This window comes from Staphylococcus sp. Y174-1, assembly GCF_049897865.1.
GTDB classification, from domain to species: Bacteria; Bacillota; Bacilli; order Staphylococcales; family Staphylococcaceae; genus Staphylococcus; species Staphylococcus saprophyticus.
This window is the reverse complement of record NZ_JAFCXB010000001.1, coordinates 403,699-461,369: the sequence shown is the minus strand read 5'-3', so window position 1 is coordinate 461,369 and position 57,671 is coordinate 403,699. Positions and strand designations below refer to the sequence as shown.

Annotated in this window: 57 protein-coding genes, 1 pseudogene and 1 riboswitch (2 of these 59 only partly in view); of the genes and pseudogenes, 33 read left to right on the top strand and 25 right to left on the bottom strand. The window is 32.0% G+C overall.

Annotated elements, in window-relative coordinates; genetic code table 11:
• Positions 1 to 303, top strand: partial view of a Y-family DNA polymerase gene (locus ACP7BT_RS02400; RefSeq protein WP_002483354.1) — the 3' end only. Its footprint begins 960 nt before the window's first position; the window shows 303 of its 1,263 coding nt (coding positions 961-1,263); its start codon lies off the left edge, out of view; its stop codon occupies positions 301 to 303.
• 148 nt (positions 304 to 451) lie between these two features.
• Here the strand turns inward: ACP7BT_RS02400 and ACP7BT_RS02395 are convergent, their stop codons facing one another.
• Positions 452 to 1,543, bottom strand: a complete 1,092-nt coding sequence (locus tag ACP7BT_RS02395) for a prephenate dehydrogenase (RefSeq protein WP_002483353.1) — start codon at positions 1,541 to 1,543, stop codon at positions 452 to 454.
• 175 nt (positions 1,544 to 1,718) lie between these two features.
• Between ACP7BT_RS02395 and ACP7BT_RS02390 the strand changes: the two genes are divergently transcribed.
• Positions 1,719 to 2,651: a D-2-hydroxyacid dehydrogenase gene (locus ACP7BT_RS02390; protein ID WP_069821969.1), complete on the top strand. Its 933-nt coding sequence runs from the start codon at positions 1,719 to 1,721 to the stop codon at positions 2,649 to 2,651.
• Between the two features lie 156 nt (positions 2,652 to 2,807).
• Here the strand turns inward: ACP7BT_RS02390 and ACP7BT_RS02385 are convergent, their stop codons facing one another.
• On the bottom strand, positions 2,808 to 3,212 hold the full coding sequence (locus tag ACP7BT_RS02385; protein WP_069821970.1) for a hypothetical protein: 405 nt from the start codon (positions 3,210 to 3,212) through the stop codon (positions 2,808 to 2,810).
• Positions 3,213 to 3,418: 206 nt separating this feature from the next.
• Between ACP7BT_RS02385 and ACP7BT_RS02380 the strand changes: the two genes are divergently transcribed.
• The 14 genes from ACP7BT_RS02380 (at position 3,419) to ACP7BT_RS02315 (ending at position 16,963) form a co-directional block, all read left to right on the top strand.
• Positions 3,419 to 4,456: a M42 family metallopeptidase gene (locus tag ACP7BT_RS02380; protein ID WP_069821971.1), complete on the top strand. Its 1,038-nt coding sequence runs from the start codon at positions 3,419 to 3,421 to the stop codon at positions 4,454 to 4,456.
• A gap of 47 nt (positions 4,457 to 4,503) precedes the next feature.
• A complete protein-coding gene (locus ACP7BT_RS02375; RefSeq protein WP_075339762.1) occupies positions 4,504 to 4,686 on the top strand; it encodes a hypothetical protein in 183 nt (60 codons plus the stop codon).
• Between the two features lie 261 nt (positions 4,687 to 4,947).
• Positions 4,948 to 5,844 (top strand): ABC transporter substrate-binding protein, encoded by an 897-nt coding sequence (locus ACP7BT_RS02370; protein ID WP_069821972.1) that lies wholly within the window; start codon positions 4,948 to 4,950, stop codon positions 5,842 to 5,844.
• Between the two features lie 298 nt (positions 5,845 to 6,142).
• Entirely contained in the window at positions 6,143 to 6,355 is a 213-nt protein-coding gene (locus tag ACP7BT_RS02365) for a hypothetical protein (protein ID WP_041080518.1), read from the top strand.
• Positions 6,356 to 6,947: 592 nt separating this feature from the next.
• Positions 6,948 to 8,354 (top strand): anthranilate synthase component I, encoded by a 1,407-nt coding sequence (locus ACP7BT_RS02360; protein WP_041080520.1) that lies wholly within the window; start codon positions 6,948 to 6,950, stop codon positions 8,352 to 8,354.
• Positions 8,351 to 8,947 carry an anthranilate synthase component II gene (locus ACP7BT_RS02355; RefSeq protein ID WP_041080522.1) on the top strand — a complete coding sequence of 199 codons (597 nt, stop codon included), beginning with the start codon at positions 8,351 to 8,353 and terminating at the stop codon, positions 8,945 to 8,947. Before ACP7BT_RS02360 ends, ACP7BT_RS02355 begins: the two co-directional genes overlap by 4 nt.
• Complete coding sequence (trpD, locus tag ACP7BT_RS02350; protein ID WP_041080524.1) at positions 8,916 to 9,932, top strand: anthranilate phosphoribosyltransferase; 1,017 nt, start codon at positions 8,916 to 8,918, stop codon at positions 9,930 to 9,932. Before ACP7BT_RS02355 ends, trpD begins: the two co-directional genes overlap by 32 nt.
• The gene (trpC, locus tag ACP7BT_RS02345) at positions 9,916 to 10,698 is read left to right on the top strand and encodes an indole-3-glycerol phosphate synthase TrpC (protein ID WP_037538453.1); all 783 of its coding nucleotides are present in this window, start codon (positions 9,916 to 9,918) and stop codon (positions 10,696 to 10,698) included. Before trpD ends, trpC begins: the two co-directional genes overlap by 17 nt.
• Positions 10,695 to 11,324: a phosphoribosylanthranilate isomerase gene (locus ACP7BT_RS02340; protein ID WP_041080525.1), complete on the top strand. Its 630-nt coding sequence runs from the start codon at positions 10,695 to 10,697 to the stop codon at positions 11,322 to 11,324. Before trpC ends, ACP7BT_RS02340 begins: the two co-directional genes overlap by 4 nt.
• Before the next feature lie 3 nt (positions 11,325 to 11,327).
• Positions 11,328 to 12,542 (top strand): tryptophan synthase subunit beta, encoded by a 1,215-nt coding sequence (trpB, locus tag ACP7BT_RS02335; protein ID WP_041080526.1) that lies wholly within the window; start codon positions 11,328 to 11,330, stop codon positions 12,540 to 12,542.
• Complete coding sequence (trpA, locus tag ACP7BT_RS02330) at positions 12,535 to 13,260, top strand: tryptophan synthase subunit alpha (RefSeq protein ID WP_041080527.1); 726 nt, start codon at positions 12,535 to 12,537, stop codon at positions 13,258 to 13,260. Before trpB ends, trpA begins: the two co-directional genes overlap by 8 nt.
• Before the next feature lie 135 nt (positions 13,261 to 13,395).
• Positions 13,396 to 14,052, top strand: a complete 657-nt coding sequence (locus ACP7BT_RS02325; protein ID WP_002483341.1) for a type 1 glutamine amidotransferase domain-containing protein — start codon at positions 13,396 to 13,398, stop codon at positions 14,050 to 14,052.
• 361 nt (positions 14,053 to 14,413) lie between these two features.
• The gene (locus tag ACP7BT_RS02320; protein WP_002483340.1) at positions 14,414 to 15,676 is read left to right on the top strand and encodes an aminoacyltransferase; all 1,263 of its coding nucleotides are present in this window, start codon (positions 14,414 to 14,416) and stop codon (positions 15,674 to 15,676) included.
• A gap of 27 nt (positions 15,677 to 15,703) precedes the next feature.
• Entirely contained in the window at positions 15,704 to 16,963 is a 1,260-nt protein-coding gene (locus ACP7BT_RS02315) for an aminoacyltransferase (RefSeq protein ID WP_041080529.1), read from the top strand.
• 366 nt (positions 16,964 to 17,329) lie between these two features.
• Here the strand turns inward: ACP7BT_RS02315 and ACP7BT_RS02310 are convergent, their stop codons facing one another.
• Entirely contained in the window at positions 17,330 to 17,851 is a 522-nt protein-coding gene (locus tag ACP7BT_RS02310; protein ID WP_041080531.1) for an HdeD family acid-resistance protein, read from the bottom strand.
• Between the two features lie 923 nt (positions 17,852 to 18,774).
• Between ACP7BT_RS02310 and ACP7BT_RS02305 the strand changes: the two genes are divergently transcribed.
• Positions 18,775 to 19,782 carry a siderophore ABC transporter substrate-binding protein gene (locus tag ACP7BT_RS02305; protein WP_041080532.1) on the top strand — a complete coding sequence of 336 codons (1,008 nt, stop codon included), beginning with the start codon at positions 18,775 to 18,777 and terminating at the stop codon, positions 19,780 to 19,782.
• Between the two features lie 76 nt (positions 19,783 to 19,858).
• Here the strand turns inward: ACP7BT_RS02305 and ACP7BT_RS02300 are convergent, their stop codons facing one another.
• Complete coding sequence (locus tag ACP7BT_RS02300) at positions 19,859 to 20,209, bottom strand: membrane protein (protein ID WP_011303144.1); 351 nt, start codon at positions 20,207 to 20,209, stop codon at positions 19,859 to 19,861.
• A gap of 249 nt (positions 20,210 to 20,458) precedes the next feature.
• On the opposite strand from ACP7BT_RS02300, the gene pepF reads away from it, so the two are divergent.
• Positions 20,459 to 22,270, top strand: a complete 1,812-nt coding sequence (pepF, locus tag ACP7BT_RS02295) for an oligoendopeptidase F (protein WP_041080534.1) — start codon at positions 20,459 to 20,461, stop codon at positions 22,268 to 22,270.
• A 54-nt stretch (positions 22,271 to 22,324) separates the two neighbouring features.
• Here pepF and phoU read toward each other — a convergent pair whose 3' ends face one another.
• From phoU to cvfB, 6 genes are all read right to left on the bottom strand, one after another.
• The gene (gene phoU, locus ACP7BT_RS02290) at positions 22,325 to 22,975 is read right to left on the bottom strand and encodes a phosphate signaling complex protein PhoU (protein ID WP_002483334.1); all 651 of its coding nucleotides are present in this window, start codon (positions 22,973 to 22,975) and stop codon (positions 22,325 to 22,327) included.
• A 7-nt stretch (positions 22,976 to 22,982) separates the two neighbouring features.
• Positions 22,983 to 23,858, bottom strand: coding sequence for a phosphate ABC transporter ATP-binding protein PstB (gene pstB, locus ACP7BT_RS02285; RefSeq protein WP_011303141.1), 876 nt, complete (start codon positions 23,856 to 23,858; stop codon positions 22,983 to 22,985).
• 108 nt (positions 23,859 to 23,966) lie between these two features.
• Positions 23,967 to 24,884, bottom strand: a complete 918-nt coding sequence (gene pstA / locus ACP7BT_RS02280; RefSeq protein WP_011303140.1) for a phosphate ABC transporter permease PstA — start codon at positions 24,882 to 24,884, stop codon at positions 23,967 to 23,969.
• A 1-nt stretch (position 24,885) separates the two neighbouring features.
• Complete coding sequence (gene pstC, locus ACP7BT_RS02275; RefSeq protein ID WP_041080536.1) at positions 24,886 to 25,815, bottom strand: phosphate ABC transporter permease subunit PstC; 930 nt, start codon at positions 25,813 to 25,815, stop codon at positions 24,886 to 24,888.
• Positions 25,816 to 25,943: 128 nt separating this feature from the next.
• Positions 25,944 to 26,903, bottom strand: coding sequence for a PstS family phosphate ABC transporter substrate-binding protein (locus tag ACP7BT_RS02270; protein WP_041080538.1), 960 nt, complete (start codon positions 26,901 to 26,903; stop codon positions 25,944 to 25,946).
• A gap of 418 nt (positions 26,904 to 27,321) precedes the next feature.
• On the bottom strand, positions 27,322 to 28,221 hold the full coding sequence (gene cvfB / locus ACP7BT_RS02265; protein ID WP_041080540.1) for an RNA-binding virulence regulatory protein CvfB: 900 nt from the start codon (positions 28,219 to 28,221) through the stop codon (positions 27,322 to 27,324).
• A gap of 144 nt (positions 28,222 to 28,365) precedes the next feature.
• Here cvfB and ACP7BT_RS02260 point away from each other — a divergent pair, with 144 nt between their 5' ends.
• The 10 genes from ACP7BT_RS02260 to lysA all read left to right on the top strand — a co-directional run bounded on the left by ACP7BT_RS02260 (position 28,366) and on the right by lysA (position 39,836).
• The gene (locus tag ACP7BT_RS02260; protein ID WP_002483328.1) at positions 28,366 to 29,970 is read left to right on the top strand and encodes an ABC-F family ATP-binding cassette domain-containing protein; all 1,605 of its coding nucleotides are present in this window, start codon (positions 28,366 to 28,368) and stop codon (positions 29,968 to 29,970) included.
• A gap of 220 nt (positions 29,971 to 30,190) precedes the next feature.
• Positions 30,191 to 31,021 carry an aldo/keto reductase gene (locus ACP7BT_RS02255; RefSeq protein ID WP_041080542.1) on the top strand — a complete coding sequence of 277 codons (831 nt, stop codon included), beginning with the start codon at positions 30,191 to 30,193 and terminating at the stop codon, positions 31,019 to 31,021.
• A gap of 180 nt (positions 31,022 to 31,201) precedes the next feature.
• A riboswitch (Lysine riboswitch) is annotated at positions 31,202 to 31,380 on the top strand.
• Positions 31,381 to 31,462: 82 nt separating this feature from the next.
• The gene (locus ACP7BT_RS02250; RefSeq protein ID WP_011303136.1) at positions 31,463 to 32,671 is read left to right on the top strand and encodes an aspartate kinase; all 1,209 of its coding nucleotides are present in this window, start codon (positions 31,463 to 31,465) and stop codon (positions 32,669 to 32,671) included.
• Positions 32,672 to 32,721: 50 nt separating this feature from the next.
• On the top strand, positions 32,722 to 33,711 hold the full coding sequence (locus ACP7BT_RS02245; protein ID WP_041080543.1) for an aspartate-semialdehyde dehydrogenase: 990 nt from the start codon (positions 32,722 to 32,724) through the stop codon (positions 33,709 to 33,711).
• A 1-nt stretch (position 33,712) separates the two neighbouring features.
• Positions 33,713 to 34,600, top strand: coding sequence for a 4-hydroxy-tetrahydrodipicolinate synthase (gene dapA, locus ACP7BT_RS02240; RefSeq protein WP_002483324.1), 888 nt, complete (start codon positions 33,713 to 33,715; stop codon positions 34,598 to 34,600).
• Entirely contained in the window at positions 34,597 to 35,319 is a 723-nt protein-coding gene (dapB, locus tag ACP7BT_RS02235) for a 4-hydroxy-tetrahydrodipicolinate reductase (RefSeq protein ID WP_041080544.1), read from the top strand. The genes dapA and dapB overlap by 4 nt, the downstream gene beginning before the upstream one ends.
• Before the next feature lie 22 nt (positions 35,320 to 35,341).
• Positions 35,342 to 36,061 carry a 2,3,4,5-tetrahydropyridine-2,6-dicarboxylate N-acetyltransferase gene (gene dapD / locus ACP7BT_RS02230; protein ID WP_002483322.1) on the top strand — a complete coding sequence of 240 codons (720 nt, stop codon included), beginning with the start codon at positions 35,342 to 35,344 and terminating at the stop codon, positions 36,059 to 36,061.
• A gap of 278 nt (positions 36,062 to 36,339) precedes the next feature.
• Positions 36,340 to 37,497 (top strand): M20 metallopeptidase family protein, encoded by a 1,158-nt coding sequence (locus ACP7BT_RS02225; protein WP_041080545.1) that lies wholly within the window; start codon positions 36,340 to 36,342, stop codon positions 37,495 to 37,497.
• Positions 37,494 to 38,567 carry an alanine racemase gene (locus ACP7BT_RS02220; RefSeq protein ID WP_041080546.1) on the top strand — a complete coding sequence of 358 codons (1,074 nt, stop codon included), beginning with the start codon at positions 37,494 to 37,496 and terminating at the stop codon, positions 38,565 to 38,567. The genes ACP7BT_RS02225 and ACP7BT_RS02220 overlap by 4 nt, the downstream gene beginning before the upstream one ends.
• Positions 38,568 to 38,570: 3 nt before the next feature.
• The gene (gene lysA, locus ACP7BT_RS02215) at positions 38,571 to 39,836 is read left to right on the top strand and encodes a diaminopimelate decarboxylase (protein WP_037538439.1); all 1,266 of its coding nucleotides are present in this window, start codon (positions 38,571 to 38,573) and stop codon (positions 39,834 to 39,836) included.
• Positions 39,837 to 40,241: 405 nt separating this feature from the next.
• Here lysA and cspA read toward each other — a convergent pair whose 3' ends face one another.
• Together cspA and msaA are read right to left on the bottom strand one after the other, a co-directional pair.
• Positions 40,242 to 40,442 carry a cold shock protein CspA gene (cspA, locus tag ACP7BT_RS02210; protein WP_001831260.1) on the bottom strand — a complete coding sequence of 67 codons (201 nt, stop codon included), beginning with the start codon at positions 40,440 to 40,442 and terminating at the stop codon, positions 40,242 to 40,244.
• A gap of 187 nt (positions 40,443 to 40,629) precedes the next feature.
• Positions 40,630 to 40,938, bottom strand: a complete 309-nt coding sequence (gene msaA, locus ACP7BT_RS02205; RefSeq protein WP_002483318.1) for a regulatory protein MsaA — start codon at positions 40,936 to 40,938, stop codon at positions 40,630 to 40,632.
• A 347-nt stretch (positions 40,939 to 41,285) separates the two neighbouring features.
• Here msaA and ACP7BT_RS02200 point away from each other — a divergent pair, with 347 nt between their 5' ends.
• The 3 genes from ACP7BT_RS02200 to ACP7BT_RS02190 are packed head-to-tail and all read left to right on the top strand — an operon-like array spanning position 41,286 to position 43,357.
• The gene (locus tag ACP7BT_RS02200; RefSeq protein ID WP_037538434.1) at positions 41,286 to 41,555 is read left to right on the top strand and encodes an acylphosphatase; all 270 of its coding nucleotides are present in this window, start codon (positions 41,286 to 41,288) and stop codon (positions 41,553 to 41,555) included.
• Positions 41,556 to 41,568: 13 nt separating this feature from the next.
• Positions 41,569 to 42,189, top strand: a complete 621-nt coding sequence (locus tag ACP7BT_RS02195) for a 5-bromo-4-chloroindolyl phosphate hydrolysis family protein (protein ID WP_426303718.1) — start codon at positions 41,569 to 41,571, stop codon at positions 42,187 to 42,189.
• Positions 42,190 to 42,223: 34 nt separating this feature from the next.
• On the top strand, positions 42,224 to 43,357 hold the full coding sequence (locus ACP7BT_RS02190) for a toxic anion resistance protein (protein ID WP_002483315.1): 1,134 nt from the start codon (positions 42,224 to 42,226) through the stop codon (positions 43,355 to 43,357).
• 49 nt (positions 43,358 to 43,406) lie between these two features.
• On the opposite strand, the gene ACP7BT_RS02185 is transcribed toward ACP7BT_RS02190, so the two are convergent.
• From ACP7BT_RS02185 to ACP7BT_RS02160, 6 genes are all read right to left on the bottom strand, one after another.
• The gene (locus ACP7BT_RS02185; RefSeq protein WP_426303717.1) at positions 43,407 to 45,038 is read right to left on the bottom strand and encodes a BCCT family transporter; all 1,632 of its coding nucleotides are present in this window, start codon (positions 45,036 to 45,038) and stop codon (positions 43,407 to 43,409) included.
• 228 nt (positions 45,039 to 45,266) lie between these two features.
• Complete coding sequence (gene brnQ3 / locus ACP7BT_RS02180; RefSeq protein ID WP_041080688.1) at positions 45,267 to 46,610, bottom strand: branched-chain amino acid-like transporter carrier protein BrnQ3; 1,344 nt, start codon at positions 46,608 to 46,610, stop codon at positions 45,267 to 45,269.
• A 122-nt stretch (positions 46,611 to 46,732) separates the two neighbouring features.
• Entirely contained in the window at positions 46,733 to 48,625 is a 1,893-nt protein-coding gene (locus ACP7BT_RS02175; protein WP_041080686.1) for a vWA domain-containing protein, read from the bottom strand.
• A gap of 12 nt (positions 48,626 to 48,637) precedes the next feature.
• A complete protein-coding gene (locus ACP7BT_RS02170; protein WP_041080685.1) occupies positions 48,638 to 49,429 on the bottom strand; it encodes an ATP-binding protein in 792 nt (263 codons plus the stop codon).
• Between the two features lie 154 nt (positions 49,430 to 49,583).
• Positions 49,584 to 49,787, bottom strand: coding sequence for a DUF6501 family protein (locus ACP7BT_RS02165; protein ID WP_002483310.1), 204 nt, complete (start codon positions 49,785 to 49,787; stop codon positions 49,584 to 49,586).
• A gap of 14 nt (positions 49,788 to 49,801) precedes the next feature.
• Entirely contained in the window at positions 49,802 to 50,614 is an 813-nt protein-coding gene (locus ACP7BT_RS02160; protein ID WP_041080684.1) for a lactoylglutathione lyase, read from the bottom strand.
• A 217-nt stretch (positions 50,615 to 50,831) separates the two neighbouring features.
• Between ACP7BT_RS02160 and ACP7BT_RS02155 the strand changes: the two genes are divergently transcribed.
• Positions 50,832 to 51,032, top strand: a complete 201-nt coding sequence (locus tag ACP7BT_RS02155) for a hypothetical protein (protein ID WP_041080683.1) — start codon at positions 50,832 to 50,834, stop codon at positions 51,030 to 51,032.
• 1,138 nt (positions 51,033 to 52,170) lie between these two features.
• Here the strand turns inward: ACP7BT_RS02155 and ACP7BT_RS02150 are convergent.
• The 4 genes and pseudogenes from ACP7BT_RS02150 to ACP7BT_RS02135 form a co-directional block, all read right to left on the bottom strand.
• Positions 52,171 to 52,653, bottom strand: a complete 483-nt coding sequence (locus tag ACP7BT_RS02150; RefSeq protein ID WP_228482877.1) for an ATP-binding cassette domain-containing protein — start codon at positions 52,651 to 52,653, stop codon at positions 52,171 to 52,173.
• 20 nt (positions 52,654 to 52,673) lie between these two features.
• Positions 52,674 to 53,231 (bottom strand): annotated as a pseudogene (locus ACP7BT_RS02145) (dihydrofolate reductase family protein).
• A gap of 176 nt (positions 53,232 to 53,407) precedes the next feature.
• Positions 53,408 to 53,863: a Gfo/Idh/MocA family oxidoreductase gene (locus ACP7BT_RS02140; protein WP_232010341.1), complete on the bottom strand. Its 456-nt coding sequence runs from the start codon at positions 53,861 to 53,863 to the stop codon at positions 53,408 to 53,410.
• 238 nt (positions 53,864 to 54,101) lie between these two features.
• Positions 54,102 to 54,689, bottom strand: a complete 588-nt coding sequence (locus tag ACP7BT_RS02135) for a LysE family translocator (protein WP_228160924.1) — start codon at positions 54,687 to 54,689, stop codon at positions 54,102 to 54,104.
• 111 nt (positions 54,690 to 54,800) lie between these two features.
• Here ACP7BT_RS02135 and ACP7BT_RS02130 point away from each other — a divergent pair, with 111 nt between their 5' ends.
• Entirely contained in the window at positions 54,801 to 55,349 is a 549-nt protein-coding gene (locus tag ACP7BT_RS02130) for a helix-turn-helix domain-containing protein (protein WP_002483302.1), read from the top strand.
• 336 nt (positions 55,350 to 55,685) lie between these two features.
• Here the strand turns inward: ACP7BT_RS02130 and ACP7BT_RS02125 are convergent, their stop codons facing one another.
• The 3 genes from ACP7BT_RS02125 to ACP7BT_RS02115 all read right to left on the bottom strand — a co-directional run.
• Positions 55,686 to 55,847 (bottom strand): hypothetical protein, encoded by a 162-nt coding sequence (locus ACP7BT_RS02125; protein ID WP_228480997.1) that lies wholly within the window; start codon positions 55,845 to 55,847, stop codon positions 55,686 to 55,688.
• A gap of 294 nt (positions 55,848 to 56,141) precedes the next feature.
• Entirely contained in the window at positions 56,142 to 57,416 is a 1,275-nt protein-coding gene (gene sucB / locus ACP7BT_RS02120; protein WP_041080679.1) for a dihydrolipoyllysine-residue succinyltransferase, read from the bottom strand.
• Between the two features lie 13 nt (positions 57,417 to 57,429).
• Positions 57,430 to 57,671: the end of a 2-oxoglutarate dehydrogenase E1 component gene (locus ACP7BT_RS02115; protein ID WP_041080678.1), read on the bottom strand. 2,560 nt of this gene lie beyond the right edge of the window; the window shows 242 of its 2,802 coding nt (coding positions 2,561-2,802); the start codon falls outside the window, past its right edge; the stop codon is at positions 57,430 to 57,432.

Sequence of the window (57,671 nt, the reverse complement as noted above, 5' to 3'; positions counted from 1 at the left end):
GAACCGACGAATTTAGAAGACAGTATTTTTAAAGTTGTCGAATATTTTGCTGATAAATTATGTGATCGTACCGCATTGATTCGTACAGTAAGTATTTCATTAACACAGTTTATAGAAGAGACAGATAGACAATTGAATTTGTTTATAGATGAATATGAAAGAAAGAGAAATGAAAAATTAGCTAAAACGATTGATGCATTGCATCGCAAATTTGGACGAGGTATTGTATCTAAAGCTGCTTCTTACACTGAAGCAGGAACAAAACACGGGAGATTAGGGCTTATGGCTGGCCATAAAATGTAAAGTCCCAAATAGCATTCTACTGGGCTTATACATGGAAGGTAGCTCAGGTAAATCTAAAAAATACTGCTTCATCCATTAAACAAGTAGGACAACGAAAATCAAATTTACCAAAAATGATTTCGCTGTCCCACTCATAAAATTTCATATATTAATCAAAATAAGTATCAAAATCACTAAGCGCATCTGCACCATCTTTGCGATCTTGTGGGTTTTTAAAACTAACTCGAAGTGCACCATAAATATCTTCACGAACTTCTAATATTCTCAAGTTGCTTATAGAAATATTATGTAAACTTAGGATATTTGTAACTTTGCTTATCATACCCGGTTTATCCGGAATGTCTACATATAGATCATACTCCACAGATAGTGCACCTTGTTGTTTAAGGGGTAACTGATCACGATAAACTTTAGCATCGTTGAAAAAATCATAAAGTTCATCAGGATTATTGTGTTCGATTATATTAATGACATCAGACATTTGATTTTTCCATTCTTTTAAAATGCGCAATATTGTATTTTTATTTTCAATAGTAATATCACGCCACATAATAGGATTACTACTTGCGATTCTAGTAATATCTCTAAAACCACCAGCTGCAAGCGTCTTAACAAGTGAAGAATCTTCGACATGTTGCGCATTCAAATGAACGAGACTTGAAGCAATGATATGAGGGACGTGACTCACAATACCAGTGACAAAATCATGTTCTTCCGCTGTTGTAGAAATAAATTTAGCACTCGTTGTTTGTAATAAGTGCTGTATTTCCTCAAAAGCAGCATCATTATCAGTTTCATTATGAACTAAAATATAAAAAGCATTTTCAAATAAATGTTTTTTTGCATTTAATACTCCAGATTTATGGCTTCCTGCCATAGGATGGCCACCAACCAAATGAATATCATGATTTAAAAGAAACTGCTCATATTGTTGAATCGTTGACTTTGTACTTCCAGTATCTGTAATAATTACATGTTTTTTTAGTTGATAGTTTGGTAAATCTTGTAAGTATTTAACAGTCTGCTGTACCGGTGTTGCATAAATAATAATGTCAGCATTTTCAACACTAGTTTTATAGTCAGTTGATTGATAATCTATGATACCAATAGACAATGCTTTATCTAATTGTGAAGTATCCGCATCAAAGGCGGTTATTTCGATATCATCATGATAATATCTTAAGTTACTCGCTAAGCTTCCGCCAATAAGGCCTAAGCCAACGAAAAGAATTTGTTTCATTTAACAAACCACCTCTATCAAAATTTTCAGAATAGTAACATTGTATAGTAGCGTATACAATTTCGCAATATGAATTAAAAGTAGAAGTAAAAGTGAATAACTTTATAGAAGGTATGCTAAAGTAAACATATTATGCTTACTAAAATAAACATAGCATGGATTAGGAGAGAAGGCATTGGAAATAAATCATATTTTAATAGCCGGTGACTATAAATCAATTTTCCAAAAATATTTAAAGGATTTAAAGAATTACCAATTAAGTTTTAAGTCAGTTGAATCAATTACAAATGAAGATTTAGATTGGGCAGATGCTTATGTGGGATTTGAGCCATGTGAGCAATTTAAACCATCACAGGTGAAATGGGTGCATACGTTTAATGCAGGCATCAATAACTATTTAGCTATAGACGACTGGCAAACATCGCAAACTTTACTCACAAGAACAATTAGTGATTTTGGAGAAAAAATGAGCGAATATTGTTTGAGCTATATATTAGCTGATTTACAACATCATAAGTTATTTGAAGAACAGCAAGATGAAAACATTTGGCTCAAACAATCACCACAAGCATTGCGAGATCAAACTATAACTATTTTTGGTACTGGAGAAACTGGACAAACCATTGCTAAGATATTTTCATTATTAGGTATGACTGTCTACGGTATTTCTAATAGTGGGAAAGCAAAAGCCTATTTTAAAAAAATGCTTCCTATCCATAAAGCTAAGACATTAGTTCAGCAAGCAGATTATATTATCAGTACTTTGCCACTAACAACAAAAACAGAAAAATTATTCAATCAAACTATGTTTGAAGCATTTGATCAAGCTTATTTTATCAATGTTGGTAGGGGACAAGTGGTGGATCAAGAAAGTTTAAAATCAGCTTTAAACAAAGGTAACGTCAGACATGCGGTATTAGATGTTTTTGAGTCAGAACCATTACACAAAAACTCTGAATTATGGCAAAGAAATGATATCACTATCACACCTCATATTTCTGCATTAACCGATTTGAATGAAGCTGTCACATGTTTTTATCATACTTTGAAAAATATAGAGCATGGTGAAATACTTGAAAATCAAGTGGATTTAAAAAGAGGCTATTAACAACGAACAAGCTGTACATATAACAAAAGCAATCATAAAGCTGTTTCTAAAAGTAAAATAAAGCTACTATCATCATCTCTATGTAAAGGATAGTAGCTTTATAATTAAAATTTAAGTATGTTTGGCAACATCAATTTAGCATATGGTTTTAAAATGTTATTGTATATTTTTAGATTTAGAATTTATATTTAACCTTTTTTCTAATACAGATATAAAAATAAAATTAACTAAAACAACTAAAAAAATAGTGCCAATATTTCCAAGTAAATGAGGCAAATCAAAATATAGTATTATAATCATCAATAGGATATTTGTATAAACATAAATATAAACATGAGTCATTATTTTTCGTTTAAGTTTATTTGATGCTGAGCCGAAGAATTTGAGAAGGCTTAATAAACCTAAAATTAATAAAAAACTTATTGCAATCATACTAGTGAAAACGTTATATTTTGTTGAGCTTGAAGTCAGAAAGATATTTAATACATATAAAATAAAAAAGATTATAGATATCGTATATCTTAATCTAACTTCCAATTTTAAAAGTTTGTCATTTTTCATAAAGTTTTATACACCCCTAAAGCATAATGATTATTTAATACATATTATTTAGAATTTCAAAATAATATTTAAAAATGTTGTTGTATGCAATGTAACATAAATTTTTAAATTCAACTATGTATTTTAAAAGGGATATAGTATTAATGGTATTATTTTTAAAATTTAAACGTTAGACTATATATATAATATATTTGGAGGGGGATTAGATGTCAGAATCAATTTTTAATACAATTCAAGCATTGACGGCAATAAATAGTCCGTCAGGGTACGCAGAAAAAGCCATTCAATACGTAAAAGGTGAAGCAGAACAATTAGGCTACCCAACAGAAGTGACTAACAAAGGAGCGCTATTAATCACAGCAAAAGGTGAAAATGATGAAGCGCAAAAATGTGTTACAGCACATGTGGATACGCTTGGCGCTATGGTCAAAGAAATTAAGGAGGATGGTCGTTTATCACTAGATTTAATCGGTGGGTTTAGTTATAACGCAATAGAAGGGGAATATTGTGAAATTGAAACTTCGTCAGGACAAATCTATACAGGAACCATTTGTTTACATGAAACAAGTGTACATGTATATCGCAATAATGACGATATCTCGAGAGATATTGAACATATGGAAGTAAGAATAGATGAAAAAGTCTCAACCAAAGAAGAAACTCAAAGTTTAGGTATAGAGGTAGGCGATTTTATAAGTTTTGATCCAAGAACACAGATTACATCATCAGGTTTTATTAAATCACGCCATTTAGATGATAAAGCAAGCGTAGCCATGATTATTGAATTTTTAAAGACTATAAAAAATAAAAATTTAACTTTACCACATACGATTCAATTCTATATATCAAATAATGAAGAAATTGGTTATGGTGCTAATGCGTCTATATCTCCAAAAATAAGTGAATTTATAGCATTTGATATGGGAGCATTAGGAGATGGACAAGCATCGGATGAATACACAGTTTCTATTTGTGCAAAAGACGCATCTGGTCCATATCATAAAGGGTTACGAGAGCAATTGGTTGAATTATGTAAGATAAATCAAATACCGTACAAGGTAGATATTTATCCATATTATAGTTCTGATGCTTCTGCAGCATTAAAAGCGGGTGCTGATATCAAGCATGGTTTATTTGGTGCAGGCATTGAATCCTCTCATGCATTAGAACGGACACATATCGATTCTATAAAGGCAACGCAAGCATTGTTACAGGCTTATTGTCTAGCAGCTATACAGAGCTAAATGTTTATACTAATTGTTTAAATTATTAGTTGAAAAGGAGAATTTGAGTGGAACAGTCACTACTTTGGTCAAGAAAATTCATACCTGTGTATTTCATAGTAGCAGCGCTACATTTCATATTTTTTAAGATGTATATCCAAACAGACAATTATTCTATTTATTTGATGACTATTTTACTTGTTGGTTTAGGTATTGCTTCTTGTATATATAATTATAGAAATAGGTTATAATTTAAATGAAGTACCAGCTATGTTAATGGAATTAGAATCTTTGATGCCATAAAAACATAGATATATTAAAAAAAGAGCCATTTATGGCTCTTTTTTTGGTTTGAAAAATCATAACAGTCTAGTAAGTGAATTCAACAAAGTTAATGAACAACTTAAACAATAAATAAATTTAAATGAAAACTCAGACATCTTATTGATAATCAATATCAATTACTGCATAATAAAATGATATTGAAAGAATATACTAAAAGGGATGATAGGATGAAAAGATTAATTGTTTTATTTTTAAGTTTATTAATTATTTTGTCTGCTTGTGGTCAAAATAAAGACTCGAATAAAGAAACAAAAACGTTTAAAACGCAATCAGGAAAGAGTATTAAAATACCAAAGCACCCAAAAAGGATAGTAGTTTTAACTTCAAATTTCGGTAATTTTAAAGATTTAGGCGTTACACCTGTGGGTGTTAATAATGATTTTCCAAAATCAAAATATATCAATGAAAAAGGTGCTAAACGTGTAGGTTCAGAAGATGTTGAAGGTGTTGCAAAATTGAAGCCAGACCTAATTTTGACTTATGATGTAAATACTAAAATAAAAAAATATCAAAAAATCGCACCTACAATACCAATAAAATACAATGATTATTCATATAAAGAAATGCATCTTGCAATAGGGAAAATACTAAATAAAGAAAATGAAGCTAAAAAACAAATTAAAGATATGGAGAAACAACTTCAATCTGATGGAAAGGTAATTAAAGATAAAATAGGCTCAAATAAAACTTTTACCGTAATGGAAATCAAACCTAAGCAACTTTCAATTTTTGGTGAAAATTTTGGTAGAGGCACGCCAATAATATATCAAGAATATCAATTACCATTTCCAAAAGGTGTAAAGGGAATGCTTGATAAAGATGGCTTTAAAACAATACCACATGAGCAATATAGCAAATATACTGCTGATTTTATATTAATTCCGACTGAAAAAGGTAACCCTATCAACAATGAATTTACAGAATCATCGCTTTGGAAAAATCAGCCAGCTTATAAAAATAATCATATATATTATTATCCTAAAAATGAGGCTACCTATTCTGATCCTTCATCGCTTAAGAAACTTTCAAATTATTTCAAGGATAGATTGCTAGAGCAAAAATAAATATATGATGATATTGAAGTGACATCTTTGATTATGGTATATAAAATTGTACTAATCAAAGATGTCTATATATTACTTATTAAAGAAAGATAATTTCAATGGCCAAAATGATTTAAATAACGCGTAGGGTGGTTTTTAAACTGAAGAAAACGCTGCTTTATTAGCTTTTTTAATAATAATGAGCCGTTTATAACAATTTAAGGGTAACTGTTGGCATCTCGATGTATATACCATTAAAATAGAAATTAACGACTAACTATAAAAAAAGCAATCAAATGTAATATGGGAGTATAAAATCATGAAAAAACCGAGTTTAAGAACGTTATTGTTAACGATATTTTGGATATTAGTTTTACTATATGCGATGTATGTAACATTTGCTGACCATAAATTTCAATATCATCCAATTATCTTTTTATTCTTATTTGCCATAGGTGCAAATTTAATCAAAAAAGTCGCTCCAAAAGATAATTATGAAAAATATCAAAATAATAAAGACAAGCTAGAATAGGCTTATCTAATATGGCTTTGTAATATAATCGATGTATTTTTCAATAGCACGGAAAGTATAAAAATGAAATTAATGATTGACAAATTGATTTTATCCTAGTAGGATTCTAGGTAATTACTTTTTGCAACGAAAGTTGCCATTTGAAAGATAACGTAGCAAATATGTCATGTAGCAAAAAGAAAGCTAATGGTTGATGAAAATTAGCACTGCATATATTGTGAATTGGGCTTTTAAATGTACTAAATTAATAGCAATGAAAGTGAACAATGAATTTGTTAACTAAGGTGGCACCACGGTAACGCGTCCTTACATTATGTATGCGTTAATGTGGTGTTTTTTTATATTAAATTTGAACTGAATTAGAAAACAAAATGAAGTAAGTTATGGCAGGGTAGTTACAGAAAGTTAGTGGTTGATGCAAACTAACACCCACATATACTGAAATTGGGTTTTGTTGGATTAAAACGAATAAAACAAAGAGCGAGTAGATGATTTTAAATTAATTGTTTATCTACTAATTTTAGGTGGTACCGCGCGTCAGCGTCCTTAACATAGTTTAAGGGCGCTGTTTTTTTATAAGGAGGAAAGTTAAATGAAAGTACAATATCAAAAGTTAAATGCTGAAGTTACCCCAGAAGCATTAGCAAGATTAAGAAAAAATAAAATGATTTTAGAAAGCTCAGATCAATCACAATTAAAAGGACGTTATTCTATAGTGATTTTTGACACTTATGGAGCAATTACTTTGGATAATGATGAAATGACTATTCAAACAGCTACTAACAAAACGATAGAACAGAATCAGCCTTATGAAAAAATGCAAGCTTTTATAGATCAATATAAAACTAATATAGAGGATGCAATATTAGAAGATTTACCTTTTATTTCAGGTTTCGTTGGGTCGTGTAGTTTTGATTTGGTAAGACATGCATTTCCTGTTTTAAAAGAAATTGAATTAACAGATCACCCACAACACGACGCAAAATTATATATGGTAGAAGATGTTTATGTTTTTGATCATTACAAAGAACATTTATACGTCATCGCAACGAATTTATTTTCTAATCAAAGTGATGAACAATTGAAAGCACGTGTGCAACGTCGTGTAGAAGAATTACAACAAATTAATATCTATCCTTTACGAAATGAACAAAAAGTAACAGAAAAAAACATAAAATCTAATATGGCAACGGAACAATTTATAGCAACAGTAGAAAAAATGAAGCATCTTATACAACAAGGTGATATGTTCCAAGTTGTGCCATCTATCATATACAGCTATGAACACAATTTTGGACAACAGTTACATCAATTATCTTATCAGTTGTATCAAAATTTAAAACGTCAAAACCCAAGTCCGTATATGTACTACTTGAACATGGATGAACGCATTGTCGTCGGCAGTTCACCTGAGAGTTTTGTAAAAGTTCAAGGTCAAACAGTAGTGACCAATCCTATTGCTGGAACAATAAAAAGAGGAAGCACTCTGGAAGAAGACAATGCAAACGAAACACAATTGAAAAACGATCACAAAGAATTAAGTGAACATCGCATGTTAGTTGATTTAGGAAGAAATGATATTCACAGAGTAAGTGAAAGAGGTACTTCTAAGATACAAAAGTTAATGGCAATTGAGCGTTATGAACATGTTATGCATATTGTAAGTGAAGTAACAGGACAACTTAAGCAAGACTATTCTCCAATGTCTGTGATTGCGAGCTTACTACCTACTGGTACAGTGTCGGGTGCTCCAAAACTAAGAGCCATTCAACGTATCTATGAAGCACAACCACAAAAACGAGGTGTCTATAGTGGCGGTATAGGCTACATCAATTGTAATCATGATTTAGATTTCGCCTTGGCAATACGTACAATGATGATTGATGAAACACATGTAAATGTTGAAGCTGGATGTGGCGTTGTCTATGACTCAATACCTGAAAAAGAACTAGAAGAAACAAAGTTAAAAGCTAAGAGTTTATTGGAGGTGTCACCATGATATTAATCGTTGATAACTATGATTCATTTACCTATAACCTAGTAGATATGATAGCCAAAAATAATGAAGTGATAGTGAAATATCCTGATGATTCGGAGATTTATCATTTAGATGTAGATGGTGTAGTCATATCACCTGGGCCAGGGCACCCATTAGATAAAGAAGATTTAATGAAAATTATAAAGCATTATGAAAATAAACCAATCTTAGGTGTATGTTTAGGTGCTCAAGCATTAACATGCTATCACGGTGGAGATGTTATTCAAAGTGAATTCATCATGCATGGTAAAACGGATCAAATGAGAATCATAAAAGATACAAAGTTGTATAGAAATATTCCAGAATATTCTGAAATAATGAGGTATCATTCACTGATTAGTAATTCAAAAACAATACCTGAAGCATTTATTATAACAGCAGAAACAAAAGATTGTATTCAATCATTTGAACATAGTCAATTGTTACACTTCGGAATTCAATATCATCCTGAATCTTTTGCAACAGCGGATGGTGTACAAATCATCAATAATTTTTTGAATATAGTAAAGGAGGACAAAAGTAATGGAACTACAAGCACAATTAAAACAGTATAAACCATTAAATCAGCAACAAATGAATGAATTTATAGAACTACTTATTGCTGATGATATATCAAACGAAGTAAAAGCAAATTTATTATCATCGTTCTCAGAAAAAGAGATTACTCAAGAAGAATTAACATATATTTCAAAAAGTTTGATTCATTCTATGTATCGACAGCAGCCTTATTATCCGAATGGTATGTGTGTTTGTGGTACAGGGGGAGATAAATCAAATAGCTTTAATATTTCAACGACAGTTTCATTTGTAATTGCTAGCGCAAATATCCCTGTGATTAAACATGGCAATAAGAGTGTTACCTCATCATCAGGTAGTACAGATTTGCTAGAGGCAATGGGTATAAATACAAGTTCTGTTGAAGCAACACCAAGTCAATTGAATCAAGTTGGTTTAGCTTTCTTGAGTGCAACAGATACGTACCCGATTATGAAAAGCATTCAACCTATTAGAAAAATGATGACTAACCCAACAATTTTTAATATAACTGGTCCGATTATTAATCCATTTAAATTAGATTATCAAGTGATGGGTGTATATGAAACATCAAAATTAGAAAAGATTGCTCAAACACTTAAAGATTTAGGCCGTAAAAAAGCAATCGTTGTCTATGGAGCCAATGGCATGGATGAAGCAACGCTTTCTGGTGATAATATGATATACGAAGTAAATGAAAACGAAGCTACTAAAAATTATACTGTAAATCCAAAGGACGTTGGTTTAGCGTATGCACCAAATGAAGCGCTCATTGGTGGTACACCACTTGAAAATTTAGAGATTACCAAAAATATTTTGACGGGTGTTGATCGAAGCGCAAAACGTGATGTAGTGGTGTTTAATGCGGGTATCGCTTTATATGTTGCTGAGAAGGTCAGCTCTATTAAACAAGGTGTAATTGAAGCACAACGCTTAATTGATAATGGCAATGCTATTGCACAATACAACAAAATGGGAGGAATGACATATGACTATATTGGATGAAATCGTGGATTATAAAAGAAATTTAATAAAAGAAGGTTACTATGAAGAGAAATTAAAGACATTAAATGAGGTAGACATTACGCATAAATCTTCGTTTAAGTCGCAATTAGATGAGTCTAACCAATTAGCAGTAATCGCAGAGATTAAATCTAAAAGTCCAACATTAGATCAATTACCAAATAGAGATTTAGCACAACAAGTTAAGGATTACGAAGCTAACGGTGCAAATGCAGTCTCAATTCTCACAGATGAGCATTACTTTGGAGGTAGCTATGAAAGATTGCAAGATTTAACATTACAAACGACTTTACCGGTACTATGTAAGGACTTTGTTGTCGATAAAATTCAAATTGATGTAGCAAAAAAAGCCGGAGCATCAATCATATTGTTAATCGTTAATGTATTAACAGATCAACAAATGAAAGATTTATATCAATATGCGACATCACTAAATTTAGAAGTACTAGTAGAAGTACATGATAAAGAAGAATTGGAACGCGCTTACAAATTAAGCCCGCAACTTATTGGTGTAAACAATAGAGATTTGAAACGATTTGTCACAGATGTGTTGCATACAAATGAAATATTAGAAAACAAAAAAGAGGGCTACCATTATATTTCGGAAAGTGGGATTCGGGATGCACAGGATGTAGCGAATGTGGTTGAGTCAGGTATTGATGGTCTGTTAATAGGTGAATCGTTAATGAAATGTGAAGATTTAAGTCAATTTTTACCAGGATTGAAATTAACTAAGGTGACAAAGTGAAAATAAAATTTTGTGGATTTCGTACGTTAGAAGATGTTGAAAAGGCAAAAGCATTGAATATCGACGCTATGGGCTTTATACATTTTACTGAGAGTAAGCGATTTGTTGATATTCAAACGATTAAACAATTTACAGATATTATACCAAATGATAAGGAAAAAGTGATTATTCTAGTAAATCCTGAACGCGCTACAATAGATAGCATTATTAATCATACAGGTATTACAACAATACAACTTCATGGAAACGAACCTATAAGTACGGTGCAATATATTAGACAACAAAATAGTAACTTAAAAATTATTAAAGCATTACCTGCAGTAAATCAACAAACATTATTGACATCAATAGATGATTACAAGCATTCAGTTGACCAATTTATTATTGATACACCATCACAATCCTATGGTGGTACTGGCAAAAAGTATGATTGGAAAATTTTAGATACCATACATGATGTTGATTATTTAATTGCAGGTGGCATTAATTATGAAAATATACAAAAGATAGAAAACTTATCACTTCATCATACTGGTTATGATATTGCAAGTGGCATAGAAACGAATCATAAAAAAGACTTAAATAAAATGTTAGAAATTATAAAACTTTTAAAAGGAGCTCAATAAACTATGATTGAAAATATACAAACAGAAGCAGATGCATTTGGTTTTTTCGGTAATTATGGTGGACAATATGTACCAGAAACATTAATGCCCGCAATACAAGAATTGAAACAAGCTTATCAGGACGCTAAAAATGATCCTCAATTTCAGATAGAACTTGATGATTACTTAAAAGATTACGTAGGTCGTGAAACACCGCTAACATATGCTAAGTCTTATTCGGAATTACTTGGTGGTGCAAAAATCTATTTGAAACGTGAGGATTTAAACCATACGGGTGCACATAAAATTAATAATGCACTTGGTCAAGCACTGTTAGCTAAACGCATGGGAAAAAATAAATTAGTAGCCGAAACTGGAGCGGGGCAACATGGTGTTGCTAGTGCAACTGTAGCTGCCTTATTTGATATGGAACTCGTTGTGTTTATGGGTGAAGAAGATATCAAAAGACAATCATTAAACGTGTTTAGAATGGAACTATTAGGCGCAAAAGTGGAATCAGTCACTGAAGGACAAGGCACATTATCTGATGCAGTCAATAAAGCATTACAGTACTGGGTAAGCCATGTTGATGATACGCATTATTTGCTAGGCTCTGCACTGGGACCTGATCCTTTTCCTACTATTGTAAGAGACTTTCAAAAAATTATTGGTCAAGAAATTAAAGCACAAGTTCATGAAAAAGAAGGTCAATTACCAGATGCTATTGTCGCATGTGTAGGCGGTGGTTCTAATGCCATCGGGACGTTTTATCCATTTGTAAAGGATGATGTTAAGCTTTACGGTGTTGAGGCAGCGGGCGACGGAATAGATTCAGATAAACACGCGCTTGCTATAAATAAAGGTAAAGAAGGCGTGTTACATGGTACAAAAATGTATTTAATTCAAGATGATGATGGTCAAATACAATTAGCACACTCAATATCTGCAGGATTGGATTATCCTGGCGTTGGTCCAGAGCATTCATATTATCATGACATTGGAAGAGTGAAATATGCTACTGCAAGTGACAAACAAGCGATGGATGCTTTAGTGCGATTTACTAAAGCGGAAGGTATCATACCAGCTATCGAAAGTGCACATGCCTTAAGTTATGTAGAAACATTGGCACCTACGATGCGTAAAGATGAAATACTTGTGGTTACAGTATCAGGCCGCGGTGATAAAGATATGGAAACGATCAGAAATTATATGAAACAGGAGGGTGACACGCATGCATAAATTATTTGTACCTTATGTTATGGGCAACAGAGACTTTATTGAAAATGTAAAAACACTAAGTGAAGCAGGTGCAGATATAGTTGAAGTGGGTGTTCCATTTTCAGACCCTGTTGCTGATGGGCCGGTAATCATGAATGCTGGTAATAAAGCAATTCAAGAAGGCGTTAATATACAATATATTTTCGATCAACTTACAGAAAATCAAGATGAGATTCAAAGTAAGTATGTGTTAATGACATATTACAATATCATAAATCATTATGGTGAATCAGCATTTTTGAATGCTTGTGAAGAAGCAGGTGTGTATGGTTTGATCATACCTGATTTGCCTCATGAGTTGGTGCAACAACTTAAAGCGCGTCATCCAGAACGAAAAACAAATATTATTTCATTAATTGCTATGACAACTTCAAACACTAGAAGTCATCAAATAGCTAAGGATGCAGAAGGATTTATTTATACTGTAACGATGAATGCGACTACAGGCGAAGATGGTAAATTTCATCCAGAGCTAAAAAATAGAATTAAAGATATAAAAGCACATACTGAAGTTCCTGTAGTAGCTGGATTTGGTATAAGAACAGCAGCACATGTAAAAGATATTATTGAAGCTTCAGATGGCGTAGTGATAGGTAGTGAAATAGTAAAACGCTTTGAAAATGACGATAAACAAACTACCATTGAGTATTTAAAAACAATAAGAAATGTCTTGAATTAAGCAAAGATTGTCATATATTTTTATGTGTATGCATTAAAAATAAGGGTAATATGATATCAGAGGAAGAGTTAGATAAATAGTATCGTTGGTATTATTTATCGTTCATACCTTTATTTTTAAAAGAGGTGACTTAATTTGAGTAAAAAAGTATTATTCATAATTACGAGTAGAAGTCAATATGATGATGGCACGCCAACTGGACTATGGTTAGAAGAGGCGAGCGAACCTTATAATATATTAACAGAAGCAGGTATTGATGTGGATATCGTGTCGATTGAAGGTGGAGAAATTCCATTAGATCCAAATTCTACACAAAATGATGAATTAAATCAGTATGCTAATTTTGTTGAAAAGTTAAAACAAGTACCAAGTATTGAAAATATTGATGTATCACAGTACGATGCAGTCTATTTACCTGGTGGACATGGTACCGTATTTGATTTTGCACATAACCAACAATTAGCAGATATCCTTGCAGACTTTAAAGAAGAAAAGAAAATTATTTCTTCAGTATGTCACGGACCAAGTGCATTTGTGGGTGCCAAAGATAAACAAGGCAATTTCTTAGTTAAAGGTGTTACATTAACATCATTTACAGATAATGAAGAACGTACGATGGGCTTAGAAGACAAAGTTCCATTTTTAACTCAAACGGAATTGGAAAATCAAGGTGCTAAGTTTGTGACAAAAGATGATTTTACAGAGCATATTGAATCTGATGCCCAATTTATCACTGGTCAAAATCCACAATCAAGTGTAGCAATAGGTAAAGCAATCAGAGATGCTTTATAATTAGAAACTTTTTATTGAAATAATATAAAACCGGAGAACGAGATAAGTTCTCCGGTTTTATCATGTATTTACAAATAAATTAAGTGAAGATGACAGTAAATATATAATTAAGGTAATAAAACCAAAAGTTATTCATAATTAAATTATAAATCTAACATGTTAAATATGAATAAATGCTTACGCTTTGTTAAAATAAAAGTAGTGATATAATTAAATAATACATAAAACGCAGTGTAATCATTGCATTAGAAAGATTATGTACAGGCTAATGATTTAGTTTTATAAATGAATATTGTATAATAATCTAGATTGAGAATTAAACTCGAAAATAGAACTATAGATAAATAGGAGTATATAAAAAATGAAATTTACGAATTTAACTGCAAAAGAGTTCGGTGCATTTACGGATAAAATGCCGAATAGTCATTTTACGCAAATGGTTGGAAATTATGAATTGAAAATTGCAGAAAGTACAGAAACACACCTAGTAGGAATTAAGAATAATGATAATGAAGTAATTGCAGCATGTTTACTTACAGCTGTGCCTGTTATGAAATTCTTCAAGTATTTTTATTCCAATAGAGGTCCAGTCATAGATTTTGAAAATAAAGAACTCGTGCATTACTTCTTTAACGAATTAGCAAAATATGTAAAAAAACATAATGCCTTATATTTACGAGTAGATCCTTATCTTGCTTATCAATATCGTAATCATGATGGTGAAGTATTAGCAAATGCGGGTCACGATTGGATTTTTGATAAAATGAAACAACTCGGTTATAAGCATGAAGGTTTTTTAACTGGCTTTGACCCAATACTTCAAATAAGATTCCATTCTGTTTTAGATTTAGCTGGAAAAACTGCTAAAGACGTACTTAATGGTATGGATAGTTTACGTAAACGAAATACTAAAAAAGTACAGAAAAATGGTGTGAAAGTAAGATTTTTAGGTGAAGATGAGTTGCCAATATTCCGCTCATTCATGGAAGATACTTCTGAAACAAAGGATTTTGACGATAGAGATGACGATTTTTATTATAATAGGTTAAGGTATTATAAAGATCGTGTGCTTGTCCCATTAGCTTATATGGATTTTGATGAATATATAACAGAATTAAAGGCTGAACGCGAAGTATTAAGTAAAGATATAAATAAAGCAGTTAAGGATATAGAAAAAAGACCAGAAAATAAAAAAGCGTATAATAAAAAAGAAAATTTAGAACAACAACTGATTGCAAACCAACAAAAAATAGATGAAGCCACTGCGTTACAAGAAAAGCATGGTAACGAATTACCGATTTCTGCAGCTTACTTTATTATTAATCCTTATGAAGTCGTTTACTATGCAGGTGGTACATCTAATGAATTTAGACATTTTGCTGGTAGTTATGCAATACAATGGAAGATGATTAATTATGCTATAGATCATAATATAGATAGATATAATTTTTATGGTATTAGTGGTCATTTTACTGAAGATGCAGAAGATGCAGGTGTTGTTAAATTTAAAAAAGGTTTTAATGCAGATGTAGTAGAATATGTTGGTGATTTTATTAAACCGATTAATAAGCCAATGTACAAAATTTATACGACATTGAAAAAAATTAAGGATAAAAAGAAATAAACATAAATAGAAGGGAACTAAGCTAGAATGAAATTTACAGAGTTAACTGTCAAAGAATATGACAATTTTGTACAGAATCCAGCATTAGAGAGTCATTATTTTCAAGTGAAAGAAAATATTGCGACAAGGGAAGAAGATGGATTTCAAGTTGTATTATTAGGCTTAAAAGATGACGATAATCAAGTTATTGCTGCTAGTCTTTTCTCTAAAATTCCTACAATGGGAAGCTATGTTTATTATTCAAATCGCGGTCCAGTTATGGATTATAATGATTTGGGGTTAGTAGATTTCTATTTACGTGAATTAGACACTTATTTGCAACAGCATAATTGTTTATATGTCAAAATGGATCCATATTGGATTTATCAAATATATGATAAGGATATTAATCCATCACCTAATCATGATAAGAATGATGCACTCGTTAATTTATTCAAATCTCATCGTTATATACATCACGGATTTACAACATCGTATGATACATCTAGCCAAGTTAGATGGATGGGCGTATTAAACCTTGATGGTGAAACACCAGCTTCATTAAAAAAACAATTTGATAGCCAAAGAAAACGTAATATAAACAAGGCAATTAATTTTGGCGTGAAGGTAAGGTTACTAACAAGAGATGAATTTGATATTTTCTTAGAATTGTATCGTGAAACAGAAGAACGTACTGGTTTTGTTTCTAAAACGGATGAATACTTTTATAACTTTATAGACAATTACGGTGATAAAGCATTAATCCCATTGGCATACATTGATTTGGATGAATATATTAATCATACTCAAGAAAGCATTAATGAAAAAGAATCACGCCGCGATAAAATGATGCAAAATGAGAATAAATCTGATAAGCAATTGAAGAAAATTGCAGAGCTAGACAAACAGATTGAACATGATAAAAAAGAATTACTTCATGCGAGTGAGTTAAGACTAACTGACGGTGCTGTTTTAAACTTAGCCGCGGGTGTTTATTTTGCAAATGCATATGAAGTGAATTATTTCTCAGGTGGTTCATCAGAAAAATATAATCAATATATGGGACCCTATATGATGCACTGGTATATGATGAATTATTGCTTTGATCATGGCTATGGTCGTTATAATTTCTATGGTCTATCAGGTGACTTTACTGAAAATAGCGAAGATTACGGTGTATATCGCTTTAAACGAGGCTTTAACGTACAAATTGAGGAATTGATTGGTGATTTCTATAAACCAATTAAGAAATCGAAATATTGGTTATTTAATACGTTGAATAATGTTAGAAAGAAAATTAAAAAATAATATTAAAAAGAAAGCATACTGGTTGTAAGCGTATATCAGTATGCTTTCTTTTGTTTAGGATTCGTTATAAAAGGATGGCTTTCCAATATAACGGTAATCTAGTATGTGGCATATTCTATGAGGTTGATTCTAGTTGTTAGCCACATTTTTTAGTATAGCATAAAATTATATAATATCAATATAACAATAGCATAATGATTTAAAAAAGTAAATATAAAAAATATATATATTTACTCGGTGTAAGTAATAAAATAGGTTAAAAAAACCATGTTGTAATTCGACAAATCACAACATGGTTTTTATGGTTTTTGATTTTTATGATTAAGCGCCCTAGTTAAAATATAAAATTTCATTTGCTATATTAAATTAATTCAAAGCATCAATAATATATGTGATACCTATGATAAAGAATACAATACACATAAATATAGCAATAATTACCGCAGCGATTAACGGGTTGAATAATAAAATAATACCAAAAACAATTTCAATTACATTTAGTAAAATTGAAAAAGTATGGAAAGCTTTATTCGACTTTTCAGCTGGTGTTACGGTGAATATATTGAAAATAGCATTAATAATAAACCAAATAGCAAATAAATAAATAATAAAGGTTGTACTCGTTACGACATTAAATAGGATTAACAAACCGATGATTATATTAATTATACCAAGTATAATCAGTAATTTGGAGCCCCTTTGTGTCGCTTTTTTCATTATACGACGGATGAAAATTTCTATAAAACCATTAATAATAAATAAAAGACCAATTAACCAAGTTATAGCAAATAAGTTTTCTTCTGGAAAACTAACGATAAATACGCCAATAACTAAGAAAATAACACCAATGATCAAACTTGACCATTTAATACCTGAAGATCGTTGCATAAATTTCACTCCTAAAATATTCTCTAAACAGTATATACCCAAAAAAAGAAAAGGAACACTAAAAGATTTTAAGATTATCATATTTATATTATGTAAACCTATAATGTAGTTTGAACTTAATAAAAACCATTTATTTAAGGATTACTGAGATTGTGATAGCGATTGGATATCTTATTTAGTAATTATTTTAGTAAGCGTTAAACATAGGCGCTGAGATTTGCATTTCTGAGCATTTTAAAATGATATTGTGGGTACTTGTTCATGTGATTGCAAATAAGTAACTTAAAATGAAATGGCCATTTGTAGTCATAACAATAAGTGTTGAAATTATCTATAACAAAGAAATGATTTACAAATAGATAACTTAAGTGAGAATCAAATTTAAAATCATGTGTATCATACGTAACATTAAACAGAACAATTAAGTATAAAAATCAGGTAATTCATTATAGTTACTAAGTTAAGGTTAAATGCTATGAAAGCATAATAATTTTCCAGTAAAAATATTTTCTGTATTTTAGTTTACATAATATATATTATAGGAAGTTATGTATATTGAGATATTTTCCAATTTCGGAACCCTTTTTCTTAGTACATGCTTGTACTATCTATATAATTTCTATGCTAATATGAATACATTACATATGCTTCACTTTGTTTTAGCTTGATTATAATTTGCTAAATCATTATTGCTCGTTGACTTTCTTTAATATGATAATTATACGTATATTGATAATCTCATATGTGTTATTTCCTGTAGACTTAATCATTAAACTTGATCATTAGACTTAATCATTGCATTGGTATGTTAATTCGAAATTGCTATGAACTTCACACAATCATTTAGTATTTCTAAAATCTCTAATTGATAATGATTTTCAATTAATATATAATTAACTTTTATATTAAAGGAGAGATTGTATATGAATAAGTTTATATGTATTGCATTAACCGCCCTTTGCTTTTTATTTTTAGGTGCTTGTAGTCATACCCAAAGTAATAAAGCATCTAAAGAAACAGTTAAAATTGAAACTTCTTATGAGTTTAAAGATAAAAATCAAGATCATAATAAAGGCGAAATTAAGCATGAAGTTGTAGAGGTTCCGGTTAATCCTAAACGCGTTGCAGTAATGGATTACGGTGTGTTAGATGTGATGCAACAATTAAAATTGCAAGACCATATCGTTGCTATTGCTAAGGGTCAAGGTGCTTCATTTTTACCAGACAGCCTAAAAGCATTTAAAAGCAGCCAATACAACAATATTGGCAACCCAGGTCAACCTAATTACGATAAATTAGCAAAATCTAAACCAGATGTTGTTTTTGCTTCTTTCAGGCAAGCACATACTAAAACTTTAGAAGAAATGAAAAAAGCTGTACCAAATGCTAAAATTGTTTTTATTAGTCCTCAAAACGATGATTACATAGCTTCAATTAAGAAAAATACTGAAAATATAGGTAAAATTTTTGACAAGCAAAAAGAAACAAAGGCATTAATTACAGAACTGGATGATAAGGTTGCTGAAACTAAAAAAAGAATTGAAAATGAATCTGTATTATTTCTAAATGTAGATGATAAAGGTATAAAAACCTATGGTACTACTGGTAGATTCGGTGGTTTTTTAAATGAAGATTTAGGCATTAAACATGCTGATAAAAAAATGAAACCGAACTCAAGTGGTATACTTATTTCAAATGAATATTTAAATGAAATGAATCCAGACAAATTATTTGTCATTGATCGAACTAAACATGGAAATGTAAAAAGTGAAAGTATGCCGCAAGCGTTACAGAATGATGTTATAAAAAATTCAAAGGCAATTAAAAATAATGACGTTACATTATTTGAAGCAAACAGTTGGTTTTTCGGTGAAGGTGGTATCAAATTAACCATCGACCAACTTGAACAAATACAGAAAGCATTTAAATAATCTTCCCCACTATCCTATTTAGTGGCAATAATAAAAGGCATTGTAATGTAACCCACTACAATGGCTTTTATTATATCTATCTTTTTTCTCGATAGTTCTCAATTTCATCTTTAGGAATACCACCACGTTTACGAATTTCTTTTTTCGCTTTTTTCTCGCGACGGCTTCGTCTCCAATTGCGTGTGAAATACCAAATTAAGAAACTAATAATTAAACTGATTACAGCCATAAATGCCGCAAATCCTAATAATGGTTCATATGTAATATCTTCAAAATTAGGAATCAAGAAAGCAGCTATTCCTAATACGACGATTGTTAATACAGCTGGGACAAACCATTTATTTAAAGCTAGATTACAGAAAATAGTTACTAATATCACAGCAACTACTGAAATCCATAAATAATTAGGCATATCAAATATTGTCATGTGTTGCACTCCTTACATATCTTTTGTTTGTAATTTTAACTTAATGATTAAGATTATACTACAATTTACCACAATCTTATTCGGACTATAGTAGTATGTACTAATCTTTTGTTTTAAAGACAAAAGATTCCATACATTTCATCTAATTACCTTCCCTGTTTCAATGATAATTAAACTTGCAATTGTGCTTTGTTATCGTCTTTCATGTATAATCAATATGAAACCTAAATTATGTGAAGGAGTGATTAAATGACTAGAACATTACAGTTTAGAAGTGATGTCCCTAAAGACGAAACTTGGGATATTACTGAATTATTTAGTTCTGATGAAGCATTTTATCAAGTGTTAGATGAAACTTTAGAAGCAGCCAAAGCATTTAATAAACAATATACAGAACGTTTGAATCATGCTGAAATGATTGAAGTTGCACTCAATGCATATTCTGATATATTAATTCAATTGGACAGAATGGCAAATTACGCCGAATTGAATTTAAGTGTCGATACGGCTAATGAACAAGCACAAACATTGAGTGCTAAATTTTCAACTTCCTATGGAAAGATAGCAAGTGAATTATCATTTGTTGTTTCAGAGATTATCGAACTTTCAGATACGACATTAGATGAATTAATTAAAACATCACAATATCCACATTTTTTAACAAAAATTAAAGCTAAAAAAGCATATAAATTATCTCCAGAAGTTGAAAAAGTTTTAGCTAGTTTATCCCCTACTTTTGACGGTGCTTTTGATTTATATGGAACAACTAAAACGCTAGATATTGACTTTGAATCATTTGAGCACAATAATCAAAATTATCCTTTAGATTATGCAACATTTGAAAATGAATACGAAGATAATCCGGATAGAGGTTTTAGAGAAACAAGCTTTAAATATTTTAGTGATGCGCTACGTAAATATCAGCATACAACAGCAGCAACTTATAATTTACAAGTTCAACAAGAAAAAATTGAAGCTGATTTAAGGGGCTACGAGTCGGTTATTGATTACTTATTACAAGACCAAGAAGTTACACGTGATATGTTTGATCGACAAATTGATGTAATTATGAGTGATTTAGCGCCTATTATGCAAAAATATGCTAAGTTAATCAAACGCGTGCACGGTCTTGATGTTATGGGCTTTGAAGATTTAAAAGTATCTATTGATCCAAATTATGAGCCAGAGATTTCCATAGAGGACTCAAAACAATATATCTATGGTGCATTAGATGTACTTGGACAAGATTATTTGAAGATGGTCGAAGCTGCATATGAAGAAAGATGGATTGATTTTGCACAAAACAAAGGTAAAGATACAGGCGCTTATTGTGCAAGTCCTTATGCTTCACATTCTTATGTATTTATTTCTTGGACAGGTAAAATGACTGAAACATTTGTCTTAGCGCATGAGTTGGGTCATGCTGGCCATTTTACATTAGCGCAAAAACACCAAAATTATTTGGAATCAGAAGCATCAATGTATTTTGTTGAAGCACCTTCTACAATGAATGAGATGTTGATGTCTAACTATTTATTTAAAAATAGTGATGATCCGAAGTTTAAACGTTGGGTAATTGGTTCAATTATTTCTAGAACGTATTATCATAATATGGTTACACATTTACTAGAAGCAGCCTATCAAAGAGAAGTTTACACAAAAGTCGACAATGGTGAGTCGTTAACAGCACCTGTGTTAAATCAAATTATGTTAGATGTTTATAGTCAATTTTTTGGAGATAGTGTGAAATTAACTGAAGGTACAGAATTGACTTGGATGAGACAACCACACTATTATATGGGGTTATATTCTTATACTTATTCTGCAGGATTAACTATTGGTACAGTTATGTCACAACGTATTCAAACTGAAGGCCAACCTGCCGTCGATGCATGGTTAGAAACATTAAAAGCTGGTGGCAGTAAATCACCAGTTGAATTAGCTGACATTGCAGGTATTGATATTCGAACAGATGCGCCATTGAAATCAACCATTGGTTATATTGGCAAGCTTGTTGACGAATTAGAAATGCTGACAGACGAAATTGAAGCAGAACAATAAAAGAAAAGCGCAGTGAGTAGAAAATCAATTTCACACTCACTGCGCTTTTCTTTGTTATTTATTGTAAGATTCGTAACGATTACCAGTAATAAAGAAATATATATTTTCAGCAATATTCGTAATGTGATCTCCGATGCGTTCTAAATGACGTGCTGCTAGATGCGCTTGTCCGGCAACAAAAGGATCATTATCAATGAGATAGGTAGTGTTAACAATATTTTTATATAGATCATCAATATCCTCATCGCGTTCAATGATTTCTTTAATAAGTGTGATATCATTGTTTCTAACCGCATCATTTAAATCTTTTAACATTAACAATGCTAATTTACCCATTGTGTTGAGCCTTGTTAGCACATATTTATCTATAATCTTTGCTCTTAATCTAATTTCAGCAATATTAGCAGCGTTATCTCCTATACGTTCAAAATCAGAAGCAATTTTTAATGCTGCCATCATCAATCTTAAATCAGTAGCAATTGGTTGCTGTTTAGTAATCAGCATAATAACTTTTTCATTAATTTCAGTTTCAAGTTCATTAATATTTTTATCTTTTGCAATAGATTCTCTTGCATAGTTTCTATCTTCTTCACTTAACGACATTAATGCAAATTCAATATTATGATATACATGAAGACCAAGCCGACGCAGATCTTTCATTAAATCATCGAGTTGGCCTTCGTATTTTTGTCTGATTATAGCCATAGATTAATCAACCGAAACGACCTGAGATATAATCTTCAGTTTGTTTATCAGAAGGATTAGAGAAGATTTTATCTGTATCATCGTATTCGTTTACATAGCCGTTAAGGAAGAATGCTGTTTTATCTGATACACGTGCTGCTTGTTGCATGTTATGTGTAACGATAATAATTGAATATTTTTCTTTTAATTCTTGTACTAATTCTTCAACTTTTAATGTTGAAATTGGATCTAATGCAGATGTTGGCTCATCCATTAAAATAACATCTGGTTCAATTGCTAATGTACGTGCAATACATACACGTTGTTGTTGACCACCTGATAAGCTATAGGCATTTGTATCTAAGCGGTCTTTTAACTCATCCCAAATTGCAGCGCCACGTAAAGATTTTTCAACAATTTCATCTAAAACTTTTTTGTTTTTAATGCCATGGATTTTTGGACCATACGTAATATTATCGTAAATTGATTTAGGGAATGGATTTGGTTGTTGGAATACCATACCTACATTTGTTCTTAATTTTTCTACTGAATGTTTGTCGTCAAAAATATTTTTATCACGATATAAAATTTTACCTGCAGTTTTAACAGATGGTACAAGTTCTACCATACGGTTTAAAGCCTTGATATATGTTGATTTACCACAACCTGATGGTCCTATAATAGCAGTGACATTATTTTCTAGAATGTCTAGGTTAATATTTTTAAGTGCGTGATTCTCGCCATACCATAAGTCTAAATTTTTTGTAGAATAGACAATTTTCTTTTCACTATCTGGAATTTTGTTCTCTTTATGATTCGATTCAATTGTTGCAATAGGTTTATCATTGCGATCTGTATGTGCTTGTAAGTCATCATTTTTATCAATTATTTGTTTATTAGCCATAATTAAAACTCCTTTTTTATATAAGGCTAGCCAGACTATAGATTTAATATCCATAGTATATTCCCAGTAGACTAGCCTTGGTTAAATACACTTTATATTTGAGTACGATTAGAATTTTTTACTGTATTTGTTTCTTAAGAAAATAGCAATTGCGTTCATCAATAATAAGATGACGAGCAATACGATAATGCCTGCTGATGCGACGTTTTGGAATTCTGCTTGTGGTAATTTCGCCCAGTTGTATATAGCCATTGGTAAAGCTTGGAACTGATCAAAGATACTTGATGGTAATTGTAATAATACTGTCGGGATACCAATTAGAATTAAAGGTGCCGTTTCACCTAACGCACGTGATAGTGCCAAGATAAATCCAGTTAAAATACCAGGGATTGCAGCTGGTAAGACTACACGGCGTATTGTTTGCCATTTATTACCACCTAATCCATATGATGCTTCTCTTACTGAATTAGGTACTGCTCTGATTGCTTCCTGACTCGCAACAATAATTACTGGTAAGATAAGCAGTGACATCGTGAGTGCGGCAGCTAATATGGAATTACCTAGTGCTAATGATTCGATACCCATACCTCTTACAAAAATTGTTAAGCCTAGTAAACCGAATACGACTGATGGTACACCAGCTAAATTCGAGATACTTACTTTTATGAAACTTGTGAATGCATTATCTTTTGCATATTCTTCCAAATAAATTGCTGTACCTACGCCTAAAATAATAGAAATAGGAATAATTGTAATCATCAACCATACAGTACCAATCAAGGCGCCTTTGATGCCGGCCATTGATGGTGTTGAAGATGAGAAGCTCGTAAAGAATGAAGGAGTTAAATGTCCAACACCTTTAATTAAAGTATCAATAATTAATGCCGCTAAGACGAGTAAGCCGATCATTGTACATGCAAAGAATGCCCACTTATTAAGTTTATTTATCGACAATCTCCCAGAGAGTTTCTTTTCAACGGTGTTTTGATCGACAAGTGCTTTACTATTGTTGTTAACTTCAGCCATTTTAATACTCCTCTCTGAAACGTTTCGTAATCCAATGTGAAATTAAGTTCATAATTAATGTGAATAAGAATAATGTAAAACCTACTGCATAAATACTGTAATAAATATCTGAACCGAATGTCGCATCACCTGTTGCTACTTGCACGATATAACCAGTCATTGTTTGAATAGATCCTGTTAAATCTAATGATGCAGACGGTGTACTACCTGCAGCTAATGATACAATCATCGTTTCACCGATTGCACGAGAAATTGCTAATACAATTGAAGCCATGATACCTGATGTTGCAGCAGGTAAAACAACCTTAGTTGCAACTTCAAATTTAGTAGCGCCTAAGCCTAAAGCACCCTCGCGCATTTTATTTGGTACAGATGACATAGCATCTTCACTCATACTTGAAATTAAAGGTATAATCATGACACCTACTACAATTCCGGGACTGATAGAGTTGAAACTACCTAGTTCTGGAAAGACAGAACGTAGTATAGGCGTTACGAATGTAAGTGCAAAGAAACCAAATACAATTGTTGGAATACCTGATAAGATTTCTAGTATAGGTTTGATAATGCTTCTTGCTCTACTTGAAGCATATTCACTTAAGTAAAGTGCAGCACCTAAACCAATTGGTACAGCTACAATAGTCGCGATAACTGTAATTTTCAATGTACCTAGAATCAATGCCCAAATACCATATTTAGGTGTTGATGAAAATGGATTCCAGTCCATTGTTAGGAAAAAGTCTGCAAATGAAACTCGTGTAAAGAATGTAATTGTTTCAGTTAAAAGTGTCACGATAATTCCGATAGTTGCTAAAATAGAAAAAACTGCAATGATTCCTAAAATGACCGGTGCAATTTTATCGCTTGTACCATTCTTTTTAGCGTTGTTTTTTTCAATCATTTCACTTACGGAAAGATTATTATTCGCCATGTGAATTCCTTCCTTCTTGTAAATTCCCAATTATTTAAAAAAAGTTGGGTCTGGAAAAATGACAAAGTAGCGTACGAATCTAACTTTGCCCCATTCCAGAATCCCAACCCTAAACGATCTTACTATAATTATTTACTGTCTTTGTCGTCGTCTTTTTTACTATCTTTACCAATGATGTCATCTAATTTAGATTGTTGTTCTGTGTAGTCTTTCTTAGGTAATGCAACAAATCCTGCATCTTCAGCTGATTTACCTTTGTCTTCAAGAACAAATTTCATGAAGTCTTGGAATCCTTTGTTATCTTTTAATTTTTTCTCGTTAGTGTAGATATACAATGGTCTACTCAATGCATATGAACCATCTTGGATAGTTTTCTTAGTTGGTTCAGTTGTTTTACCTGAATCATCTTTAACTTTAACTTCTTTTAATTTATCTTTATTTTGTTCATAGAAGTTATAACCGAAGTAACCAATACCTTGTTCATTTTTTTGAACAGATTGTACAATTACATTTGTATCAGCATTTTTCTCTGCTTTGATATCCCCTTTGTCCATAACTTCTTCAGTGAAGAAATCGTAAGTACCATGTGATTGGTCAGGTGAGTAAGCTTTGATCTCTTTAGATGGCCATTTTGGATTTACATCTTTCCAAGTTTTAGCTTTACCTGAGTAAATTTCTTTAAGTTGTTCTTTAGTAAGTTCGTCAACGAAATCATTATCTTTATTGACTGTGATTGTTACACCGTCTTGAGCAATTTTGAATTCATCGTATTTAATACCTTTGTCATCCAATTTTTTCTTTTCTTCATCTTTTATTGGTCTAGATGCATTTGAAAAATCAGTGCTACCTGAGATGAATTTTTCAAATCCCCCACCTGTACCTGAAGTACCTGATGATACTGTTACATCTTTATTATCTTTAGCAAATTTTTCGTTAAGTTTTTCAATGATTGGACCTACTGTTGATGAGCCATCGCCTTTAACTTCTCCTTCGCCTTTACCTGAATCAGCGTTACCTCCGCCGCCACAAGCACCTAATAAAAGTGAAGCACCGATTACTGTAGTACCAAATAATTGCCATTTTTTCATTGAAACATCCTCCTAATAAGTGAATAACCCAAAAGTTATATGTATTTCTTACAGTCTCTATACTACACACCTTTTATTAAATACAAATATAGATAATGTAAATGTTTTGTTAAGGAATTATTGTTGTTGTTTACAATATTTATATTTGTAATGTTAAGTGATCACTTTGGTTCAAAAATCGCTTTAAATCAACGTTATACTCCTCTTTTAATATTACAGAAGTTTTGAATTTGTAATGTTAAAATACAAAAAAACCTAAAAATAACTACAAAAAAAGTAGTATTTTTAGGTTTTAATATTGATTGCTGTATGATGTTTTACTGAATCAATGAATAGCAATTGTAATAAAATGCTTAAATAATGAAGTATGATTTAAATTTCATTAATTCAATCGTTCACTGCTTTATAATAGAAGAAACTATTTTTCGATTCTTGCCCAACCTTTTTGGGTTAAGGCAATTTTACCACTTTCGATCGTGATAATTTTATTTTTATAAAGATGGCCTATTGCTCTCTTGAATGAGCCTTTACTCATATTAAATATTTCTTTGATTGCTTCTGGACTAGATTTGTCTGAAAAAGGTAACTCCCCATCATATTCAACTAATAAGTCAAATATATGTTGGCCATCATCATCTAATCGCTCATGTGCTAAGGGTAAGAATGAGCCATTTAGTTCCCCTTTTTCATTATGACCAATGATACGAACGCTAACATTTTCACCTAATCGAGGTTCTTCTTTACGTTCTGTTTCATGAACGAATATTTTATAACCATCTTTAGATAGTAAGAAACTGCCAATTCTTAGTAAACGATAAGGTCTTGCTTCTATCACTTGGTTTTGCTTCTCGTCATCGAACACAGGTGTATACATTTGTTCAACGATTGTTTCTGTCGCTAATCGAGCAAACATGTTGTTATCTCTGTCGATACGTAAAGTAACAAATAGTTCATCACCTTGTACTGGCCAAACATCTTTAACTTTCGGAAGATCTTCCCAAGGAATCAGTACTTCTCGTGGTAACCCAACATCTACGTGTGCACCATCTCTATCAGTTTTTAAAACTTTTACAAAATCATATTTATTCGTAGTAATGTCAGGCATATTTTGAGTAGCGAATAATGCACCTGATCTATTAGGATATACAAAAAAGCTATATTCTTCACCTATTTGTAATTCATCTTCATCATTAATTTCAGATTGGTTTAATTTAACTTCTTCACCATTGGGTCCTTTTAATTTGTAAGTGGAACCTTCTAAACCTACAACTTCAAGGAATTCTATTGAACCTACAATATCTTTTTCATCTTGGGCCATACTTTTCTCCTTCGTTCATAAAATTTATTCTTCTATATTATAACATGCTATAGGAAAACAAGCATTAGTCTAGCGCGAAAGGTCGAAAGTGCAAGATAAGTGTGTTATAATTTGTGCGGTAGATTAACGAAAAGGAGTAAATGCATGTTACAAGTTACTGATGTAAGTTTACGATTTGGCGATCGTAAGCTATTTGAAGATGTAAATATTAAATTTACAGATGGCAATTGCTATGGTTTGATAGGTGCAAATGGTGCAGGTAAATCAACGTTCTTGAAAATTTTATCTGGAGAATTAGATGCACAAACTGGTCATGTTTCAATGGGGAAAAATGAACGTTTAGCAGTATTAAAACAAGATCATTTTGCATTTGAAGATGAACGTGTTATAGATGTTGTTATTAAAGGTCACGAACGTTTGTATGCTGTTATGAAAGAAAAAGATGAGATCTATATGAAACCTGATTTCAGCGATGAAGATGGTATTAGAGCAGCAGAATTAGAAGGCGAATTTGCAGAAATGGATGGATGGAATGCAGAAGCAGATGCTGGTTCCCTACTATCTGGTCTTGGTATAAAAGCAGATTTACAAGATAAAACAATGTCAGAATTAGAAAATAATCAAAAAGTTAAAGTCTTATTGGCTCAAAGTCTTTTTGGTAAACCAGACGTATTGCTACTAGATGAGCCTACCAATGGTTTAGATATCCCTGCAATTAGTTGGTTAGAAGATTTCTTAATTAATTTTGAAAATACAGTTATTGTAGTTTCTCATGACAGACACTTTTTAAATAACGTATGTACTCACATTGCCGATTTAGATTATGGGAAAATTAAAGTTTACGTTGGTAACTATGATTTTTGGTATCAATCTAGTGAATTAGCAATGAAAATGGCACAAGATCAAAATAAGAAAAAAGAAGAAAAAATCAAAGAATTACAAGATTTCGTTGCGCGTTTCTCTGCAAATGCTTCAAAATCAAAACAAGCAACAAGTCGTAAGAAACAACTTGAAAAAATCGAACTCGATGATATTCAACCTTCATCGCGTCGTTACCCATTTGTTAAATTCACTCCAGAACGTGAAATTGGGAATGACTTATTGTTTGTAGAAAACCTTTCAAAAACAATTGATGGTGTTAAAGTTCTAGACAATATTTCATTTACAATGGATCCTAATGATAAAGCTGTATTAATTGGAGATAGTGAATTTGCTAAATCAACATTATTGAAAATCTTAGCTGGTGAGATGGAACCAGATGAAGGTTCAGTAAGATGGGGTGTCACAACTTCACGTAGTTACTTCCCTAAAGATAACTCTGACTACTTTGAAGGTGTAGACATGAATCTAGTAGATTGGTTACGTCAGTATGCACCGGAAGACGAACAAACTGAAACATTCTTACGTGGCTTCTTAGGACGTATGCTATTTAGTGGTGAAGAAGTTAAGAAAAAAGCAAGTGTGCTTTCAGGTGGAGAAAAAGTACGTTGTATGCTAAGTAAAATGATGCTATCAAGTGCAAACGTGCTATTGTTAGACGAACCGACAAACCATTTAGATTTAGAAAGTATTACTGCGGTAAATGATGGATTAAAGAACTTCAAAGGTTCAATCATCTTTACGTCATATGATTTTGAATTTATTAACACAATCGCGAACCGTGTTATTGATTTAAATCCTGCTGGTGCAGTTTCAAAAGAGATTTCTTATGAAGCCTATTTAGAAGAAACTGGTGTATTAGCTAAATAATTGTAATCATATTTAAGCGTCTAAGACATAAATAAATGTTTTAGACGTTTTTTTCATATCATCACCTAATTATTGTAGTTATGACATCACATTTTTGAAAATAGACTTTTGTCACGTTTTTTCATTCCCCTACTTTAAAAAGAGGTATAGGCCGATTGCTTTAAAAAGCATTTTCACAATTATATAATTATAATTAATTAACTGTAGGAGGAATTTTTAAATGAAAAATTTAAATATGATTGACGGTCAAGTATTACCTCAAATTGGATTTGGTACATATAAGCTTAATGGTGCGCATGGTGCACATGCAATAACGAATGCATTAAATCAAGGATATCGCTTGTTAGATACAGCATATAATTATGAAAACGAAGGTACTGTGGGCAAAGCGATTGACAATAGTCATGTGACAAGAGATCAAGTTATCATTACTTCAAAATTACCAGGTCGTTATCAAGATTATGATGCAGCTATGGTTGCGATTCAAGAATCAATCTATCGTTTAGGTGTTGAGTATTTAGATTTATACTTAATCCACTGGCCTAATCCTAAACAAGGCAAGTATGTAGAAGCATGGCAAGCAATGATAGATGCGCAAAAAGCTGGCTTGATAAAATCTATTGGTGTTTGTAATTTCTTACCAGAACATATTGAAAATTTAGAAAAAGAAACAGGTGTGTTGCCTGTAGTTAATCAAATTGAACTGCATCCCTATTTTAATCAGCAGGACATGATTGAATATCATAATCAAAAAGGCATCATTACACAAGCCTGGAGTCCTTTAGGTCGTGCATCTGAGGTGATTAAGGATAAAGATATTGCTGTTATAGCAGAAAAATATAATAAAACAATCCCTCAAATCATTTTAAAATGGCATGTACAAAATGGTATTGTCCCTATTCCTAAATCAACATCGATTGCGCGACAAATTCAAAATAAAGATATATTTAATTTTACTTTAGAACAACAAGATATTGATAAAATTAATAGTCTGACACAGCAAGATGGCCGACTAAAAGGTCAAGATCCGGCATCGTACGAGGAATTTTAAAAGAATCATCATTTTGTGTTTTAAAAAAGCAACACCTCAAAAAGATATCATTTTACACTCTTGAGGTAAAAAACACTCCTTAAATGTCATATTTTTCAGTAAATTTAAAAAATTAAAGAAAAGCGGTTTACAGTACATGTAAGCCTATGTATAATGTGAAACATAAACAAAAATTTAATAAGGTTTTGATGAGGCGCATCAATCATTAGTAAAGATTAGAAGAATCTGACTGCTAGCAGCTAATTTTGAAAGGGTGAGATGCCGAAACGGTTATAATAGCAGCTTATAACATGTTGGACTTTATGGTTAAGAGCTAAGAGTCTGTCATTATTTTAAGATAATGGAGTGCATCACTTGTATATATAATATAGAACAGGTTCGCATTTCGGACTTGTTCTTTTTTTATATAACTGTGATTCTCCCCTATTCAACGAGGAGGATATGAATTTGGAAAGAAGTGTTTTGAAATTTGGTGGTTCTTCAGTTAGTGATTTTACTAAAATTAAAAATATAGCTGAGATGTTAAGTTTGAGAATTGCACAAGGAGAACAACTTATTGTCGTAGTAAGTGCTATGGGTAAAACGACCGATGAGTTAATGGCAAATGTATCTACATTAACCACTAGTCCAAAGGATCAAGAATTAGCGCTATTACTCACAACTGGTGAACAACAAACCGTTTCATACTTATCGATGGTTTTGAATGACATTGGCGTTCGAGCTAAAGCTATGACAGGTTATCAAGCTGGTATCAAAACGGTTGGGCACCATTTGAAAAGTCGTATAGCTGAAATTAATCCTGAAACATTTGAACAAGCATTTGAAGAAAATGACGTGCTTGTTGTGGCTGGTTTCCAAGGTATTAATGATGATTTAGAAGTAACGACTTTAGGACGTGGAGGTTCTGATACGACTGCTGTTGCATTAGCTGCGAGTAATCATACGCCTTGTGAAATTTATACAGATGTGGATGGTGTTTATGCTACAGATCCTCGCCTATATAAAGATGCGAAGCGACTCGATTATGTATCGTATGAAGAAATGATGGAAATGAGTGCTTTAGGTGCAGGCGTATTAGAAACAAGAAGTGTTGAATTAGCAAATAATTATAACATTCCCCTATATTTAGGTAGAACTTTATCAAATGTGAAAGGAACATGGATTATGCCACAAACAGAAATTTTAGAAAAGAAAGCCGTCACAGGCGTTGCATTAGATACACATATGATGCATGTTACAATTAGTTACCCCTTACCAGATAATAAATTACTCACAAAATTATTCAGTCAATTAGAAGATGGTTCTGTAAATGTAGATATGATATCTCAAATTGTTAATTTAGAAGGCTTACAAATGTCTTTTACAATTAAAGATACGGATGTTGCACAAATTTCATCTATACTGGAAACTTTAAAAGAAGACTTTAGTGCCTTGGACTTCAGAATTAATGAAGAATACGTTAAAATTTCTTTAATAGGTTCAGGTATGAGAGATATGTCTGGTGTAGCTTCAAAAGCATTTATTACTTTAATTGAAAATGATATCTCATTTTATCAAACGACAACATCGGAAATTAGTATTTCATGTGTCATCGATGCTGAAAACGGTGAACGTGCTGTACAGACTTTATATCAAGCTTTTGATATCTGAATTTTCAAAACTTTTTAAAATCAACTAATAAAAAATGGAGTGTTTTGTATATGACTAGATTAGCTATTGCAGGTGCAACAGGATTAGTAGGAAGAAAAATGTTAGAAACAGTAGATAGAAAAGGCATTGCCTTTGATGAGTTAGTATTATTCTCTTCAGCGCGATCAGCGGGAGAACAAATTGAATTTCAAGGTAAAACATACACAGTACGTGAATTGACTGATGAAGCAGCTAGCGAACCTTTTGATTATGTATTAATGAGTGCGGGTGGTAGTACAAGTGAACATTATTCCCCTATTTTCGAACAAGCAGGAGCTATCGTGATTGACAACTCTAGTCAATGGAGAATGACTGAAGGTATCGATTTAATAGTACCAGAAGTGAATGAACCTAAATTAGATAGAAAAATCATTGCCAATCCAAACTGTTCTACGATTCAATCTGTTGTGCCACTTAAACCATTACAAGAAGCATTTGGATTAAAACGTGTTGCATATACAACTTATCAAGCAGTATCTGGTTCAGGAGTGAAAGGTAAACAAGATTTAGCTGAAGGAGCAAATGGTAAAGCGCCAGAGGCATACCCTCACCCTATTTATAATAATGTGTTACCACATATAGATACTTTTCTCGAAGATGGGTATACAAAAGAAGAACAAAAAATGATTGATGAAACACGTAAAATTTTACAAGATGATCATTTAAAGGTAACAGCTACTTGCGTCCGTGTACCTGTACAAGACAGTCATAGTGTACACATGAGTGTAACATTAAAAAAAGAAGCAACAGTTTCAGCCATTCAAGAGTTATTTGAAAAAGATGATCGTGTTGTACTTGTAGATAATCCTCAAAACAATGAATATCCATTAGCAATTCATTCAACTGGTAGAGATGAAATCTTTGTTGGACGCATTCGTCGTGACGATAGCTTAGACAATACTTTCCATGTATGGTGTACTTCTGACAACTTATTAAAAGGTGCAGCATTAAATGCAGTACAAATACTTGAACAAGTTATGAGCTTGAAAGGAGTAAAATAATATGGGACATATATTTGAAGGTGTAGGTGTTGCACTAGCAACGCCATTTACACACAATGAAGTTGACTTTGATGCATTGAGAAGACATGTGAAATATTTACTAGATAATAATGCCAAATCAATCGTAGTCAATGGTACTACAGCTGAGAATCCAACATTAACTGATGAAGAGAAGGATCAAATTTTAGAAGTCGTTGTCAATGTTGTTGATGGTCGTGTGCCTGTCATTGCAGGTACTGGTACGAATAATACTCAAAAGTCTATTCAAGCTTCTGTGCGTGCAAGAGAAATTGGTGCTGATGCGATTATGCTTATTACACCATACTATAACAAGACAAATCAAAGAGGTTTAATTGCCCACTTTACAACAATTGCAGATGCAGTGAAATTGCCTGTTGTATTATATAATGTACCGTCACGTACTAATATGACAATCGATGCAGAAACAGTGGAAACTTTAAGTGAAAATGAGTATATCGTTGCATTAAAAGATGCGACAAATGATTTTGATTACTTAGAAGACTTAAAACAACGCCTTAATTTAGATGAGTTTGCTTTATATAGTGGCAACGACGATAATATTGTTGATTATTTCAATCAAGGTGGTCACGGTGTTATCTCGGTGGTTGCCAATGTTATTCCAAATGCTTTCCAATCTTTATATGATGCAAAACAAAATGACGAAAACATACAGTCTCAATTCCAGCCTATTCAAACGTTATTAGATGCGTTAGCAGTAGATGTTAACCCTATTCCTGTAAAAGCATTAACAGCAGTTGAAGGATTTGGTAACTATGAAGTACGCTTACCACTTGTTACACTTGAAGACAGTGATCGCCAAAAATTAGAACAAGCTTACGAACAATTTAAAGCAGGTGGAAATTCATGAAGATTTTATTAATTGGATATGGTGCTATGAATCAACGCGTAGCAAGGTTAGCAGAAGAGAAAAATCACGAAATCGTTGGGGTTATTGTGAGAAACAGTGAAAAGCACTATCCCTACCCTACTTTTGAACATATTTCAGAGGCTACAGAAGCGGATGTTGCTATTGACTTTTCAAATCCTGAACTACTTTTACCATTATTAGAAGAAGACTTTAATTTACCAGTTGTCATTGCTACAACGGGTGAGAAAGAACAAATCATAGATAAATTAAAAGCGTTGAGTACAGATATGCCAGTGTTTTTCAGTGCGAATATGAGTTATGGTGTACATGCACTTACAAAAATCTTAGAAGCAGCTGTACCGCTCTTGCAAGATTTTGATATTGAACTTACAGAAGCACATCATAATAAAAAAGTTGATGCACCGAGTGGTACATTAGTGAAATTATATGATGCTATTGAGTCTTTACGTGAGACTACAACGCCTGTATATGATAGACATGAAACGACTGAAAAACGTACCCAAGATGAAATAGGTATTCATTCTATTCGTGGCGGCACGATTGTTGGAGAACATGATGTGCTTTTTGCAGGTACGGATGAAACAATTGAAATTACACACCGCGCACAATCTAAAGATATATTTGCCAACGGTGCGATTGGCGCAGCAGAAAAACTAGTACAAAATAAAAATGGTTATTATACATTTGATAACTTATAAACCCTAAGGAGCGAATTTAATTATGGTACAACATTTAACGGCAGAAGAAATTATTCAATATATAAGTGATGCAAAAAAATCTACACCATTAAAAGTCTACATCAATGGTGATTTTGAAAACATTACTTTCCCAAGTGATTTTAAAGTATTTGGTTCATCTGATTCCAAAGTTATTTTTTGTGAAGCAGATGATTGGAAACCATTTTATGAGTCTAATCAATCAGTTATTGATGAAATTGAAGTTGAAATGGATCGACGCAACTCAGCTATTCCATTGAAAGATTTAACAAATACGAATGCACGTATTGAACCTGGTGCATTTATTCGTGAACAAGCCATTATTGAAGATGGTGCTGTAATCATGATGGGTGCAACAATTAATATTGGTGCTGTTGTTGGAGAAGGCACAATGGTTGATATGAATGCTACATTAGGCGGACGTGCTACAACAGGTAAAAATGTACATGTCGGTGCTGGTTCAGTTTTAGCTGGTGTAATCGAACCACCAAGTGCTTCACCTGTTGTTATTGAAGATGACGTACTTATTGGTGCTAATGCAGTCATTCTTGAAGGTGTGCGTGTCGGTGCCGGTGCCATTGTCGCTGCTGGTGCCATTGTTACTCAAGATGTACCCGCAGGCGCAGTTGTAGCTGGTACGCCAGCAAAAGTGATTAAACAAACAACTGAAGTCGAAGATTCAAAACGTGAAATCGTTTCGGCACTAAGAAAATTAAACGACTAGAGTACTAAGTATATAAACTTATACAAGTTATATATTACCGTATGTATTTTACACAAAATGATACGGAATTATTTTGTTGAATATAGGAGGTTTAGACGAGACAATATTTATTTTACTATGATGTCTCCCCTTATCTATTGCTAAGTGTTAAACTACGCTTTGTTTCGATAAGTTTGTCTATCCTCCTATTTTTATAAATTAAATACATAATACATAGCAAACTAACAATTATGCTTATTTAGTGTAATTAATATAATAATTTAAAGGATTTGATATCGATGACTGAGTTGGAATTTGTAACAGAACATAGACGTTATTTACATAAGCATCCAGAATTAAGTTTACATGAATATGAAACAACAAAGTATATTGCGCATTTTTTAGATGATTTAGGTGTGCCATATGAGCGTCCATTAGATACAGGCGTTATCGCCTATTTATCTGGAAATAGTACACATACGATTGCATATCGTGCTGATATAGATGCATTACCGATTTACGAAGAAAATGACGTATCCTACCGAAGTGAAGTAGATCATGTTATGCATGCTTGTGGACATGATGGCCATACAACTGCCCTTATGCTATTTGTTAAACGATGTAAAAATTTAGCTGATAAGGGCGAACTTCCTCAAAATATCGTCTTCATATTTCAACCTGCAGAAGAAACTGGAGGTGGCGCGAATCGTTTAATACGTGCTGGTGCATTTGAAAAATATCCTATTGAAGCAGTTTTTGGTATACATGTCATGCCATTTGAAAATGAAGGCCGTGTTGTGATTAGAGATGAAGAAATTACAGCAAGTGCTACAGAGTATAGATTCTATTTGCATGGTCTTTCAAGTCATGTTGCTGATAAAGAGCAAGGGCATTCATGCGGTGAGGCATTACAACATGTATTGACTCAAGTAGGACAGATACAGCAATATCATTTAAATGGATTGAAACGAAACATTGTCCATATGGGACATTTTGAAGCTGGTGAAGCCATAAATACGGTTCCAAGTAACGGCTATTTAGAAGGTACTATTAGAACATATGATGTGAAAGATTTAGAGATTGTAAAACAGCAAATGACGAAAATTAGCGAAAGCGTTAAATTATTATTTAATGTCGAGTGTGAAGTGAAATTTGAAGAAGGTTACCCTCCTACTTTTAATGATCCTCAATTACGCAAACATGTTGAAAATGGATTAGTAAATGCTGAGTTTGAAGTGATTGATAAACCTACACCTTACTTATTTGGTGAAGACTTTAGTTTCTATAGTCAAATTGCACCAAGCTATTTTGTATTTGTTGGAGTTCGAGATGAAGCAAAAGGATACGTGACTGGTTTACACACTTCTCATTTAAACTTTAATGAATCTATATTAATACGTATTGCAGATTACTATGAACAAATACTCAAATCTTATAGTGAGGTGCAATCGCAATGACAGCCACATGGTCAGTAAACCGACAATTATTTAAAGAAAACGCTAAAAATGTTAAACAAGATAACCAAATAATGGCAGTAGTAAAAAATAATGCGTACCATTATGGACTTGAATTTGCAGTAGAACAGTTTTTAGATATAGGGATAAATACATTTAGTACCACATCACTTAAAGAAGCAATTCGAATTCGCAAATTAGCGCCAAATGCTACTATATTTTTGATGAATGCAGTTTATGAATTTGATAAGATACGTGAGAATCAGATTCAAATGACTTTGCCTTCCCTTTCTTTTTATTATGAAAATATTAACGAATTATATGACATACAAGTTCACTTGGAATATGAAAATTTATTGCATCGTTCAGGTTTAAAGACACTTGATGAAATTAAAGAAGTCATTCACCATCATAATCAGAATAAAAATGAACATAAAATGCACATTAGTGGTTTGTGGACGCATTTTGGATACGCAGATGAATTTGATGTTCCAGATTATAATATAGAGCGTGCCGCGTGGTTAGAGATTGTAGATACGCTACTTGATGAAGGATATGAATTTGAGATGATACATGCACAGAATAGTGCAAGCTACTATCGTGAGCAAGGTGTATTACCTAACCATACGCATGCGCGTATTGGTATTGCATTGTATGGTTCTAGACCCTATAGTACAATCAATGAATCAGACATACAGCAATCGCTAACAGTTAAAGGTAATGTCATACAAGTTCGTGAAGTCAATGCGGGAGAATTTTGTGGTTACAGTTTTGCTTTTGAAGCGACAGAAAATAACACAAAATTGGCAGTCGTTGATGTTGGTTATGGTGATGGTATACTCAAAGCAAGAGCACAACATGAGGCTTTGATAAATCATAAACGCTACCCTATTCGTGCGCTTATGATGAGTCATATGTTTGTAGAAGTTGATGACAGTGTCAATGCACAAGATGAAGTGATACTATATAATAACCATATACGTGTCGATGAATTTACTTTTAAAGGCGTTGGCGCTAATTCAGAACAATTAAGTGCAATGAATCATGACTCATTAATAAAGGAGTATAGATAAATTATGGTAGTAGAATATAATAGCAATGGCGAACTTACAATGGGAGGCACAAGTCTAAAAACGATAGCGCAAAGTTTTGGAACCCCTACTTTTGTATATGATGAAGTACAAATTAGAAACCAAATGAGACGTTATCATGAAGCGTTCAAACAAAGTGGATTAGCATACAATATTTCATATGCATCAAAAGCATTCACATGTTTACAAATGGTTAAATTAGTACAAGAAGAAGGACTTGAATTAGATGTAGTGTCTGAAGGAGAATTATATACAGCATTAGAAGCTGGTTTCGATCCAAAACATATTCATTTTCACGGTAACAACAAAACAAAACATGAAATTCAATATGCTTTAGAAAGCAAAGTTGGTTACATTGTTATTGATTCATTAGAGGAAATCGATCTGATTGAGCGATATGCAAGTGAAGAAATTGATGTTGTTTTAAGATTGAATCCTGGCGTTGAAGCCCATACGCATGAATTTATACAAACAGGCCAAGAAGATAGTAAATTTGGCTTATCAATTAAGCACGGCTTAGCTATTCAAGGTATTGAAAAAGTGCGAGTTACTCAAAAATTAAACCTCAAAGGTGTTCATTTCCATGTTGGATCTCAAATTGAAGGCACAGAGGCTATGATTGAAACTGCTAATATTGTGATTAATTGGTTGAAAGCAAATGATATCAAAGTTGATTTAATTAACTTAGGCGGTGGCTTTAGCATTAAATATGTTGAGGGTGATGTAAGTTTCCCTATCGAAGAAGGCATCGCAGAGATTACTGCTGCTATTAAATCAATTGCCGAAGATGCAGATTATCCGGTACCAGAGATTGGTATCGAACCAGGTCGTTCAATTGTTGGTGAAGCAGGTATTACTTTATATGAAGTTGGAACAATCAAGGAAATTCCTCAGGTCAATAAGTATGTTTCCATTGATGGTGGTATGAGCGACCATATTAGAACAGCGCTTTATGATGCAAAATACGAGGCCTTATTAGTTAATAGAAATGATCCTAAAGACGAAACAGTAACAATCGCTGGTAAGTTATGTGAATCTGGCGATATTATCATAAAAGATGCCCAATTACCAAGCACAGTGAAGCGTGGAGATTACCTAGCGATACTTTCAACTGGTGCATACCATTATTCTATGGCATCTAATTATAATCAAATGCAGAAACCGTCTGTGTTTTTCTTAAAAGATGGTAAAGCAAGAGAAGTTATTAAACGTCAATCATTACGTCAATTAATTATCAATGATACTAAATAATCCAAAGGTGGCTGTGTCTCTGAAAAGGAGCTCAGTCACCTTTTATTGTCCTATAGTGTAGATACATGCATTAAGATATTAGATAAAGTATATAGTGGTATACATGCGGTTTCGCATGCATTAAGAGCCCCTAATCTCATAAAGAGATAAGGGATAAAGTGGTATACATGCGGTTTCGCATGCATTAAGAGCCCCTAATCTCATAAAGAGATAAGGGATAAAGTGGTATACATGCAGTTTCGCATGCATTAAGAGCCCCTAATCTCATAAAGAGATAAGGGATAAAGTGGTATACATGCAGTTTCGCATGCATTAAGAGCCCCTAATCTCATAAAGAGATAAGGGGCTCTATAAAAAAAAGAACCTTTAACAAGGTTCTTTAGATAAGTCAATATTGCATCTATATTATAGTTTTACAACGTTTGCAGCTTGAGGACCGCGGTCGCCTTCAACTACTTCAAATTCAACTGATTGACCTTCTTCTAATGATTTATAACCTTCTTGGTTAATTGCTGAGAAGTGTACGAATACGTCGTTTTCTCCTTCAACTTCGATAAAACCAAAACCTTTTTCAGCGTTAAACCATTTTACTGTACCTTGTTTCATAAATGTGAAACCTCCAAGACTAATATTCATTCAATATGCGTTATTCGCATATTACAAAAAATACAATGACACAGTATTATAAAAAATTACTCGTACAATATTCTTTGCAATATGGAATAAAACAATTGCTTGACTAATATTATAAAGCATTTTTTAGTAAATTGCAAGACTAATATGAATAAACTGTTTATTCAATATTAGGTAAATTATAATAAACTTCATTATTATTTAAAACAATATAACTATAGAATATTTGTAAATCTTCATCACAATCTTCACAAAATCCTAATTCACAATTATTATAAAATGCATGTATATTGTATTTGCCGACTAAGTAATTATCATAGTGGCGTTTACTTTTTAAAATTAAAGCATTATAAAAAGCCATCATAGCTTCATAAGTCTCGAAATTGTGCTGTTCCACGATTTGATCAGTCCAGTCACTAAATAACCACCAGCCTTCATAATCAGCTCGAATTTTTGCAACTGTCCACATTTTATTTCACCCTTTCACAATTAGTCTAAAATGAATTTTTGGTATTATAATGCATACCTTTTAGACTTATAGTGCAAATTGGATATACATATGTATGTTGTATGATACATTCACTCTAAATAAAAATCCCCCATGTTTATAAATAGAATATGAATAAGACTAAATATAGAATTCATTATTTAAATTCAGAGACGTACAATTTTTGCCTATGTGTAATATTCTAACGAGTTAAGCGACAAAATCAAGTTATCTGTCTCATACTTTTGGCCTATATACAACTGGATTATAAACGTAAATATTAGTTTTGTAGAGTGAAATTTCGTATAATGTTATTAAGAGGTGATTTTATGCAACGTAAACATATTAAAGTATTTGGAATGGTACAAGGCGTAGGTTTTCGTTATTATACAGAAAAAATAGCACAAAAACACAATATAGTTGGTACTGTTGAAAATATTGATAATTATGTTGATATTTATGCTCAAGGTAATGAGCCATCCTTAACTGAATTTATTAACGCTGTTACAGAAGGTGCCTCTCCAGCATCACATGTTGAAGATTACACAATAGAAGCATTAGATTATGATCAATCATTGAAAAAATTTAGAACGATATAAAGGAAGATGAATTTTGAGATATAATATTTCTCGTATTTTTGGGACAATTATTGCTTTACCAGCAGCAGTTATTGCTTGGTTTGCTAGTATCTTTGCATTAGATATATATTTTATTTTCGATGTGTTAGTAGCTGCTGCAACATTTATTGTATTTTACTTTCCTACCCAACGTTTAACTTCTAGAAAGTATCTAAAAGAAATTGGTTTGTCTCGTCGAGATTATCATTTTGTAAATGGTCAATTAAATAATGCTCAGGATAAAATTAGAAGAATATTTAAAACATTTGTGAATGTTAGATCGATTAAAGATTTTAAACAAGTCAACGAGATATATCGTTTATCCCGTGCAATATATTTTGCTGTTAAACAGCGACCAGGGTCATTTTTCAAGGTGGAGAGTTTCTTTTACTCTCATATAGATAATGCTTTAAATTTAATTGAAGCTTATACGAGATTATCTAAATCACCTAAAAAATCTAAAGAAGAAAAACAAAAATTAGAACAAACGCGCATCACATTAGATGAAGTGAAACGAACTTTGGTTGCTGATTTAAGAAGGATTAATGACGAAGATTATAGCCAGCTAGATATTGAAATGGAATTGAATAAAATTGAGCAGAAACGCAACAAATAAATAGATAATTAAAGGCAGAATGGAGTGGAATTTTATGGCTAGAGAGCAAGACTCAATTAATTCGCATCCATTGGATAAGTATATTGATGAAAACTCAGCAAATGGGTCTGAAATTATAAAAAGTTCAAGTCAGTTTTCTCATGAAGATCAACAAAAAATTGATAAATTGAGCAAACAAATTAAACCAATGGATAATGATGGTTTGTTAAATTATGGTACCGAAGCGCAATCGAATATGTCACAATTCTCACACCGAATTTTAAATGAAGTCAAAACTACAGATGTGGGACCTGTAGGTGACTCATTAAACGGATTAATGAGTAAATTAAAATCGGTCAATCCAGAAGAATTAAATCCGGAAAACCAATCCAAGCTGAAGCGTATTTTTAAACGAACAAAGGCATCAGTTAATGAGATATTTTCAAAAATGCAATCTGTCGGTTCACAAATTGATCGTATCTCAATTGAACTAGATAAACATAAAAACAATTTAAAAAAAGATATAGATATGTTGGATGAATTGTATGATATGAATAAAGACTATTTTGATGAGTTATCATTATATATAGAAGCTGCTAAACACAAGCAATACGTTTTGCAACAAGATGAAATCCCTAAATTGAGAGAACAAGCGAAATCTACGGGAAATCAAATGGATGTGCAAGCTGCTTCTGATATGGAACAATTTGTTGATCGTTTAGATAAGCGTATTTATGATTTACAACTATCAAGACAAATTGCTATACAAACTGCCCCACAAATACGAATGATACAAAATGTGAATCAAGCACTTGCAGAAAAAATTCAAAGTTCAATATTAACGAGTATTCCATTATGGAAGAATCAAATGTCTATCGCACTGACATTAATGAGACAACGTAATGCGGTTTCTGCTCAAAAAGCAGTTACGGATACTACAAATGATTTATTACTAAAAAATTCCGAGCTGTTGAAACAAAATGCTCTAGCAACTGCTACTGAAAATGAGCGCGGAGTTGTGGATATTGAAACATTGAAAACAACGCAAAAAGATATCATTGAAACGATTGAACAAACGTTACAAATTCAAGAACAAGGCCGTACGAAACGTAAACAGGCTGAATCAGAATTAAATGAACTTGAAACAGAATTACAAAATCAATTGTTAGATATGAAAGAAAATAAATAATTAAGTATATAAAAACACGGAATTACTGTGATAAGTAATTCCGTGTTTTTTAGTGCTTATTATCTGAAGATCTTTCTTCTAAAATGTTATCTTTAGTATGATCTTGTTTATTTTCAGTAGTGATTTTTTGTTCAACAGCTAATTTATGCGCAATTTTTGGTGCTGTCCATATAGCCGGTAACATAATGATTGATATGGGAACGGCGGTGATGATGATAAATGATTGAATAGCGTTAATACTACCCTCACCAATATTTATCAAGATAATAGAAATAACACCCATAATGACTACCCAGAAGAGCCTAATCATTTTAGGTGGATCTCCCTCTCCAGTTACTGACATAGATATTGAGAATGACATCGTATCCGCAGTTGTGATTACGAAAATTAAAGTTAGTAATAATAATACAATGACCAGTGCAGTACCTAATGGTAGATGTGATGCGATTGATATAACTGCTGCTGGCAGTCCATTATCAGCTAATGGGTTACTAATCGACCCACTATCTTTAGTTTCGTAAAAGAGGCCACTACCACCAAGTATGGAGAACCATAAGTGCGACACAACAGCAGCTACTATAGAAACGAGTAAGAATATCTCTCTGATTGTACGCCCTTTTGAAACACGTGCAACTAACATGCCCATTAATGGCCCGTAACCAATAAACCAGCCGAAAAAGAATAACATCCATGCTCCAGCCCATTTGTCATCTCCTCTGAATGTACTAATTTCTAAAAAGTGAGTAAGATATACGCCGTAAGAAGAAATGAATGTATCAATAATAAAACGGCCAGGCCCTATTAATAAAATAAATACGGCAAGTGCTAAAGCAAGCCATACATTAAGTTTACTTAAAAACTGTATCCCTTTATCAATACCTGTCGTGGCAGAAATTGTAACAACGACCATTAAACCAGCTACAGATAAAATTTGGGTGATAATATTATCTGGGATACCAAATATACTATGTAACCAATAACTAAATTGGAAACCAAAGAAGCCGATTGTGCCAATTGTACCTGCAACTGCACCTAAAATACAAAATACATCGATCATCCATCCAATTTTATTCTTTTCAATTTTACTTCCAAAGATTGGATACAACAGCGTACGTGGACGCATTTTCATGTTTTTATTGTAGTGTGCATACATAATAATAATGCCACTGACTGCACCATAAACTGCCCATGCTGTGAATCCCCAGGATGTAAAGCTTTGTGCCATGGCAGCCGGAATGGCTTGAGTACTGCTATTTTTAATATTTGGATCCATTGTTGGCGGTACATCTATAAAATAATACATTGGTTCCGCTGCTGCCCAAAAAATCGCACCAGCTCCTAAACCAGATGTTATTACAATAGCAGCCCATCTGAAATAACCCATTTCAGGTTTAGAGGCATTACCTAATCTTACGCGTCCGTATTTGGAAAAAGCTAAAAATGCTCCAACAGCAAAAGTAGCTAGCAGTAAAACTTGCCAAAAAGCACCAAAATATGTAATTGAAAGCTGAAATCCTTTTTGAACTAATGTTGATGTTGTCTTAGTGAATATTGATGACATCAGTACAAATAAGACAAGTATGCCCCCGCTTATTAAAAATACTGGCCAATCTAGTTTTTCTTTCCATTGAGAATATTTAATATTATTCGACTCCTCTATGTTACGTGTTTTCTTTTTCAAACGATTTACATTGCTTTAGACCAAAATGTTAAAAAGTTTAATTATGACGAAACACTTGAAGTAAAGAGTATAGCTTACTTTTGAAAAGTAATCAATTGGGCATTTAAAATAATTTGATTCTATAATTATAAAAATATTTAAAAATAGCTTTATAATAGTAAAAGAAGATTCCGAAAATAATTGGAATCTTCTTTGAAAATTTATATTTTGTTTTAGAGATGATTATAGTTATTCTTTTTCATACACAATCGGTTTTTGTTTTTTAACCATTGTCGCTACAATATATCCAATAATTGTAGTTACAATCGCGATTGGGAACCATTCTAATGAATATGATTTTAACGGTAAACTATCAATGAAGCTTAATTTTATCCAACCTTGTGTATGGATTACACTGAGGATTGATACAATAGAAACGATAGCGACTGGTATTTGTTGTGCAATGGGTTTTGTTGGTACAAAACGAGCTAATAAAATAAGTAGTACGGATGTAATCGCAATAGGATAAACAATACTCAATACAGGTACAGACATTGTAATGACAGAGTTTAAGCCTTGATTAGCTAAGATAAAACTAATTAATGTGAAAATAATTACGTAAATTTTGTATGAAATTCTTGGGAAAATTCTATGGAAATACTCTGATACTGCTACGACTAAACCACAAGCTGTAGTTAAACAAGCAAGAGCAACAATAATGCCTAATAAATATTTACCAAAAGTTCCAAATCCAACACTTGCCATTGTAGTTAATAAATAGGTACCGATATTTTGATCATTTGCAGTCAAACTCGCGATTTTTTCTTGAGAAACTGCCATATGATTGCCGATGTAGCCTAATGATATGTAAATAAACATAAGTGCTACGGCAGCAATAATACCAGCCATCAATGTTTGTTTGAATATTTTATTTGCATGTGTGACACCCGTTGCTTTTACTGCATTTACAACAATCATTGAAAAAGCAATCGCAGCAATCGCATCCATTGTTAAATATCCGTTCGTAAATCCTTGTGAAAAACCACTGAAGTTTGATGTGAAAGCATCAGTTGCTTGGCTATGTGAATTACTACCGTAATCAACGAATCCTTTAACAATCATTGCTAAGATAGTGATCAATAGTAACGGTGTTAATAATGATCCAATTCGATCAACCATTCTGCTAGGATTAATACATAAATATAAAACAATTAAGAAATAAATAACTGTGAAAATAAATAGTGCTAAATTACTATTCGTATTTGCTATTGGCGTAACTGTCATTTCGAATGAAGTAGATGCAGTACGTGGAATTGCAAATAGTGGTCCGATTGTAAGATATATAATAATTAAAAATATGATTGAAAATTTAGGTGAAATTTTATTTAATGAACCAATGTAACCTTGTTTATCCAATGCACCTACAATAACACCTAACAGAGGTAATCCAATACCTGTTAATGCAAATGCGAGTATGGATGGCCAGAAATATTGCCCACTGTCTAAGCCTAAGTTTGGTGGAAAAATGAGGTTCCCTGCACCAAAAAACATTGCAAATAGTGTGAAACCTATAATCCATGTATTTTTATTCATATGTCGTTCTCCTTCTAACCAATAAAATAATATTATCTATTCTATCATGTTTGATTAGATAACGTCTATATAAATTTCAGAATATTTAAAAATATAAAAGCCATTTATAACTATTTGTTTTATTAAAAAGACTTTAACAACAGTTTTTTTAATAATGGTGACAATTGTGCAGGTAAATTTTCAACACCTTCAACAAATAAAGCATATTGACCATAGATATTATGGATTGTTTGTTCAATGTCTTCTGTAATAGGTTCTTGACTAAGGAAAACATTAAACACTTCGATACCCATTTTACGAGACATCTCAACAGCTTCATAAGTATCTAAGATACCATCTTGACTATAATTATAGGCAGACGGTTCACCATCTGAAAATACAATTAAAAATCTTTGATTATGTGAGCGACGCATTAGACGCTCACTTCCAACTCTAATAGCGACACCGTCCCTATTATCATCTTGCGGTTCAAGCGCCATAATTCTTGGCCCATCTTTTTCTAATGTTGAATGATCATAAGAAATGATTTCATCAATAATATTTGGTTGGTTAGCATCGTCAGCATCAAAGGCATCTTCATTAAAGGCTAGAATCTCGTGTTTGACATTTAAAGATTTTAAGGTTTCATGAAAAAGGACAACCCCTTTGATTGTTTCTTCCATTTTATCTTGCATACTTGCTGAAGCATCAATAAGTAGCGTGAAAGTAGCATCGAAAGATTGACTTAAGTCTTGTTTTTTATAGAATAATTTGTATTGGTCATCAATGAACCAATTTAATAAATTCTTTTGCAGTCTGCCTTTAGTTAAATTATGTCGCTCATCAACATGTTCTCTGTCTATGGTCTTCTGGATGATTTGTATTAAATCTTTTATTTCAAATTGAACATCTGATTCAACGTTTTTGTATGCTTGTACATATTGTGGTTCAATATCTGGTATATTCCATTTAATTTCAACTCGCTCATTGATGCCTTTTAATGCAAAAGCTTGATTTTGTCCGACTGAACCGCCCTCATCGTCATCGATTTGATTATTGGTTAGGCCTTTCCCTTTTTTGGTTTGCATGTCAGTCATATCATCGCTTGCATCACCTTCGCGTGCGTTATCATTGTCCCCCATGACTTCACTATTTTCACCTTCATGTAATTCCATTTCTAAATAGGCACCACCTTGAGAAGCACTATCTTGATGGTTAGATTCCATGTCTTCACTAACTGTATTGTCATCACTTTGCTCTTCTGATTTGCCATCTGAATTACTGGCATCAGTTCTTGTTAAGTCTTCGAATTTGAGTGCCTCAATCGCTTCGTATACTTTTTTAGGTAAGTGATAATACTCATTTAACATATCTTCTTTTAATATGTCATCAATTTGATACATGATTCTTTCTGCTAAATACATATTGTCTTCAGACGATTGATTATAGAAAAAATTATGCAAATACATATACATATTGTTTAAAATATCGTCAATATGTGGATGGATTTGAGGAATATCATAAAAATTTTCAGTTATAAAAGATGCTTCTAAATGTAAAAATAGTAAGTCAGTGAAAGTGGTTTTAGTTTTATATACTTTAATTTGTGTTTTCGTATAATTTAACCGTACCTCTTTACGCATTTGAATAGCGGGTTGAATCGATGGACGTTGTCTTGCAATGGCATTTAAAATACGTTGATCTTCAAGTAATTTGAATAGTTGTTGGAAAAATTTTGGATGTTGAAATGTTGTATTATGAATCACTTCATTAACGATTTGTTCATCCATCATTTGATAACCATAAGCAGCAAGCATGACATCGGTCTTCAATCCTGTAGTTTCTATTGCTATATCTCTATGTGACCAAAATGAACTTGTAATTAGGGTATTGTTTATTGGATCATAATATGGAAATTTTTGTATTTTTACTTGTGTTTGATCATTTTTTAATAAAAGTCGGGCTAAATCTTGAAGCATCATGACTTGCTTAGCGTCTAATTGTTCATCATTAAATTTTATAAAACGATCACTCATGATTATCCCTCACTAAAAATTTAATTCTACTGCATTTAAAATAGCTTGTTGCTCACGTTCATCTTCTAGTTTGTCTATAATTGTACGTTGTATTGCACGTTCGATAGGCATAATCGTAGCTAAATCACTTAGATCTATTAATGCTCTTATACTTGCCGCTTCTTCAGAAATTTGACCTTGTTTTGTCATTGTACGCAAATCTTCATTGAATTTAATGATTTTTTGAATCATTATGTCATCACTGAGTTGGCTTTGTTGTTTGATTACATCACTCAAAATATCTCCATCAATATAATCTACTTGAATAACAACGAAACGGTTTTTTAATGCTTCATTCATTGGTAATGTACCAATATAACCTACGTTGATAGCTGCGATCACATTAAATCCAGGTGCTGCATTAACGATTTCACCTGTAAATGGATTAGTTAATTTTCTACGATAATCTAATACACCATTTAATATAGGTAACGTTTCGGGTTTGGCCATATTAATTTCATCTATATAAAGAATATGACCTTCCTTCATAGCTTTTATGACGGGCCCATCAATAAATACTATTTCTTGTGACCCATTTTCGTTTGTTTGTATTGTTTTAAACCCGAGAAGACTTTCTGCATCTAAATCAACGGAACAATTAATTTGGTGCATAGGTCTATTCATTGTCTCACTTAATGTTTCAGCTAATTTTGTTTTTCCTGATCCAGTCGGTCCTTTTAGTAATATATTTTTATTAAGTTGCATTAATGATTGCGCATCATTGAATACAGTTTCATCTCTATTAATATAATTGGTATTTGCCATCACTTTATAATCTCCTTTTTAAAATGGATAAAATAGTTAGTTTTTCAATCAATAAAAATAGACTGGGGCATGAATCGTTAATCGTTCGTTTGCCCTAGTCTTATTAGAAAAGTATTATAAATACGCAAACAGTGTTCTGCGTACAGTATTCAGTTTAAACTTCTTTAAAATAATCTTTATAATAACCACCGACAAGTCCAGAGTTATCTATAATTTGATAATATTCTTCAGTTTCATTGATAACATCATACTGCTTACCAATTGTTAACATATCAGAAACAGTAAATTTTTGTGCATCTGTATGTACGACTTCTACTTTCTTTATAGGTGTATTATTTTTCCAAGTTTCATGTAACATAATATATACCTCGCTTATTCTTTGATTTCTAATGTTAATATGAAAGTGATACCACTTTTTTCACTAATTCTAAGAGATTTTTCGCCATCTTGATCTAATGATTGATAAGGAATGCCTATAGATTCTAGTTGTTGTAATGCATTCTGGAACTGTGCCTTAGACTCTGTAGCGAATTCAATTTGTTCAACGATACCATGTTCAGGCATTTTAATCTCTTCGGAGGAAGCATATAAATGCAATTCTCCACCTAAACCACCTTCTCCTATACGAAATACTTGTACTTTATAATCCGCATCTGGATGTGGTGCATATTCAGCAAAGTGTGTTAAACCGAATACTTTATCTAAAATAGATTGAGTTAATAATAATTCATTGACCTTAAGTAAAACAGGACCTAACCCTTGAATTTGATGTAGTGGGTTAACAGTGCTATCAAATGTAGGCATACCTAAAGGTGCACCTATATTATGTTCATTTGAATAAATATTAAAAGACTGTTTATTTTGATCTTGAAATTCAAAATAGTTATGTCCATTCAAATCTGTTACTTCACTATGCTCAATATGATGCTGATCTAATATGGTTTTATACTCATCTAGACCTTCATCACTTGGAATTCTCAAACCAATATTTTCAATATGATTATAATCATTTTGATATTTTGGAATTTCTACAAAATGAATACGTGTCCCAGAAGTGAGTTCAGCGTCTCCAAAACGTAAAGCATTGCCTTTATCAGCAACATTTAATCCAAGTATGTCTTTAAATAAAGTCTTAGTTTTTTCTAAATTATCTGTCCCGGTTGTTACACTTCTTAGACCATTCATTATATTAACCCCTTTATTTATCACTTTTCAATTTATTATAACGTATTTTTAATGTGATTAATATGATGATGTTTGTTAGTAAAGAACGTTTTATGAATTTTTAAGATTATACATTGGACGTTTTTAAAATATGTATTAATATAGATATATAACGTATTTAAAATTTTTAATGAAAGATTAAAAAATAGATGGAATATGATATATAGGAGGTAGAAATATGACTGGTGTATGGATTGTTTTTGCAATAACGGTACTTATTGCTGTTTATTCTGGCATCACTTTCTTTTCTAATTTAAATAGTAAAGCGAAAGAAAAAAATGCCAACGCTAAAAGTGTTAAGAAGAATAATATATATGGCATAGTATTCTTGGTCTTTTTAATTATTGCCATTATAGAATTATTTGTATATATAGCGTAAATACTTAAATTTCATATTGTTAAATTAAGGCTTAGCTTTATGAAATTGATTAAGCATGAAAATAGCCCATCGATTACTTGTTTAAGTGAGCGATGGGCTATTTTCATTCTAGTATTTTTTTTTATATAAATATATTAAGGGGCAAAAAGCAATAAATTGGTAAGCAAATGAAATTAACACTAGTACAAGAAAGTTAAGGTCATATATTTGTATTGAATCCTCTGTTAAATAAGATAATAAATTATTGATCGGTGGTAGTATCCATAATATCCATTTTGTAAAAGGAAGGTTATTAACAATTATTATTTTGATTAATGACACAATAATGAAAAATACAGTAATCAGCCACCAGTAAGGTTTAAAAATAATATTTGTATTTGTTATGTAAGTACCTAACAAAATACCAAATCCCCCCATAAGTATGTGGATGATTAATCCTATGAAAAATAAATTGAGTGTCATTGATTTATCAAAATTACCAAGTAATATTGGATAAAATAGAGATATGATGTTTAGCGTAAATACTATAAGAAATATGTAAGTCATTTTAAAAATTAAATACTTGAGTTTTGAAGATAATTGAATATAAAATACATACCGTTCATTAATAGAATCAGTTTTGAAATTAGTTATAGTCAGCCAAGTTGAAATGATATATAGGCCTACTGAAGTCGATCCATAACTAGATAAAATAGGAATGTCTGTGTATATATAAATACCAACGACCCAGATTAAATATAAAAATATAGGTGCAATGAATTGAAATGATTTAATAAATTTAATATTTTCATATTTTAAAAATGTTAGTAATATACTACTCGTCCTTCACTTCTAGTATTTTATAATTATGCTTGATTAAGTTATTCAAAATAATATTTGTATCATTTCTATCTATGTATATTTTTATTGAATTATTATTAATATTAATTTGATTATGTATTTTCTGAACTAATACTTGAGGAAAATTGATAGATGCATTTTTAGAAGTCAAAAATGTAATAGCTTTAAATTTAGGGTTTGTATTTATTGTCTTAAATTTGCCGTTATGCAAATTTAATTCATGTGTTGCAAATGATTGAACGATATTGCTTTCATGAGAAGTCAAAATAATTGTTTTTGTTTTTGACAGTTTTTTTAATTAAGAAATAAAGTTACTCTCTGTTTTTTTATCCAAGCCATTAAATGGTTCATCAAAAATAAGTATTTCTCCATTTGATAACAATGCTTGTATGATATTTATTTTTTGCAATGTCCCTTTTGAAATTTGGTTTAATTTATCTTTTTCAAATGAAGATAAATTAAATGATTTACTATAATATTTCCAATTATGGTCATAGTTATTATTTAAGTTTTGTATCGTTTCTAAAAATGTATGGACTTTTATTTTTAAATTATTTGGAAATTTATCAGGCGCATAGGCAATACGACCGTTAGTCTGAATCTTACCTTTTGTTGGTCGTATTAATTGTGCTATTAATTTTAATGTAACACTTTTTCCTATACCATTGTCGCCCTTGATTAACGTAATGGAACCTTTTGGTATTTCAAAAGAAAGATTAGAAACAATATATTTATTATTAAGCTTTAAGGAAACATTTTTCGCATTGACTGCTACATTCAAACTTATCATTCCTTTTTATATTAATCTTTACTATATATCAATTGAACAACACCACTTTTAAATGTGTTTGTTTGTATGTGTGATAGATTAAGTTGTTTATGGATATTTTCAAAGAGTGGTTTACCTGTCCCTAGTACAACGGGATGGATGGATAGCCGATATTCATCTATGAGGTCGTGTTTAATAAATGACGTAATGAGCTCCGAACCACCATACAACCATATATCTTTTTGTTGTTGTGATTTGATGTCATTCACTGTTGTATACATGTCCTTAGGTTTAATAAATTGTGTTTGGTCATGGTTGAAACGTGTTTGGTTGGTAAATACATATTTATTTTTGCTATGAATTAATTGCCACATCAATTGATCATCGTTTTCTTGTTCATCATCAGGCGTATACGATCCCCATAAGTCATAGCTTTTACGACCATAAATGATAGCGTCAATTTAGTTTAAAAATGCAGTGAAATTCATCTCAGGCTCCATGATACACCAATCAATTTCTCCATTTGGTCCTTCAATTAAACCATCTAAAGTAACAGCTAAATCTAATATGATTTTGGAGTTGTTATTCATGTAAACACCCTCATTTCGATAAGATTATATCAAGTGTAATGGAAGTGCTTTTCAAATATCAATTAAAGTGTGTACATTTAATTGCAACGTTTTAAATATATTAAACCAACATCGATGAATAAAAAATGGTAGCATCGTCACTTAAGGACGATACTACCATAGAAAATTTTGAGGTATTAAATACTGTCGAATTGTACTGTTTTAAGTGATTCTGATGATTTCTGTATGGCATCAATCATAGCGATAGAAGTTAATGCATCCTTTGGATGAACGTAGTTATTACTATCATTATTGATGCAGTCATAAAAGGCATTAATTAATTTTCCGTGACTTGGCCCGTAATACGTTTTGTTACCGGTCATTTTTTCATCTTCAGCAATTTTTATCTTTTCGCCCGCTTCATTAACACGAGTAAGTATATTATCTTTGATTGTAAATTTTTCATTTTCAAAGATAATCTGTAATTCAACACTTGAATTTCCGAAATTCGCATTTGTAGCAAAGAACATACCATTTGCTTTGTTTTCAAACTTGATATGTGCAGAGGCAGTATCTTCTACTTCAATATCGTAGTCCAGTAACTGAGAAACAGTGCCTTTGATTGATGCAATTTTTCCACATAAAAGTTGCATTAAATCTAATGCATGAGTGGTTTTAGTGATTATTCTAATTTCTACAGAAGATTTAAAACATCTTATGGTTGTAGTTCAAGAAAATATTATCAGCGACATTTAACGTCATGATGCTTAAAAGCATTATGACGATATCTGTCACCTGTAATTAGAATGGTATTTATTGTGGTGATAAAAGACTAACAATTTAAGGAGATGTGATGAAAGCAAATGCATTACACATCTCAGTTTCCGTAAATTAATGTAGAACAATGCTAAAAGCTACATAAATTAACAGGCATGACATAATAATATTAAATAGTAATTCATGTTTGGTAATCCATTCTTTTAAGAGCGTACCTATTGCAGCCCAACTTAAAGTACCTAGAAAGCCAATAAAAGCCAATAAAATTACTAAATTCAATTGCACTATCCAAGTGGAATAATTAGGTGTCACAAAAGTTGAGATAACTGTTAATGCATAAATTACACCTTTTGGATTAATAAATTGAAGTATCATTGCATATTTTATATTACTATATTTTTCATCAAAGGATTTTTTTGGCCCACCGATTGAACTTATTAATACTTTATAAGCTAAATATAAAAGATAAATAAAAGCAAAAATTTTCATGTATATTTCAATTTTAGGAAAAACTGTATTGAGTGATTCATTAAAAATGTTGGATAAACACAGTAAAGCTAAAAAACCAAATCCAACACCTAATGAAAAACGAAATGCTTTTTTAAAGGTTAAATTTTGCGAGAAAAACAAGGCCATAATATTGTTTGGACCTGGTGTAAAGCTTGCTACAACAGCATAAATCAGCATGTTGAGTAGTAACAACGCACTCCCCCCTATCGTGAAAAACGTTATAAAGTTTTTAAATGCGTTATAGCGTTTTTACTTTAAAGTATACTTTATGTACGTTATATTGTAAATAGAGGTGTTTAAAGAATGAAAGAAATCAATGATATTATTGCTGAAAATTTAAAACTCTATAGAAAACAAAATGGATATTCACTGGAACATTTATCGTATCTTACTGAAGTAAGTAAAACGATGCTAGGACAAATTGAACGTAAAGAATCTATACCATCCATTACGACACTTTGGAAAATAGCTAATGGTCTAAAAGTGTCATTTACTGAGCTTACTCAAGAAAATGATGAAATCATTAGAAAGATCACTTTGAATGATATTCAACCTTTAGCATCAGAAGATAATAAATATCAAATTTATCCGTATTTTAAATTTGATATTGAGAAAAAATTCGAAAGCTATATGGTGCTTATTGAGCCTGGAGGGACTATGAGCGGCGAACCACATGGATCTGGCACTATGGAATACATAACCGTATTTGATGGCACATTGACGCTAACATTAGCAGATGAGCAATTTATCATTAAAGAAAATGAATCAATAAAGTTTAATGCGAATATGTTTCACAATTATGCTAATAACCATGATGCAACGATTCGTATAAATATGGTTATACATTATTAATAATAAAGGCATCGACACCACTAAAATGTGGAATCGAGGCCTTTGTTTTATAGAATATAAAAATGTACTCTTAAGATTAATGATTCTCATATCGACGTGTTTATAATGCTGATATTTAATTTATTAAACGATTAAAAATCATTTCTTTTTCATATTCTCTTTTCCTAATATAAAATACGATAGTAATAAACCAACACCAACTATTATCAGACAAAGTACTATTCTCCCTACTAATGTTTCAGGCATCGGGAAAATATAAAACATTGTACACATAACTAATGCCATAATTATACCGAACCTCAATGAATTTTTAAGAGTCATAAAATCACCTCTTTTTTATTGATAACCCCAATTAGTACCTTGAAACACGTAATTACCAGCGGCATTTTTTACAGATTTCATATTTATATAAACACCCTTACTTATGTCTAAGGCTGAACTAGCCATAGCACCTAGGAGACTATCAATAGATCCACCTAAAGGATCGCTTGTAGCCAAAGTTGCGAATAATAATTTTTTCAAAATCATTCCATCTTCTCTACTTAATTATTTATATCAAATATATTATATCATTTTATAATGTAAGCGATTTATTTTTTGCTAAGTGTTTGATTTTATTTCATAACTGTTGTAATATGCCTGTTTTTTGTCACAAAATACAAGCTAGTAAATCAAAGGACTCATAATTTAGGAGAGATCCCGTGTGTATTTCAAAAATGCATAAATACATAAAAAATACAACGACGTTAAACGCCGCTGTATTAGTGTTAGTAAACTATTTTGTGTTGTGGATTAAGATTCTAATAGTAAATCTTCTGGGTTTTCAATTAATTCTTTGATTGTTTTTAAGAATCCTACTGCTTCTTTACCATCGATAATTCTATGATCATAGCTTAATGCAATATACATCATTGGGCGATTTTCAATTGTATCTGCATCGATAGCAATTGGACGCGTAATAATTGAGTGCATACCTAGAATTGCAGCTTGGCTACCATTGATAATTGGTGTAGACATCATTGAACCAAAGATACCGCCGTTGGTAATCGTGAATGATCCATTAACCATGTCGTCTAAACCAAGTTTTTTGTCGCGTGCTTTCTTCGCTAAGTTGCCAATTTCATCTTCGATTTCAGCAAAGTTTTTCTTATCGCAATCTCTGACGAAAGGTACAAGTAAACCATCTTCTGTAGATACGGCAACTCCAATATCATAATATTGTTTAGTAATCATATCGTCTCCATCAATTTCAGCATTGACTTCAGGATATTTCTTCAATGCAGCAACTGCAGCTTTTGTGAAGAATGACATGAAACCAAGTTTAGTACCGTCGTGATCTTTAATAAATTGTTCTTTTTTACGTTTACGTAAATCCATAACATTTGTCATGTCAATTTCATTAAATGTAGTTAACATAGCTGTGTTATTAGAAACTTCTAATAATTTTTTCGCTGCTGTTTTCTTACGACGAGACATTTTTTCTCTGATTACAGGTTTTGATGGATTTTGTTGTGTTGGTTTTTTCGTTTCTTCTTTAGGAGCCGGTTGTGCTTGTTGTTGAGTGCTTGTTTGAGTTTGGCTTTGATCAACATGTTCTTTTCTAACTACATCATTTGAAGCTGCAGCTATTTCAGATAAATCAATACCTTTTTCGCGTGCGTATTTACGTGCAGATGGTGTTGCATTAACGCGTTGGTTATTATCTTGTGATTTATCATCTGCATCATTGCTAGTTGATTCAGCTGGTTGCGCTGATTTGTCGTCTGTAGATGTTTCAGTTTCTTGTTTAGGTGCTTCTTGTTTCGCAGGTGCTTCTGAAGTGTTATTACCACTGCCTTCACCTACAACTGCAATAGCTTGGCCTACTTCAACCGTATCGCCTTCATTTGCTAATAATTCTTGAAGTACACCAGCTTCTTCTGAAACGACTTCAACGTTAACTTTGTCCGTTTCTAATTCAACGATAGCTTCGCCTTTATCAACGCTATCACCGACTTGTTTTAACCATTCTGCAATGGTACCTTCTGTTATGGATTCTGCTAATTCTGGAACTTTTACCTCTGGCATGCTTAACTTCCCCCTAGTTAATGTTTGTACTTTGTTCTATTATCATATTTTGTACGAGTTTGTGAATTTCACCGTCACCTTCAGCTGGCGCTGAACGTTGTATACGACCATGATAACTCAAATCGTATTTGTCTGTTGTTAACTCTTTTAGATAAGGATATACGAATGACCAAGCCCCTTGATTTTTAGGTTCTTCTTGTACCCAAGCTGCATGTTCTAAATTAGGTAACTCGCTTAACAATGCATCGATTTCAT

Coding starts and splice junctions, on each gene's coding strand:
- ACP7BT_RS02395 (WP_002483353.1), bottom strand. CDS start 1,543: ATGAAACAAATTCTTTTCGTTGGCTTAGGCCTTATTGGCGGAAGCTTA.
- ACP7BT_RS02385 (WP_069821970.1), bottom strand. CDS start 3,212: ATGAAAAATGACAAACTTTTAAAATTGGAAGTTAGATTAAGATATACG.
- ACP7BT_RS02380 (WP_069821971.1), top strand. CDS start 3,419: ATGTCAGAATCAATTTTTAATACAATTCAAGCATTGACGGCAATAAAT.
- ACP7BT_RS02370 (WP_069821972.1), top strand. CDS start 4,948: ATGAAAAGATTAATTGTTTTATTTTTAAGTTTATTAATTATTTTGTCT.
- ACP7BT_RS02365 (WP_041080518.1), top strand. CDS start 6,143: ATGAAAAAACCGAGTTTAAGAACGTTATTGTTAACGATATTTTGGATA.
- ACP7BT_RS02360 (WP_041080520.1), top strand. CDS start 6,948: ATGAAAGTACAATATCAAAAGTTAAATGCTGAAGTTACCCCAGAAGCA.
- ACP7BT_RS02355 (WP_041080522.1), top strand. CDS start 8,351: ATGATATTAATCGTTGATAACTATGATTCATTTACCTATAACCTAGTA.
- trpD (WP_041080524.1), top strand. CDS start 8,916: ATGGAACTACAAGCACAATTAAAACAGTATAAACCATTAAATCAGCAA.
- trpC (WP_037538453.1), top strand. CDS start 9,916: ATGACTATATTGGATGAAATCGTGGATTATAAAAGAAATTTAATAAAA.
- trpB (WP_041080526.1), top strand. CDS start 11,328: ATGATTGAAAATATACAAACAGAAGCAGATGCATTTGGTTTTTTCGGT.
- trpA (WP_041080527.1), top strand. CDS start 12,535: ATGCATAAATTATTTGTACCTTATGTTATGGGCAACAGAGACTTTATT.
- ACP7BT_RS02320 (WP_002483340.1), top strand. CDS start 14,414: ATGAAATTTACGAATTTAACTGCAAAAGAGTTCGGTGCATTTACGGAT.
- ACP7BT_RS02315 (WP_041080529.1), top strand. CDS start 15,704: ATGAAATTTACAGAGTTAACTGTCAAAGAATATGACAATTTTGTACAG.
- ACP7BT_RS02310 (WP_041080531.1), bottom strand. CDS start 17,851: ATGCAACGATCTTCAGGTATTAAATGGTCAAGTTTGATCATTGGTGTT.
- ACP7BT_RS02305 (WP_041080532.1), top strand. CDS start 18,775: ATGAATAAGTTTATATGTATTGCATTAACCGCCCTTTGCTTTTTATTT.
- ACP7BT_RS02300 (WP_011303144.1), bottom strand. CDS start 20,209: ATGACAATATTTGATATGCCTAATTATTTATGGATTTCAGTAGTTGCT.
- pepF (WP_041080534.1), top strand. CDS start 20,459: ATGACTAGAACATTACAGTTTAGAAGTGATGTCCCTAAAGACGAAACT.
- phoU (WP_002483334.1), bottom strand. CDS start 22,975: ATGGCTATAATCAGACAAAAATACGAAGGCCAACTCGATGATTTAATG.
- pstB (WP_011303141.1), bottom strand. CDS start 23,858: ATGGCTAATAAACAAATAATTGATAAAAATGATGACTTACAAGCACAT.
- pstA (WP_011303140.1), bottom strand. CDS start 24,884: ATGGCTGAAGTTAACAACAATAGTAAAGCACTTGTCGATCAAAACACC.
- pstC (WP_041080536.1), bottom strand. CDS start 25,815: ATGGCGAATAATAATCTTTCCGTAAGTGAAATGATTGAAAAAAACAAC.
- ACP7BT_RS02270 (WP_041080538.1), bottom strand. CDS start 26,903: ATGAAAAAATGGCAATTATTTGGTACTACAGTAATCGGTGCTTCACTT.
- cvfB (WP_041080540.1), bottom strand. CDS start 28,221: ATGGCCCAAGATGAAAAAGATATTGTAGGTTCAATAGAATTCCTTGAA.
- ACP7BT_RS02260 (WP_002483328.1), top strand. CDS start 28,366: ATGTTACAAGTTACTGATGTAAGTTTACGATTTGGCGATCGTAAGCTA.
- ACP7BT_RS02255 (WP_041080542.1), top strand. CDS start 30,191: ATGAAAAATTTAAATATGATTGACGGTCAAGTATTACCTCAAATTGGA.
- ACP7BT_RS02250 (WP_011303136.1), top strand. CDS start 31,463: ATGAATTTGGAAAGAAGTGTTTTGAAATTTGGTGGTTCTTCAGTTAGT.
- ACP7BT_RS02245 (WP_041080543.1), top strand. CDS start 32,722: ATGACTAGATTAGCTATTGCAGGTGCAACAGGATTAGTAGGAAGAAAA.
- dapA (WP_002483324.1), top strand. CDS start 33,713: ATGGGACATATATTTGAAGGTGTAGGTGTTGCACTAGCAACGCCATTT.
- dapB (WP_041080544.1), top strand. CDS start 34,597: ATGAAGATTTTATTAATTGGATATGGTGCTATGAATCAACGCGTAGCA.
- dapD (WP_002483322.1), top strand. CDS start 35,342: ATGGTACAACATTTAACGGCAGAAGAAATTATTCAATATATAAGTGAT.
- ACP7BT_RS02225 (WP_041080545.1), top strand. CDS start 36,340: ATGACTGAGTTGGAATTTGTAACAGAACATAGACGTTATTTACATAAG.
- ACP7BT_RS02220 (WP_041080546.1), top strand. CDS start 37,494: ATGACAGCCACATGGTCAGTAAACCGACAATTATTTAAAGAAAACGCT.
- lysA (WP_037538439.1), top strand. CDS start 38,571: ATGGTAGTAGAATATAATAGCAATGGCGAACTTACAATGGGAGGCACA.
- cspA (WP_001831260.1), bottom strand. CDS start 40,442: ATGAAACAAGGTACAGTAAAATGGTTTAACGCTGAAAAAGGTTTTGGT.
- msaA (WP_002483318.1), bottom strand. CDS start 40,938: ATGTGGACAGTTGCAAAAATTCGAGCTGATTATGAAGGCTGGTGGTTA.
- ACP7BT_RS02200 (WP_037538434.1), top strand. CDS start 41,286: ATGCAACGTAAACATATTAAAGTATTTGGAATGGTACAAGGCGTAGGT.
- ACP7BT_RS02190 (WP_002483315.1), top strand. CDS start 42,224: ATGGCTAGAGAGCAAGACTCAATTAATTCGCATCCATTGGATAAGTAT.
- brnQ3 (WP_041080688.1), bottom strand. CDS start 46,610: ATGAATAAAAATACATGGATTATAGGTTTCACACTATTTGCAATGTTT.
- ACP7BT_RS02175 (WP_041080686.1), bottom strand. CDS start 48,625: ATGAGTGATCGTTTTATAAAATTTAATGATGAACAATTAGACGCTAAG.
- ACP7BT_RS02170 (WP_041080685.1), bottom strand. CDS start 49,429: ATGGCAAATACCAATTATATTAATAGAGATGAAACTGTATTCAATGAT.
- ACP7BT_RS02165 (WP_002483310.1), bottom strand. CDS start 49,787: ATGTTACATGAAACTTGGAAAAATAATACACCTATAAAGAAAGTAGAA.
- ACP7BT_RS02160 (WP_041080684.1), bottom strand. CDS start 50,614: ATGAATGGTCTAAGAAGTGTAACAACCGGGACAGATAATTTAGAAAAA.
- ACP7BT_RS02155 (WP_041080683.1), top strand. CDS start 50,832: ATGACTGGTGTATGGATTGTTTTTGCAATAACGGTACTTATTGCTGTT.
- ACP7BT_RS02140 (WP_232010341.1), bottom strand. CDS start 53,863: ATGCAACTTTTATGTGGAAAAATTGCATCAATCAAAGGCACTGTTTCT.
- ACP7BT_RS02130 (WP_002483302.1), top strand. CDS start 54,801: ATGAAAGAAATCAATGATATTATTGCTGAAAATTTAAAACTCTATAGA.
- sucB (WP_041080679.1), bottom strand. CDS start 57,416: ATGCCAGAGGTAAAAGTTCCAGAATTAGCAGAATCCATAACAGAAGGT.